Raw genomic sequence first — 43,639 nt, forward strand, 5'->3', positions numbered from 1 at the left:
AATTTTTGTACTTGCTTTTAGTCTTTTCTTTGATTTAAGCAGATTGGAGCTGGGGCTGGTTATTATATCTATATCTCTGGTAATTTTTGCTGAGCTGGTTAATACAGCGGTAGAAGTTATTATTGATATTCTGACTCAAGATTACAGTTTCAAAGCAAGAATTGCTAAAAATATAAGTGCCGCTGCGGTTGTCATTACTGCTGGCAATGCGGTCTTCATTGCTTATCTAATTTTTTTTAATAGGGCACAGGAATTATCATTAAACCTTATTTTTAATATTAGGCATGAGCCTCTGCATTTAATATTTATCAATCTATCATTAATTTTTATTCTGATTATAGCTTTAAAATCAATTTTTAGCAGTGGAACACCACTCAAAGGTGGAATTGTCAGTGGCCATTCTGCCCTGGCAGCCTCCTCTGTGCTTATTATCTGGTTTCTAACAGAAAGTTTAATTGCTTTTTCACTGGCAGTTGTTCTTGCGTTTTTAACAGCACAGAGCAGATTGGAAGCAGGGACCCATTCTTTTAAAGAAATTTTATTGGGGACTATTCTTGGTATAATAATTACATTTATAATTTTTTATTACTTTAGTATCTAATAATTTAGTTGACCGTGGAGGAATCAATAATGTATTTAGAATTGTTTTCATTTTTTATCTTAATATTTTTATCTGCCTTTTTTTCTGGTTCTGAGACAGCTTTTATGTCTGTTAATAGAGTTAAAATCAAAGAAAAGGTTCAAAGAGGAGATGAACATGCTGCAAAAGTTGATAAACTGCTGCAGAATCAGACCAGATTGTTAACCACTATTTTAATTGGTAATAATTTGGTTAATATTGCAGCTTCCTCCATAGCAACAGCTCTATCAATTGAGCTCTTTGGAAGTAAGGGAGTTGGAATCGCAACAGGTGTTGTTACATTATTAATCTTAATTTTTGGAGAAATAACCCCTAAGTCTCTGGGTAATAATAGAGCCTCTGATTATGCTAAGGCTGCTGCCGTGCCTTTATATTATCTAGAAATTATTTTGTCTCCTTTTATCTATCTCTTTACGAAGATTGTTAATCTCTTTGTTAAAGATAAGAGTTTAATTTCTTCAGCTTTTTTAAGTGAAGAAGAAATAAGAAGATTTGTTGATGTAAGTCAGAGAGAGGGAGTAATTAAAGAAACGGAACAGGAAATGATCCAGAGTGTATTTGATTTTGATGATACACTGGTAAAAGAAATTATGGTACCCAGAATTGATATGGTATGTATAGAAAAAAATGCCTCCTTAACTGAATTAATTAAATTGGGAGTCGAAAAAGGGCATTCCAGAATTCCTGTGTTTGAAGAATCTATCGACAATATTATTGGTTTAATTTATATTAAGGATCTTTTAGAATTAATATTAGCCGAAAAAGAAGAGGTTGATATTGAAAAATTTGTTAAACCAATTTATTTTATTCCGGAAGGTAAACCGATTAATCAGCTTTTATCTGAAATGAAGGATAGAAAAGAACATATGGCAATTGTCGTAGATGAATATGGTGGAACTTCGGGTTTAATCACAATTGAAGATTTACTGGAAGAAATTGTTGGAGATATTCAGGATGAGTTTGACCTGGAAAAAAGTTATATTGAAGTTATTGATGATAATAAACTGCTTCTTGATGGTAGAGTAGATATAGAGGAATTAAATAAATATTTAAGGGAACCTTTGGCTGAAAGTGATGATTATGAGACTGTAAGTGGTCTGGTTTTATATTATCTAAATCGCTTGCCGGTTCAGGGAGAAAAGTTAGAACTGGAAGATGTAACATTTGTCATTGAAAGTATTGTAGATAATAGAATTAGAAAAATTAAATTGATAAGTGAAGTAGAATTAAAACTAGAGGAAGAGGAATAATATTGTAGAGGTGAGAAGATGAAGTCGAAGTTATTTAGCCTGCTGATGCTATTGTTGACTGCCTTGTTGATTTTTACAGCCTGTAGTCCTCAATCTGGGGACCAGGTACAGCAGTCAGAGGAAGATGCTGCTCAGCAGGAAGAATTGAGTCAGGAAGATCTGAAAGAAGAAATCCAGAATATTGAAGAAGAATATGAAGCTGAAAGTCCAGAAGAAGACCAGGTCCAGGAAAATAATTATACTGCTGTTTCTCCTTTTACCGGACTACCAATTCCTCAAAATTATTATAAGCGAGCGGTAGCTGTTTCTATTGAAAATTCTCCGGCAGCCAGACCCCAGAGTGGTTTAGGAGAGGCTGAGATAGTTTATGAATTTATGTTAGAAGGTGGGATAACAAGATTTCTGGCAATTTATTGGCCTGAAGTTCCTGAAAAAATAGGTCCAATTAGAAGTGCCAGGCCGGCATTAATCGAAACGGCTCAATCCTATGGGGCTCTATTTTTACATGCTGGAGCCAGTCCGGATGGATTTGAGCTTTTACAGGCAGACAATGTTCTGCATTTAGATCAAATTTATCAGAGCCAATATTTCTGGAGAAGCAGCAAAAGAAGGGCACCACATAACTTATATTCCGGTAAAGAACCACTAAATACTTATTTAACTAATTTATCAGAAAAAGAATATCCGGAACAGTTTAACTTTTTAACAGCTTCTGTAGTCAGTGATTTTGAAGAAGCAGAAAATATTAGTATAGATTATTGGGGTTCATATGAAGTTTTATATGAATATAATAGTTTAGAAAATAGCTATTTAAGATTCTTAAATAGTAAGGATAATCCTCATCAGGTAGAAAGTGGAGACCAATTAAGAGCTAAAAATATTATAGTTCAGCATGTTCAAACTTCTACCAAAGACAGCCAGGATCGGCAGGATATTAATCTTGCTGCAGGTGGTGAGATGCAGTTATTTAGAGATGGAATAGTAATTAAAGGCAGCTGGGAAAACAGTAATGGGGAGATAACATATTTAGATGCTGCTGGTAATAAAATTGAGATTAATCCAGGTCAGACCTGGATTCAGGTAGTTCCTAATGGAACTGAAATTACTTATTAAAAGACTATGTAAATATATATTTATTTTAAAGCAATATTGTGAGGTGTTAGTAATGAAAAAAGAAATTAAAGAAAAAATGTTCAAAAAAGCTTTAGAAGCTCAAAAAAATGCATATGTGCCTTATTCAGACTTTCCTTTAGGAGCAGCAGTCTTAATGGAAGATGGTTCAATATATACTGGTGTAAATATCGAAAATGCATCGTTTGGATTAACAAATTGTGCCGAAAGATCAGCTATTTTTACTGCTGTATCACAGGGTAAAAGAAAAATTGAAGCATTATTAATTGTTAGCTCTACAGAAAAGCCAGTGACTCCCTGTGGACCCTGTCGTCAGGTGATAAGTGAATTTGCTGATGGTGAGATTGAGATAATTATGATGACTGAAGAAGGAAAAGAACTGACAATGACCAACACAGAGCTGCTGCCAGGTGCTTTTAATGATTCTGCAATGGAGAAAAACAATGAGTTATAAATCAGGCTTTGTAACAGTTATTGGCAGACCAAATGTTGGCAAATCAACTCTGGTTAATACTTTGGTTGGAGAAAAAATAAATATCATTTCTCCCAGACCACAGACTACTAGAAACAGTATTAAAGCAATTTATACAGAGGATGATGGACAGATAATTTTTATTGATACACCGGGTATACACCAGCCTCGTAATGAGCTGGATAAATTTATGCAGGATGAAGCATATAATAGTTTAGATGGAATTGATGTAATTATTTTTATTTTAGATGGAAGTACTTACTGGGGTAAAAATGATCAGTTAATCTATGATCAGATAAAAAATAGTGAGCAGGAAATTATCTATGTTATGAATAAAATAGATAAAATTTCAAATAAAGAACTAATAAAAAAGCAGAAAGATTACAGCCAGAAGGTAGGTAAAGAGGTTGTTCCAATTTCAGCTCTAAATAACAAGAATGTGGATAATTTGTTATCTGAAATTCTTTCAAAACTACCTGAAGGTCCTCAGTATTATCCAGAAGATATGATAACAGATCAAATAGAAAGATTTGTTTTTGCAGAAATGATCCGGGAGAAGATTTTTTATCTGACCCGGGAAGAGGTGCCTTATGGGGTAGCTGTTTTAGTTGAAGAAGTTAAAGAGAGAAAAAATGATGATTATTATATCAGGGCCAATATTTATGTAGAAAAAAAATCACATAAAGGGATTATTATTGGTAAAAATGGTAAGATGTTAAAGAAAATTGGGCAGCAGGCCAGGAAAGAAATAGAAGACCTAATGCAGACCAAGGTTTATCTTGATCTCTGGGTTAAAGTCTTAAAGGACTGGCGAGAAAAAGATAATCTGCTTAAAAGAATGGGTTATAAATAAATTTTTGCAGGACTATGACAAACTTTGTAGAATATGAATATTGATAAAGCAAAAATATAAGAATTTAAGGAGTGGTTTTAAAAATGGCGATCAAACCTCGTGATATGGCTAAAATGATTGACCATACAAATCTGAGTCCGACGGCAACTGTGGACGAAATCAAAGAATTATGTGAGGAAGCAAAAGAGCATGAATTTGCATCTGTATGTGTAAATCCTATATATGTTCCCTTATCTGCAAAATTATTGGAAGAAAGTTCAGTTAAGGTCTGCACTGTAGTTGGTTTTCCTCTGGGAGCAAATACTACCGAAGTTAAATCTTATGAAACCAGAAATGCTATCAAAAATGGTGCCCAGGAAATTGATATGGTAATGAATATAGGGGCCTTTAAATCTGGAGCTTATGAGATTTTCAAAGCTGATATTAAAGCTGTAGTAGATGCTACTAAAAAAGCAGGTGTTAGCTCTGATATTATTGTGAAAGTTATTCTGGAGTGCTGTTATCTGGATGAAGAAGAAATTGTTAAGGCCTGTGAGATTGCAAAAGACGCAGGAGTTGATTTTGTTAAAACTTCAACAGGTTTTGGTGATTATGGAGCCAGAGTTGAAGATGTGAGTATTATGCGTAAAACTGTTGGTCGAGATGTTGGGGTTAAGGCTTCAGGTGGAATCAAAAACTTTGAACAGGCTTTAGAAATGCTTGATGCCGGCGCAAACCGAATTGGTGCAAGTTCTGGCGTAACAATCGTAACAGATGATGAAGAATAACGGGAGTTGAATTAAGTGGCAACTTTTGAGACGGAAGCATTAGTCTTAAAGCAATTTGATTTAGGTGAATCAGATCGTCTGATTACTTTATATACCAGAGAAAAAGGTAAATTAAAGGCTGTAGCAAGAGGAGCCCGGAAGGGGAACAAATCTCGTTCCGGTCTTGTTTTGCCCTTTAGTTATCATGATTTCACCTTATATCAGGGAAAATCACTGGCTAAAATAAATCATATCGAATCTATTGCAATGAACACCAAACTAAGAGAAGACCTTGATTATATGGCTTATGCCAGTGTTGTTTCCGAATATGTAGAACGGGCCGGGCTGGAAGATGAAGCTGATCAGGCTCTTTTTTCTCTTTTAGCTGTTATTTTAGAGAAAATGGCTGCGGCTGAAAGGGGAGAGCTTTTATTTTATTTGACTGTTTTCAAGGCGAAGTTACTACTGCTGCTGGGGGTTAAACCAGAAATTGAGAATTGTACAGTTTGTGGAGAAAAAGTTGAGCTTAAAGGCTCAACCCCACTCAGTGTAGAAGAAGGTGGTTCAATCTGCAAAAATTGTTTTAAAGATAGTAATTATAAATATACCCTTTTTTCTTTAAATGAAATGAGAGCCCTTTATAAAATTACTTTCGCCGAAATTTCTAAATTAAAGCCGGAACATTTTTCTCATCAAATTTTAGAGAAAATTAATGAGCTATCAGAAAAATTTCTGATTTATCATCTTGATTTAAAACCTAAATCATTATCATTTCTTTATACAATCAGGAAAATGAATAGTTGATTAAATTTGAGCCTTGTCCTGAAGGATAAGGTTTTATTTTAATGAAAAATATTAAAAAGAGTACGAGAGGAAGTGCATTTATGAATTTCCAGGAAATTATATTTTCGTTGGATAAATTTTGGAGTGAACAGGGATGTGTAATTGAACAACCCTATGATACTGAGGTAGGTGCAGGAACAATGAGTCCTTCCACTTTTTTGCGTTCGCTGGGAAAAGAAGGATGGGATACTGCTTATGTCCAGCCCTGCCGTCGACCTACTGATGGCCGCTATGGTGATAACCCTTATCGTCTGCAGAGATATTTTCAGTATCAAGTAATTATGAAACCATCACCTGATAATATTCAGGAGATTTATTTAGATAGTTTACGAGCCCTGGGTATTGAACCTGAAAAACATGATATTCGTTTTGTAGAAGATAATTGGGAGTCGCCCACTCTTGGAGCCTGGGGTCTGGGCTGGGAAGTCTGGCTTGATGGTATGGAAATTACTCAGTTTACTTATTTTCAGCAGGTTGGTGGTTTTAAAGCCGATCCAGTTACAGTAGAGATCACCTATGGTTTAGAGAGAATAGCTATGTATTTACAGGAAGTTGAAAATGTGTATGATTTAACCTGGGTTGAAGGTGTTAAATATCGAAAAATATATCATCAAAACGAGGTTGAGCAGTCTAAGTATAATTTTGAAGTTGCAGACATCGATCGTTTATTTGATTTATTTGACATTTATGAAGCAGAAGCTGAAAACTCTCTGGCAGCAGAACTACCTTTAGCTGCCTATGATTATACGCTTAAATGTTCACATACATTTAATCTTTTAGATGCCCGGGGAGCAATTAGTGTAACTGAAAGAACAAGATTTATTAAAAGAGTTAGAAAACTGGCTCATGCATGTGCAGCCAGCTATTTAGACTCAGGAGAGCAGGAGTGATAATGATGGCAAAAAATCTAATTTTCGAAATAGGAACTGAAGAAATGCCAGCTGCCTCTATGCAGAGATTTAGAGAAGATTATCTTAAAACAGCAGCGGCAGTCTTTGAAAATAATAATTTAGATTATGGAAATATGAATGTGTATTCTACTCCAAGACGACTTGTGCTTGCAGTTAATGATTTAGCTGAAAAACAGGAAGATCAGCGAGAGATTGTGAGGGGGCCTGCAGTAAATATTGCCTTTGATGACGCTGGAAAGCCTACCAAAGCCGGGGAAGGATTTGCCCGGGGTCAGGGAGTAGAAGTAGGTGAGTTGGTAGAAAAAGATGGATATTTATATGCAGAAAAATTGGAAAAAGGAGAAAAGACAGCCGATATTTTAGCGGAGATTTTAAAGAAGATTGTTGACCAGGTACCTCTGCCTAAGGCAATGCGCTGGGGTAGTGTTAAGATGGAATTTATTCGCCCAATTAAATGGCTTTTAGTTTTATTTGGTTCAGAAAAAATTGAACTTGAAATTGCCGGAGTTAAAAGCTCTAACTATAGTATTGGTCACCGTTTTTTAAGTGAGGGTCAGGTAGAGATAAACAATGTTGAAGATTATTTTTCTGCTTTAGAATCTGCCTCTATCATAGTTAGTCAAGAAAAAAGGAAAGAAATTATTAAAAAAGAAATTAAGGAGCTCGATTTATCAGCTCAGGCAGTAATTAAAGATTCTCTGCTGGCAGAAGTAACAGACTTAATTGAGTTTCCCACTGCTTTTAAAGGAAGCTTTGCTGAGGAATATTTAGAGCTGCCCCCGGAAGTTTTAATAACAGCTATGGAAAAACATCAGCGGTATTTTCCTGTAATGACCGAGGATAATCAACTGCAGCCAGAATTTATCGGTGTGCGTGATGGTGGTCGAGAGCACCTTGACCAGGTTATTTCTGGGAATGAGATGGTTTTAAAAGGAAGACTTGATGACGCCCAGTTTTTCTTTGCTGAAGATCAAAAATATGGGTTTTTAAATAGAAGTCAGGATATTAAAGATATAGTTTTTCAGAAAGATATAGGTAGTGTTTATCAGAAAGTAGAAAAACTACAGGAGATAACTGCTCGACTGGCTGATCTTTTAGGTTATAATCCGGCTAGAAAAGAAATGGCAGTTCGGGCAGCAGAGATCTGTAAAAATGATCTAGCTACAGAAATGGTAAATGAATTTGCCAATCTCCAGGGGTTAATGGGAAAAGAATATGCCCTTATAGAAGGAGAAGACAGGGAAACTGCAGAAGCTATTTTTGAGCATTATTTACCACGTTTTGCTGGAGATGAATTACCAGAAACTAAAAGTGGTACTGTATTATCAATGGCTGAAAAATTATTCAATTTAAGCAGTCATTTTCTGCTGGGTAATATTCCAAGTGGTTCTCAGGATCCCTTTGCCTTAAGAAGACAGGCCACCGGTCTGCTGAGAATTATTCTGGATAATAATTTAGTAATCAATATTGAAGATGTGATTAAATTTTCAATGAGGATAGTTGCCATTAATCCAGATAATCTTAATTCGGCAGCTTCTGATTTAAAAGCATTTATTAAACAGAGACTGGAAAATTTACTTGCAGAAGAAAATGTAAGGTATGATATTATCAATGCGGTAATAAATATTAAGGATCAAAACCTGCTTGATCTTTATCAGAGAGCTCATAAATTAATGGACTTTAGGTCTGAAAACCCCAGTTTATTTGTTGATTTAATTCGGGGCTTAGTCAGAGCGAAAAATCTTGGCGAAAAGGCTGAAAATAAATTCGAAATTGAAGCAGGATTATTGGTTGAAGTTGAAGAAAAAGAACTATATAAAGAGTTTAATCAGCGAGAATCTGAAATCAAAGAGTTTTTTGCTTCCAGTCAGTATCAAAAAGGGTTTTACCTGCTGGTAGAATTAAAGCAATATATTGATGCTTTCTTAGATAATGTAATGGTGATGGTTGACGACAGTGAACTTAAAAATAATCGTCTGGCTTTATTAACCCGTATTGCAGAATTAATGTCAGAGGTAATGGATATTGAAGAAATAGCTCTAGACTAATAATTAAAACGGGGTGAATATTATGAATGAAAAAAATGTTGTTGCCTTTGCAGTTTCAGACTCAACTGGTAAAACTGCCAAGCATTTAATGGAGTCAGCTGTGGGACAATTTCCGGAGCATGAGATTAAAATAAAGACATTCTCCTTTGTGCGCTCTCTTGATAGGGTTGACGAAATAATGAAAAAGGCTAAAGAAGAAAATGCAATTATTGCTTATACTTTTGTTAAAAATGAGATGAGAGATTATTTAAATCAGGCAGCAGAAAAAAATAATTTAGAATATATAGATATGATGAAAAAACCTTTAGCTATGGTTGCTGGTAGATTGAATGTAGAACCCAGAGAGGAATTTGCTCTAAAATATAAATTAGATGAAGAATATTTTAAGAGAATTGAGGCAATGGAATTTACTCTTAAATTTGATGACTTAAATGAATCAAAAGGAATTGCGGAAGCAGATATAGTTCTGGTAGGAGTCTCAAGAACTTCAAAGACTCCACTTTCTGTTCACCTCTCATATTTAGGTTATAAAACTGCCAATGTGCCGCTTGTACCCGAGGTGGAAGTACATCCTTCAGTTTTAAAAGATAACGCTGAGAAAGTGGTTGGTTTAACCATAGACCCAGAGATGTTAAATGATATTCGGATCGAAAGACTAAAAAAAATGGGACTTGGTGATGATGCAACCTATGCGGCAAAAGAAAGAATTAAGGAAGAATTTGAATATGCCGATTCAATAATGGAAAAAATCGGCTGTCCTATAATCGATGTTACAGATAAAACTATAGAAGAAACTGCTGTAGAGGTACTGTCATACTTCAATGATTAGGAGCTGATATTATGTTTTCCAGAGTTGAACAACTAGAATGGGAAAAAGAAAAGCTGTCAGACTTTGCCTGCCTGAGTTCAGCCAGCAGAGGCCGGTTAAAAGAAGAAACTGGCTCTGAAATACGTACAATTTTTCAGAGAGATCGGGATCGAATTATTCATTCAAAAGCTTTTAGACGGCTTAAGCATAAAACTCAGGTATTTATTGCACCTGAGGGTGATCACTACCGTACCCGTCTGACTCATACTCTGGAGGTCTCTCAGATTGCTCGTACAATCGCCAGAGCTCTTAAATTAAATGAAGATTTAGTAGAAGCTATTGCCCTGGGACATGACCTGGGGCATACTCCTTTTGGTCATGCTGGAGAAGCTGCACTAACAGAAATTACTGGATCAGAGTTTAATCATAATCTGCAGAGCCTGAGAGTGGTTGATCTTATAGAAAAGCGAAGCAGCGGCAGCAGAGGGCTTAATTTGAGTATTGAGGTTAGAGATGGGATCTTAAACCATACCGGCAGCAATAAGCCCTTTACCCTGGAAGGCCAGATAGTTAGAATTGCAGATCGGGTTGCATATATTAATCATGATATTGATGATGCTCTGAGAGCCGGAATTATCAACCAGAATGATTTACCCCCAGCTGCAGTTTCTGTTTTGGGTGATAGTCACTCTCAGAGAATAGATATAATGGTCAGAGATTTGATTAACTCCAGCTGGCAGCAGAATGAGATAAAACGTTCAGCTGAGGTAAAAGCTGCAACTGAGAAGTTAAGGAACTTTCTTTTTGAAAATGTTTATATTGGTTCTGAAGGTAAAAGTGAAGAGGGTAAGGCAAAAAGATTATTAAAACTGCTCTATGAATTTTTTATGGATAATATTAATTATATACCGGACGAATATTTAGAATTTGAAAAAAATCATAAACAGGCAGTAGTTGATTATATAGCTGGAATGACAGACCGTTATGCTATTAATCTCGGCAGGAAATTTTTTATTCCTACACCGTGGTTCGACAAAAATTGATAAATTTCAATTTGCTTTTACAAATAAATGAAGGATAAATTATTTTTTTAGAGAAATATAATTACAACAGTAAATTATTTTTTAGAGTAAATAAATTAAGGTCAGGGTGGATAAATTGGCCAGATATTCAGATGATTTTATAAATGAGGTAAAAGAAAATGTTGATATTGTTGACTTAGTTTCTGATTATCTTGAATTGGAAAAAACAGGTAATAGATATAAGGGTTTATGCCCTTTTCACAGTGAAAAAACACCATCATTTTTTGTCAATCCTGATAATAATTTTTATCACTGTTTTGGTTGTGGTGCTGGTGGTGATACAATAAATTTTGTGATGGAAATTGAAAATTTAACCTTCGTTGAGTCATTGAAAATGCTGGCTGAAAGAACAGGTATGGAATTACCTGACATGAGTAATCAGCAGCGGCAGCAGTATAAAGTAAGAGAACAGCTTTTTTCTTTAAATAATTTAGCTGCTCGCTTTTATAATTATCTTTTAACTGAAACGGAGATGGGAAAAGCAGCATATAATTATTTAGAAGAACGGGGATTTAACGAAGCTGATATAGAAGAGTTTAATCTCGGTTTTGCAGCTGATGAATGGCAGCTTTTATTAAATTTTTTGCAGAAAAAAGGTTTTAGTATTGATTTAATAAAAAAAGCAGGTTTAATCAGTGAAGGAAAAAACAATTCGCATTATGATAAATTTAGAAATAGAGTTATTTTCCCAATATTTAATAATAGAGGGGAAGTAATAGCTTTTGGAGGTAGAATTTTAGAAAGTGAAGATAAATATGGACCCAAATACTTAAATTCTCCTGAAACACCTATCTTTAGTAAAAAGAAGAATTTATATGGTCTACATCTCGCTAAAGATTCAATTAGGGAGCAGAATAGCTGTATTATTATGGAAGGTTATACAGATGTTATTCAGGCTCATAAAAATGGATTTAAAAATTCTATTGCCTCTTTAGGTACTGCTTTTACTGAAGAACAGGCAAAGTTAATTAAAAGATATGCCGAAAATGCCTATATTGCTTATGATGCTGATACAGCGGGTAATAAGGCAACCTTAAGAGGTCTTGATATATTAAGTAGAACTGGAATTAATGTTAAGGTTATTCAACTTCAGGAAGGCAGTGATCCAGATCAATTATTAAAAGATGAAGGAGAGGAAGCTTTTAATAACTTGATTGAGGATGCAGTAAACTTAATAGATTTTAAAATAAATATGATAATAAAAAATAAAAATCTTTCGGAACCTGGAGTCAGAAAAAAAGTTTTAAGATCGATTGTTGAACTTCTGAGTGAAGTAGAGGATAATTTAGAAAGAGAAATTTATATTGAGAGAGCAGCAGCTAAAACTAAGTTTAAAGCTGATGTACTGGCAGAAGAAGTGGAAAAAGAATTTAGGCAAATTAAAAGCAGGAATTATCAAAGAAATAGAGAAAAACAAAATAAGCAATCAGAAAAAGAATTTGACTTATACTCGCAATTATCATATTATCAAAAAGTTGAAGAAGAAATTCTGGCTCATTATATCAGTAATCCTGCTTTGAGAGAGGAGCTGGCTGCCAGACTTTCTAAAAATGATTTTAATGGTAGAACTGCTCAGCTGGCAGGACATCTTTTTAAAGGAAGTGTGATTAGTAATTCTGTTCAATTAGATAAAGTTAAGGATAACTTAGGTGATGAATTATTATCTTACTGGTCCGAAATTCTTGTTAAACAGGATAATTTCTTAAGCAGGGATCATATTTTGGAACTGGCAGATTATTTAAGTTCTAAACGGATTTCCAGAAATAAAAAGAAATTATGCAGTCTGCTCAGCAGAAAAGAATTAAGTCTGGATAAATTAAATCGTATTTTATTAACTTTTTACAGTTTAAATTACAATATTGAAAGGAGGGACTAAAGTGGCTGAAAAAAATATAAGTCCTGCTAAAATAGATGAAGTTAAGGATCTTGTCAATCGTGGTAAAAAAGAAGGGGAATTGACATATGAAGAAATTATGGATGCCCTGGAAGACATTGATTTAGATTCCGAAGATATAGAGAAAATATATGATATTTTTAGTGACATGAATATTGAGATTGTTAATTCGAAATTAGAAGAAGATGAGGAAGATGAAGATGATGAGAATAGTGGTCTTGATTTGAGTATCCCTAAAGGTGTCGGTATAGAGGATCCTGTTAGAATGTATTTAAAGGAAATTGGTAAAGTTGATCTATTAACTGCTGATGAAGAGGTAGAGCTGGCTAAACGAATGGAACAGGGTGATGAATGGGCCAAACAGCAGCTGGTTGAAGCCAACTTAAGGCTTGTAGTTAGTATTGCTAAAAAATATGTTGGTCGCGGAATGCTTTTTCTTGATTTAATTCAAGAAGGTAATATGGGACTAATGAAGGCCGTGGAAAAATTTGATTACACTAAGGGCTATAAGTTTAGTACTTATGCTACCTGGTGGATTAGACAGGCTATAACACGTTCTATTGCCGATCAGGCAAGAACAATTAGAGTCCCAGTTCATATGGTAGAAACGATTAACAAATTAATCCGAGTTTCCAGACAACTGCTTCAGGAAATGGGAAGAGAACCCAAAGCTGAAGAAATTGGTGAAGAAATGGATATCTCAGCTGATAAGGTAAGAGAGATTATGAAAATTGCTCAGGAACCTGTTTCTCTAGAAACTCCAATTGGAGAGGAAGAAGACAGTCACCTTGGTGATTTTATTGAAGATGTTGATTCTCCTGCCCCTGCTTCTGCAGCATCATATATACTGCTTAAAGAACAGCTGGATGGAGTTTTAGATACTCTTACTGATAGAGAAAAGCGAGTTCTGGAACTTAGATTTGGAATAGAAGATGGTCGTCCCAGAACCTTAGAGGAAGTGGGTAAGGAATTTGGTGTTACCAGAGAAAGAATCAGACAGATTGAGGCTAAGGCACTGCGCAAATTAAGACATCCAAGCCGCAGTAAAAAGCTGAAAGATTATCTGGATTAAAGAGCATAAATGGGTAACTGGAAGTATTTATGAGATATTACAGTATTATCATTAATATTTCTCATAAAAAAATTAAAATAACTCTTGACCTGTGCTGATTTCTATCATATAATTATTCTTGTCGTCACAAATAAACGATTTGTTTTTTGTAGAGGGCCCATAGCTCAGCTGGTCAGAGCAACCGGCTCATAACCGGTTGGTCCCAGGTTCGAATCCTGGTGGGCCCACCAAGGAATATAAACACCCTGTTCTTTAATTAGAGCGGGGTTTTTTTGATTTATATAAAAATAAAAGTTTACAAATATTAAGATTAGTTTTTAAAAGTTATTCTATGTTAATTTGATTTTTATTTGTCAAAATTAAGGAGGTCATTTTATGGCGAAGGTTGCTGAAGTTATACAATTAATGGGAAAACTTGCTCCTGCCAGACTGGCAGAAGATTGGGATAATGTCGGAATGCAGGTTGGTGATGGTACTCAAGAAGTAAAAAATGTATTATTGGCTCTTGACTTTAACCAGAAAGTTTTAACAGAAGCAGTAGAAAAAAACTGCCAGCTGATTATTACTCATCACCCTTTTATATTTAATGGAATTAAAGCAATTGATGCTCAAAACCAGAGTGGTAAATTAATTTTTGAATTAATTAAAAATAATATATCCTTATTTTCTGCACATACAAATTTAGATATTGCAGCAGCAGGTTTAAATGATTATTTGATTAAAAAGTTGGATGTAGAAAATATATCTATTCTAAAAACAACGAACAGTCAAAACTATTATAAACTGGTGACTTTTATTCCAGAAGATAAATTTGAAGAAGTAAGAGATGCCCTTTATGCTCAAGGTGCTGGAAAGTATAAAAACTACAGTCATACTGGCTTTTACCAGCAGGGAAAGGGTAGTTTTAAACCTCTAACTGAGGCTGAACCTTATCTGGGTGATAAAGGGGAAATAAATGAAATTGAAGAATATAGATTTGAAACAATTATAGACCCCGAAAATTTAAATCAGGTTATTAATAAATTATTAAAAGTCCACCCTTATGAGGAACCTGCCTGGGATTTATATAAAATGGAAAACCTAGAAAGCAAAAAGGGAATTGGTAGAATTGCAGATTTAAAATCAGAAATTAAACTGGATGAGCTTTTAAAGAAAATAAAAGAAGTTTATAAGCTGGAGCAAATAAAAGTGGTCAGGGCAAACAAGAAAATTAAAAGGGTTGCCCTCTGCAGCGGTAGTGGAGCAGATTTTATAAAAGATGCTCATTATCAGGGTGCAGATTTATATCTAACCGGGGATGTTAAGTTTCATGAAGCTCAGACAGCAGAAGAACTTGGGCTGTCTCTGGTTGATTTTGGGCACTATGGCAGCGAAAAATTTGTTAAGGAACTATTATCAGATAGATTAAATAAAATAGCATCCTCAAAATTAAAAAAGGAATTAAACTTTATTCAGTCAGTGGTAAATACAGACCCCTGGAACTATCAGTAACCACTATTATTGCGGTCTTTTTAACTTGAGTAAACTGCTTGACATATAATAATTCTGGTGGTATACTTTATATGGTAAAAAAATAAGTTAACCAGATGATCGCATCTTTTAAGATGAGGAAAGTCCGAGCTCCACAGGATAGGATGCCGGGTAATCCCCGGTGGAGGTAACTCCCAGGCTAGTGCCACAGAAATATACCGCTTTTATGAAAGGTTTTCTTTAAAACCTTTTCTTAATAAGTAAGGGTGAAAAGGTAAGGTAAGAGCTTACCGGGTTTCAGGTAACTGGAATGCCAGGTAAACCCCATCTGGAGTAAGTCCAAATAGGGAGAATATAAAAGTGATCCGCTTTTCTCCGGGTAAGGACGCTTGAGGGTACAGGTAACTGTTCCCCTAGATAGATGATCATCTAATACAGAACTCGGCTTATAGGTTAACTTATTTTTTTTGCCTATTATTATTTTTTAAATTTTTATAAAACTCAAAAAAGAGGTGTTGAGATGGAGAAAGAACTAATAGATGCAATAGAATATATTGACACAGCAGTAAATAAAACAGAACAATTTAATGATTATTCTCCTGAAATGAGTAATAAAGTTCTGGATAATAGAATTATAACACTTGAGGGTTACATAAGATACATTGAACGGGAAACAATGCCCAGATTGGAAAGTTTAGTTAAAAAGCTTGAGGAGGTAAATAATGGTTGATCAGATATATTATAAAATTCAGTATCCTCTTAAAAAAGCTATAGATTTAATGAAAGATTTAGATAATCATGATTTAGATTCTCTAGGAAAAAATTTAAATAATTATGACAGAGAAAAAATTATTAATTTTATAGAAGGCTGGAATAATGGGGGCAGAGAAAAATTAATTTCTTTAATCCATGATTTAAAGGCACATCAATAAATCTTTTTAAGACCATAGCTAATTGGCTGTGGTCTTTTGGATATTAGACTATAACTCTTATGAAGCAGGTAAAAAGTATTTAAAAATACCTAAATGCTTTAATAATACCTATTTACTTGATTATAATACCTATATTATCTTCAAATCAACTGCTCTAAACTTTAAGATATATATTAGAGGTGAGCAGAATGAAAAAAGAATATATTGGGAAAAAGATTAAAGAATATCGTAAAATCAAGGACTTAACTCAAGAAAACCTGGGTGAAAAAGCTGGACTTCATTATACATATATTGGTCAGGTGGAAAGAGGAGAAAAAGAGCCATCATTAAAATCTCTGCTAAATATTGCTGACGCGCTTGATATTGGAGTTGATAAATTACTAATTAATTATAATTTGAGTTCTGAGGCCAGTATTCAGATTTCGAATATAACAGATTTGCTTTTAAATAGAGATGAAAAAGAATTAGAGATGATCTATACTCTACTTAAAGATTTAACAAAGATTTTAGAGGCTCATAATATTGAAAATTGATAATATTTATGGTACAATAAACTGCAAACTGATTGAAGAAGTGTAATATGATCTAAGGAGGGTTATTATATGGCCGGACATTCCAAGTGGGCTAATATAAAGCATAAAAAGCAAAAAGAAGATAAGAGAAGAGGTAAATTGTTTTCAAAATTAAGTCGTAAAATAGCTGTGGCTGCCAGAGAAGGTGGCGGAGATCCAGAAATGAATGCCGATCTCAGAATGGCTATTCAAAAAGCTAAAGATAATAATATGCCGAATGATAATATTGAGAGAGCAATTAAACGTGGTACAGGTAATTTAGAAGGAATGACTTACGAGTCCTTTGTTTATGAGGGATATGGACCAGGCGGAGTTGCCTTATATCTTGATATTATGACTGATAACAGAAACAGAACTGCTTCAGAAGTGCGTCACATTCTTGATAAAAATGGTGGTAATCTAGGTTCTAATGGATGTGTTTCCTGGATGTTCCAGCGCAAGGGTGAACTTGTAATTGATCTCAATGAATTTGAGGTTGGAGAAGAAGAACTGTTATTAGAAGCATTAGAAGCTGGAGCAGAAGATTTAGAATATGGGGAAGAAGAAGCTGTTATTTATACTGATCCAGGCAATTATGAATCTGCCAGAGAAGCTCTAGAAGAAGCAGGTTATGAATTTGAATCAGCTGATTTAGCTATGATTCCTGATAATGAGGTTACTTTAGATAAGAGTGATGCCAAAAAGATGCTGAGATTAATGGATCAGTTGGAAGATCATGATGATATTCAGGATTTATATTCTAATTTTAATATTCCAGACGAGATAAGAGCTGAAATTGAAGCTGAAGAAGATTAGTTAAAAGTTAATCTAATTTTAATTTATTTGTTATAAAATAGATTTAGATTTTAATAAGGGCACTGTTCAGCAGTGTCTTTATTTTTTTGTTTTAATAATTAACTATGTGTGATATAATTACTTCAAACATTAGTTTGAATGGGGTGTGGCATTTGCGTATTTTAGGTATTGACCCGGGGCTGGCAACTATTGGTTATGCTCTGGTAGACAAAGAAACAAATCATTTTGACGTTTTAGAATATGGAGTTATTAAGACTTCAGCTGATAAAAGTGATGTAGAAAGACTAGAAATTATTCATAGAAATATTGAAGCTTTAATTAAAGAGTTTAAACCGGAAGAAATGGCAGTAGAAGAATTGTTTTTTAATAAAAATGTTAAAACAGCAATTGTGGTTGGTCAGGCCAGAGGAGTTATTCTGCTGGCAGGTTCTCAGGCTGGAATAAAGGTAGCTGAATATACTCCACTGCAGATTAAACAGGCAGTAGTTGGGTATGGAAGAGCTGATAAAATGCAGGTTCAGCAGATGGTAAAATCACTGCTTAATCTATCTGAAATACCAAGACCTGATGATGCAGCTGATGCCCTTGCTATCTCTATCTGTCACGGTCATGTTTACAGTGCTCATTCTGGATGGGAGGAAAGATTATGATCGGCTATTTAGAGGGAGAGGTAATTGACTCTGAAAGCACAAAAATTATATTAAAAATTAATGGAGTTGGTTATGAATTAGAGCTGGCAGGTTTTAAAAAACAGCCCAGAATTGGGGAAGAAATAGAAGTTTATACATACACCTATGTTAGAGAAGATACATTAAAGTTATTTGCTTTTCCGGAAAAGATGGGCAAAGAGTTATTTGAAATTTTAATAACTGTTAATGGCATCGGTCCCAGTGCAGGTTTAAATATAATTAATACAATGCCTGCTTCCAGATTTATTTCAGCTATCATGCAGAAAAATGAAGTAGTTTTAAAAGAAATATCTGGTATTGGGCCCAAAACTGCTCAAAGGTTAATTCTGGAACTCCAGAGCAAATTAGAAGACTTTGCTTATCTGCAGAGTAAAAATGGCCAGGAGGCAGAGGAAGAATTTACATCTAATGAAGAGCGTCAGGATATAGTGGATGCTCTGACTGCTCTAGGCTATAAGATTTCAGAGATAAATAGTGCTCTTAGAGAAGTAGAATTTAATGAGGAAGCGGATCTTTCTGAGAAAATCAGATTAACTTTAAGTCAGCTTGGTAAGGAGAGATAATAATGGAAAATGAAAGAAGAGTTGTTTCTCCCAAACAAAAAAAAGATGATAATTCTATTGATAAGGGATTAAGACCACTTAACTTAGAGGAATATGTTGGTCAGAGTAAATCAAAAGAAAAATTGAAAATTTTCATCCAGGCTGCTCGTGATCGAAAAGAAGCTCTTGACCATGTAATGCTCTATGGACCACCAGGGCTTGGTAAAACCACCCTGGCCAATATTATAGCAAATGAATTAAATGTAAATATTCATCAGACATCAGGACCGGCGATAGAACGACCTGGAGATCTGGCTTCTATTCTGACAAATTTACAGCCGAGTGATGTTCTATTTATTGATGAAATTCACCGCTTAAATAAGATTGTGGAAGAGGTTTTATATCCTGCAATGGAGGATTACTGCCTGGATATAATTATTGGTAAAGGTCCAAGTGCACGTTCGGTAAGACTTGACCTGGCACCATTTACCCTGGTAGGAGCTACTACCAAAGCTGGCAGACTTAGCTCTCCTTTAAGAGATAGATTTGGTGTGATCAACAGACTGGAGTTTTATGATCAAGATGAGCTGCAGGAAATTGTTATCCGGTCAGCAGATATTTTAAATATAGAAATCGTTGATCATGGTGCTCTGGAGATAGCTCGGCGTTCCCGGGGGACTCCCAGAATAGCTAACCGCCTCTTAAAAAGAGTAAGAGATTTTGCAGAAGTGAAAGCAGATGGTATAATTAACAGGGAAGTTGTGGATGCTGCTTTAAAACTGCTTGAAATCGATGAACTGGGGCTTGATAGAATTGATCATAAGTTACTGAAAACAATAATGCTTAAATTTAGTGGTGGCCCGGTTGGATTAAACACCCTGGCAGCTGCGATTAGTGAAGAAACTGAAACGATTGAAGATGTTTATGAGCCTTATCTTCTGCAGCTTGGATTTTTAGAAAGAACTCCCAGAGGAAGAGTTGCAACAACTAAGGCCTATCAGCATCTAAAGATCAAACAGAATAAGGAATAATTAATTATTTGATTAAGTTAAATGATTTTGGAGGTAATTTTTAAATGAAAGTAGAAGAATTTGATTATAATCTCCCGGAAAGATTAATTGCCCAAAAACCTCTGCCCGAGAGAGATGAGTCGAGATTGATGGTTTTAAATCCGCAGGAAAATACAATTGAAGAAAACATCTTCAATAATTTGAAAGAATATCTGGAACCGGGAGATATGATTATTATGAATAACAGCAGGGTAATACCTGCCAGATTATACGGAGCAAAGGTTCCAACCGGAACAGAAATTGAACTCTTATTGTTAAATGAGCTGTCTGAGGGCCGCTGGGAAGTTTTAGTTCGTCCTGGACGGAGAGCTAAAAAAGGAGTCAAGATTAATTTTGAAGATGTTTTAGAAGCTGAAGTAGTGGAATATACTGATTTTGGCGGTAGAATTGTAGAATTTAGCTGGGACCAGGAAAACTATGATTTTGAAGAAGTATTAAACAAACTGGGAGAAATGCCTTTACCACCATATATTCATGAAAAGCTAGATGATCCAGAACGCTATCAAACAGTATATAGTCAAAAAAGAGGTTCTGCAGCAGCTCCTACTGCTGGTCTGCACTTTACAGATCGTTTATTAGAAGAACTGCAGGAATATGGAATAATTCTGGACTATATTACTCTTCATGTGGGCCTGGGTACCTTTAGACCGGTTAAAAGTGAAGAAATTGAAGACCATGAGATGCATGAAGAATATGCAGAAATTTCTGCTGACACTGCAGAAAAAATCAAAGAGGTTAAAGCAAAAGGGAATAAAGTTGTAGCAGTTGGAACCACTGTTACCAGAACTTTAGAGTCTGCCGCCCAGGATAGTCAACTGAGTGAATATAAAGGCTGGACTGATATTTTTATCTATCCTGGTTATCAATTTAAAGTAATTGATTCCTTAATCACCAACTTTCATCTTCCAAAATCAACTTTATTGATGCTTGTTTCTGCTCTTGCTGGTAAAGAATTTATTTTAAAAGCGTATAAGAGAGCTGTAGAAGAGGAATTCAGATTTTTTAGTCTGGGAGATGCAATGCTGATTTTAAATAGGAAGGAAGATTAGTTTGTTCGATTTTAAATTATTTAAAGAAAACCAGAAATCACAGGCCAGGCTGGGTGAGATAACTACGGACCATGGTAAAATTCAAACACCAATTTTTATGCCTGTAGGAACTCAGGCAACTGTTAAAGCAATGACTTCCAGAGAATTAAAAGAAATTGGATCTCAAATTATTCTGGGAAACACCTATCATCTTTATTTAAGGCCAGGAGATGATCTGATTGCTAGAGCTGGTGGGCTGCATCAGTTTATGAACTGGGATCGACCCATCTTAACTGATAGTGGTGGTTATCAGTTTTTTTCTCTGGCTGATCTAAGAGAGATTGAAGAAGAGGGGGTCTATTTCCAGTCTCATCTGGATGGCTCTAAACACTTTATTTCTCCCGAAAAATCAATGCAAATTCAGCAGAATTTAGGTTCTGATATAGTTATGGCTTTTGACGAGTGTCCTCCATATCCAGCTGAGCAGGAGTATGTTGAAAATTCGTTAAATAGAACTCTGCGCTGGGCGGAAAGATGTAAAAAAGAAATGGAAGGAGCAGAAGGCCAGGCCTTATTTGGAATTATTCAGGGAGGAGTCTATCCAGAACTAAGAAAACAAAGTGTAGAGCAAACAGTAAAGTTGGATTTCCCGGGTTATTCTATTGGAGGTTTAAGTGTTGGTGAGCCTAAGGAAGAAATGTATAAAATGCTTGATTATACAACTCCTCTAATGCCCAGAGATAAACCCAGGTATTTAATGGGGGTTGGTACTCCAGAAGATTTGATCGAAGGAATTTACCATGGTATAGATATGTTTGACTGTGTAATGCCAACCAGGATCGCCCGTCACGGTCAGGTTTTTACTCATCAGGGACGTAAAACGATTAGAAATGCAACTTACAAAGAAGATTTTTCTGCTCTTGATTCTGAGTGTGACTGTCATGTCTGTCAGAATTATAGTCGTGGTTATATTAGGCATTTACTAAAAAGAAATGAAATTCTTGGAGTTAGATTAACAACTTATCATAATTTATATTTTATGCTCAAACTTGCCGAAGAAATAAGAGAAGCAATTGAAGCCGATACTTTTATGAACTTCAGAGAAGAATTTCATAAGAAATATAAATTAAAATAAGATATTAATATTATTTTTAAAATAATATTTCTCATTTAGCAGGAATATTATAATTATTGTTGAATTAGTTATGAGAGAAAAAAATTAATTAGGAGGATATTTAATGGAATATTTATATGCAATTTTACCATGGGTCTTAATTTTCGGTATTTTTTGGTTCTTTTTAATCAGACCTCAACAAAAACAGAAAAAAGAACATCAGAATATGCTGGATAACCTTAGTGTCGGTGATAAGATCGTTACTATAGGTGGAATTAAAGGAAAAATAATCAAGCTTAAGGATAACAATATTAGAATTAGAGTTTCTTCCAATGTTGATATTGATTTTGTTAAAAGCGCTATTTCAAGAGTAGAAGAAAAAAGCGACAGCAGTAATAAAAAGCTGGAAAATAATGAGGAAACAGAAACAGAAAAGAAATAATTTATTCAGTTGAGAACTGGGGGAAATAATGTGAAAAATGCAATTAAAGAGTTTTTGCAATCTTTAGTAATAGCAGGAATACTGGCCTTCTTTATTATTACATTTGTTGCCCAGTCATTTGTAGTAGATGGAAGGTCAATGGCTAATACTCTTCAGGATGGTGAGAGGTTATTTGTTAATAAATTCATTTACAGATTTCAGCCACCAGAAAGAGGAGATATAATAGTGTTTTCTCCTAAAGGAGCGCCAGGCCAAAAATATATAAAAAGGGTGATAGGAACTCCTGGTGATACTGTTTATATTGATGAGGGAGTTACCTATGTTAATGGCGAAGCTTTAGAGGAAAATTATTTACCAGAAAAAATGATAGGGGATTTTGGCCCCTATGAAGTCCCGGAAGCAAGTGTTTTTGTTTTAGGGGATAACAGAAACCATAGTGCTGATAGTCGTTTTTCCAGTATTGTGGGTTTTGTAGAATATGATGATATTTCAGGCCAAGCTTTCTGGGTTTACTGGCCTCTGACTGAAATGAGGGTTATTGATCATCAAAATTACAATTTATCATTCGAAAATTAATTGTTTATTGTTAGGAGGACATTTATTTAATGAGGTATAAACAAAAAAGACGAATTAAACTTATTGTTATTTTAGCTATTATTGCCTTTGCTGCCTTTTTATATATGCAGCACGGTATAAATTTAGGTCTTGATCTACAGGGTGGAGCCCATATAGTTTTACAGGCTCAACCTACAGCAGAAAGAGAAATAAATGATACTGTGATGACTGGGATTCAGAGTGTAATTGAGCGTCGTGTAAATCAGCTGGGTTTAAGTGAACCTTTAATTCAGCGGCAGGGTAGTGACCGAATAATTGTCGAGCTGCCGGCGGTAGATAGCCCAAATGAAGCGATTAATACAATCGGTAGAACTGCAATGTTAACTTTTAAGAATTCTGCCGGGGAAGTATTGATGACTGGCGAAGCGGTTCATGATGCACGGGCTGATCATGATCAGTATGGTAGACCAGTAATTGCCTTTACTTTAACTGATGAGGGTTCTGATCAATTCGCGGACATAACGAGACAGTATATTGGAGAAAAAATAGGTATTTATCTTGATGATGAACAGCTGACTAATCCTACAGTTCAGGCTGTAATTGAGGAACGAGGTCAAATTACAGGTTATGAAACAATTCAGGAAGCTGAAGAAGATGCAATACTAATCAGAGAAGGTGCCTTACCGGTCCCGGTTGAGGTTATAGAAACCAGGACAGTTGGACCTACTCTTGGAGAAATTTCAATCCAAAAGAGTATTAGAGCTGGGCTTCTTGGTCTCTTATTAGTAGCTATTTATATGGTATTTTATTATAGGTTCCCTGGAGTCTTGGCTGCTGTTATTCTGGCAATTTATGGTCTGATTCTAATGGGAACAATGGCAGGCCTACAGGCAACACTAACTTTACCTGGTATTGCAGGACTAATTCTTTCTATTGGTATGGCGGTTGATGCTAATATTATTATTTTCGAGCGCATAAAAGACGAATTGAAATCAGGTAAGACACTTCGCGCAGCTATTGATGCTGGTTTTAAAAGAGCTTATACGACCATTATTGATGCTAATGTTACTACAATTATGACTGCTCTTATTCTGGCCTATTTTACTAGTGGTACAGTTAGAGGATTTGCTGTTACACTGGGCATAGGTATTATTGTCAGTATGTTTACTGCTTTTTTTGTTACCAGAAATGTAATTGATATTTTTGCTGGCAGTAAATTATTACGTGAAAATAAATCTTTCGGGGTCAGAAAGGGGTAATAAAGTGGATATTTTAGGAAAAAGAAAAATTTGGTATACGATTTCGCTTACAGTAATTGTTATTGGATTATTGTTTTTATTAATAAATGGTTTGAATTTAGGTATTGATTTTAATGGTGGAACGTTAATGGAGTTTAGTTTTGAAGAAAATGTTTCGACAGAAGAAGTTAGAGGAGTTTTAGAAAAAATTGAGATTGCTGCCGACAGTAAAATCCAGCAGGCTGAAACTGCCGGTGAACATGGTGTGATTATCAGAGCTAAAACCTTAGAGTCAGAAGAAATTGTTGCTGTTGATAATGCAATTAGAGACGAATTTGAATCTGCAGAGATGCTGAGGACAGAGATGGTAGGTCCAACTATTGGTAGAGAATTGAGGGTCAATGCTTTACTGGCAATGCTTGCAGCCTCGATTGCTATAGTTGCTTATATTTCTTTCCGCTTTGAATTTAGATTTGCTGCGGTTTCTATCATAACTCTGATGCATGATGTTTTAATTACAGTTGGGATCTTCGCTATTTTAGGGAGAGAAATAAACACTCCATTTGTAGCTGCAATATTAACAATTATAGGTTATTCTATTAATGATACAATTGTTATTTTTGATAGAATCAGGGAAAATATGAAGATGATGCATAAAGTGCCCTTTATAAAACAGGCTAACACTGCAGTTGTTGATACTTTACCAAGATCAATTAATACTTCAATAACTACTTTGATTACGATTTTAGCTATTTATTTCTTTGGAGGAGCTTCAATTCAGACCTTTATGTTAGCTCTCTTTATTGGAATGTTTGCTGGTACTTATTCTTCAATCTTTGTGGCCAGTCCTTTATTGGTAACCTGGCAGGAAAAAATCAGCAAATAATAATTAGAAAATACTTAAGACTATAACCCCTCCTGAATAATGGAGGGGTTTCTAACTTTAAAAAAGGCTGTGATAATATGGATATGAACTTACCCAAACACTACCGGCATTTTCAACGATATAGTGAAATCGCACAGATTCTTGTTAAAAATGGGCTTGGTTTTATAATTTCTCAGCTAGATTTAAATAAATATTTACCTTTTAGAAAAAGAATAAATACTGCAGAAAGACCAACCGGTAAAATGCTTGCTGTTAAAATTAGAGAAGTTTTACAGGAATTAGGTCCGGCATATATAAAATTAGGTCAGCTTTTAAGTACCAGAGCTGATGTTTTTCCTCCAGTATTTATAGCAGAAATGAGAAAGCTTCAGGATAAGGTGCCTCCAGAAGATTTTGAAGAAATAGAAGAATTTTTAAAAATTGAGCTGGGGGATAAATTTGAAAATGAAATAATTAAAATTGAAAAAGAAGCAACAGCAGCTGCTTCAATTGCTCAAACACATAAGGTTGTTTTAAAAAACAACAAAAATGCTATTATGAAGGTTAAAAGACCTGGAATTGATAAAAAAATTAGTGTTGATGTAGAGATAATGGAAAATCTTGCTAAACAGGCTGAAGAAAGAGATTTATTTAATTCAGTAATCAGACCATTAGAGATTATACAGGAATTTAAGAGGACAATTAAAGATGAGTTAAACTTTAAAGGAGAAATGGCAAATATTATTCGTTTCCGCAGTGATTTTGCTGATAATCCCTATATAACCGCTCCAGAAGTATATTCGGAAATTTCGACTGTTAATGTTTTAATTATGGAAGAAATCAAAGGAATGAAACTTAGAGAGGTAGATCAGAGTCATCCTCACAATAAATTTATTGCTGAACTTGGAGCTAAAGCATTAATGAGGCAGGTATTAATTAATGGTTTTTTCCATGCTGATCCACATCCGGGGAATATTTTTATAACCGGTGAAAAGACTATTGCCTATGTTGATTTTGGAATGGTAGGTCGGATCACAGAAGAGGATAGAGATCTAATGGCACTGCTTTTTTATGCCCTGATTAATAAAAAAATAAATGTTTTAATGGATGTAATCTTGATCCTTGGCAGTAAGCCAGACAATTTTAACCGCAGAAGATTTCAGCTGGATATGGAGAAAATTCTGGATCGTTATTATGGCAGTGATCTAGCTAATATTGAAATTAAAGCAGTTTTTGAAGATCTGCAGTATTTTATTTATGAACATCAGATTAGAATGCCGCAAGATTTCTTTTTATTATTTAGAGCCATTGCAGTTAGTGAGGGTGTCGGTCAGGATCTTGATCCAGATTTTAATGTAGTTGAAGTTGGAAAAAGTTTCATTTCTGATATTTTAGATGATCGGATGCAGGTGGATAAAATCATCTCCAGAGTGGGATCTGAAATCTGGAAGTTCGGACGCAAAAAACATGAGCTAAATAATCAGTTAAAAACTGTTTTAAGCAAACTTGTGGAGGATGATTTTACTATTAATTTTAGACACACTAATCTGGAGAATCTTATTTCCAGAATTGATATAATCTCAAATCGGCTGTCTATGAGTTTAATCATTGCTTCTTTAATAATTGGTTCAACTTTACTAATTCAGACAAATATGGAACCAACTATTTTTAATATTCCTCTTTTAGGTTTTATTGGTTATTCTTTTGCAGGAATTTTGGGGCTGCTGCTTGTAATTTCTATTTTTCGATCCGGTAAATATTAAAAATAACTAATAATAGATTTTGGTGATAATTAATGAATAAAATTTGGAAAATGCTTTCTTATCAAGAAAACGAAAGTATAGGTTTTTTAGAAAAGTTAATGGCTGAGCGCGGTATTAAGTCTCAGGAGGAAAAAGAAATATATTTAAATTCAGATTTAGAGTATTTAAGTGATCCTTTTTTACTGCCTGGTATGGATAAGGCGGTTAAGAGAATAGAAAAGGCTGTTGCAAACAGGGAAAAAATTCTAATCTATGGAGACTATGATGTTGATGGTATTACCTCAACTTCGCTTTTATATAGATTTTTTGACAGCGCCTATAATATTAAAATTGATTATTTTCTTCCTGATAGAATAAAAGATGGTTATGGTTTAAATATTAATTCTTTAAAAGAAATTTCAGCAAAAGAAATTGATTTAATTATTACAGTTGACTGTGGGATAACAGCTTTTGAAGAGGCCAATTATTTAAAAGAAATTGGGATTGATCTGATTATTACTGATCACCATACACCATCCGAAAAATTACCGACTGCTGCTGCGGTGATTAATCATCATCTGGTGCAGAAAGAAAATTATTTTGCTGAGGAAATTGCAGGAGTAGGGACCGCTTTTAAACTGGCACAGGCTTTAAGTCCTGAATTGGTAAAAAAAATGGGATCAGAGCTTTTGCCGATTGCTGCCTTAGGAACAGTAGCTGACATTGCACCTTTAAAAGATGAGAATAGAATACTGGTTAAAAATGGCTTAAAATTAATTGAGGAAGATAAAGTCAGTGGACTTAAGATATTAATAGAAGAATTAAAACTAGATAAAACTAAAATAAGTGCCGGTCAGATAGGCTATATTATCGCACCTCCGTTAAATGCGGCGGGTAGGATTCATGATGCTGAAGAAGCATTAAAACTATTGATTGGTGAAGATAAAGCAAAACTGAGAGAAATCGCAAAAAAACTGATTGGTATTAATAAACAGCGACAGCAGCAGGAAGAAAGAATTTATCAAGCTGCTGAAAAGAAAATCAAAAATATTGATTTAGAAAATGAAAAGTCTATTATTTTAGCTGATTCAGACTGGCATCCGGGAATTATTGGGATTGTTGCTTCCAGATTGTTGGAAAAATATAATTTACCTGTAATCTTATTTGCTGTAGATCAAGAAAGTAATACTGCTAAAGGTTCTGCTCGCAGTATCTCAGCTCTCAATATTTATCAGGCTTTAAAATACTGTCAGTCTGAACTGCTTAATTTTGGCGGACATAAAGCAGCAGCTGGTTTAAGTATTAAGGTGGATAAGATTAATAAATTTAAAAATGTTTTTAAGGAATATTTACTTAAAAATTTAGAGACTGAAGATTTTTTGAAAAGTAAAAAAGTTGATATTAATCTTGATTTAGCTAGGGTTAACAAAGAATTTATTCAGAATTTAGAAAAGTTTAGGCCTTTTGGTATTGCAAATCCAGCTCCTAAATTTTTATTTCGAAATCTAAAATGTAACAGGTGTTATCAGATGGGAAAAGAAAATAAACATTTGAAAATATATTTAGAAAACGGAATTCAGGCTGTTGCGTTTAATTTAGGAGATCAAATGGAAGAAATTTCTGCTTCTAATGTTGATTTAATAGCACAGCCAGAAATTAACCGCTGGCGGGGTCAGGAAAATATTCAACTGAAAGTAGATGATTATCGATCTCAAAACGATACTTCTACAGCTTTAGTATTTGAAGAGAATAATTACCTTTTTTATGATTGCAGAAATACTGAAGATAAAAGAGGGACTCTAAAGAGTTTACTTAGTAAAAAGTGGCTGGGCAAGGGTGCTGTATATGTTAATCATAAAAAGGAAAACAGATATTTTACTCAGAATTGTCCAGAACATTATTTTTTTGGTAACCAATTTGAACTTCAGGCTGATTTTTCGCATCTGATATTTTATTCACTTCCATTTTCCTGGGAACATTTTTATGAGATCTTGCAGAAATTCAAAAATAATATGGAAGCTGGCTTTGTTAAAATAATACTTGTATTTTCAGAGTCAGATATTAAATATAATACTAAATTAATAGAACATCTAAAGCAGAAGGAAATAGCAGCAAATAATGAAAATGAATTGGACTTTAAAGGCTCAGTACGATATAATAAATTATCCAGGCGAATGGAAAATTTTATGGTATTTAAGGATTTGATCTTTAAAGAAAATCTATTTGACCTGATTGCAAATGTATCTAATTTTAAGGAGGATAAAAATGAATCTTAGTGACAAAATAAGAAACATTCCTGATTTCCCAAAAGAGGGAATTTTATTTAAAGATATAACTCCACTTTTGAGAGATAAGGATGCACTTAAGGAAGCCATAGAAAAAATGGCGGATATGTTTAAAGATTATGAGATTGATTATGTGGTGGGAATTGAAGCCAGAGGTTTTTTAGTGGGAACTCCTTTAGCTATTGAACTTGGTAAGGGTTTTATACCAATCAGAAAACCGGGTAAACTTCCGCATGAGGTACTAAAAAAATCTTATGAATTAGAATATGGGAAAAATGAGATTGAAATACATAAAGATGCAGTTTCAAAGGGAGATAAAATTTTACTGGTAGATGATCTGCTGGCTACTGGTGGAACCACGCTTGCTGCAACTGAAATGATAGAAGAATTAGGTGGAGAAGTTGTTGGATGTGCATTTTTATTAGAATTGGATGCACTTACTGGAAGAGAAGTTTTAAGTAATTATGAAGTCAAATCACTTTTAATCGAGTAATATATTTATTTGATTTCCGGGTAAATAAAGGAGCATAAATATAGATGGAACTAGATACTTTATTAGATAAAATAAAATCATATATGGATGATCCAGATTTAGAGATGGTTAAGAAGGCATATCAGTATGCCGAAAGAGCTCATTCTGAACAATATCGTGTTTCTGGAGAGCCTTTTGTCGAACATCCACTTGGGGTATCTATTATTCTTGCTGATTTAGAGCTTGATATAGTTTCAATTGTGGCATCATTGTTGCATGATGTAGTAGAAGATACAGGTATCAGCAGCGAAGAAATAGAAAAAGAATTTGGTGCTGAAGTAGCTCATATTGTGGATGGGGTCACAAAATTAACAAGGATGCAGTTTAAAACAAAAGAGGATCAACAGGCAGAAAGTCTGCGCAAAATGTTTGTAGCAATGGCTGAAGATATCAGAGTTGTTTTAATTAAACTGGCAGATCGTCTTCATAATATGAGGACTCTAAATTATATGAAAAAAGAAAAACGCAAAGAAAAGTCAAGAGAAACGCTGGAAATATATGCTCCTCTTGCCCACCGTCTAGGAATGTCAAAAATGAAGTGGGAGTTGGAGGATTTATCTTTTAGATATTTAAAACCAGATATGTATTATGAGGTTTCTCATAAAGTACAGGCCAACCGGAAACAGAGAGAAAAAGATATTCAAGAGGCTATAGAAAAGCTGAAATCTACTTTGAAAGAACATGATATAGATGCTGAAATCTATGGTCGTCCCAAACATCTCTACAGTATATACAATAAAATGAAGCGTAAAGAAGTAGAGTTTAATGAAATATATGATTTAACAGCAGTTCGTGTTTTAGTAGAAAATGTAAAGGATTGTTATGAGGTACTGGGTATTATTCATGAGATCTGGAAACCCATGCCGGGAAGATTTAAAGATTATATTGCAATGCCTAAATCTAATATGTATCAGTCACTGCATACAACTGTTATTGCCCCCAATGGAGATCCACTTGAGGTCCAGATCAGAACTTATGAAATGCATAAAACTGCCGAATATGGTATTGCTGCTCACTGGAGGTATAAAGAAGGCAAAGTTGGTGACGATAAGTTTGAAGAAAAATTATCCTGGTTGAGAAGACTTTTAGAGTGGCAGAAAGACTTACAGGAACCACAGGAATTTATGGAAACTTTAAAGATTGATCTTTTTGAAGATGAAGTCTTTGTATTTACCCCTGAAGGTGATGTTGTCTCTCTTCCTAAAGGTGGAACACCCGTTGATTTTGCCTATCATATTCACACTGAGGTCGGTCACCGCTGTGTGGGAGCTAAAGTAAATGGGAAAATAGTTCCCTTAGAATATAAGCTAAAAAACAGTGATATTGTTGAGATTTTAACTTCTAAAAAAAGTAATGGCCCTTCTCGTGATTGGTTAAATTTTGTCAAAACTTCTAAAGCCAGAAGTAAAATCAAGCACTGGTTTAAAAAACAGCGCCGGGATGAGATTATAGAAAAAGGTCATCGGATTTTGGATGAGCACCTTGAAAAGCATAATATTGAGTTAAGTGAAAAAGAAAAAGAAAAAGAATTGAAAGAAATAACTAAAAAATTAGGAAGAAAAGATATTGATGATTTATTAGAAGAACTGGGCTACAGTAATATAAGTCCCAAACAGGTAGTAAGTAAATTTGAAGATTATGAGCCTGAACCAGAGCTTGAGAAAAAACCGGCTCATGGTCAGCAGAAATCATCTTCAGTTGATAAAGGTGTTTCAGTTAAGGGTATGGATGATATGCTTGTTAGAATGGCAAAATGCTGTAATCCAGTCCCCGGTGATGATATAGTTGGTTATATTACCAGAGGTCGAGGAGTTTCTGTTCACAGAGAAGATTGTAAAAACCTACAAAATCTTGCAGAAACTGAACCCGAAAGAATAATTGAGGTCAGCTGGGAACGTGGACGCACAGAATCCTATCAGGTTGATCTCCGAATTGATGCAGTTAATAAGAGTGCTCTGCTTAATGATATTACTCATATAATTAAAGAAGAAAAAATTAATTTATTATCAGTTATGGCCAGAACTAGTGAGCATAACCGGGCAGTTATTAATTTATCTCTGGAATTAAGTTCTACAGAGCATATGTATGACATAATGAAAAAAATTGAATCAATATCGGGAGTACTGAATGTAAGTCGATCTAAGCCTGCTTAATAGAGGAGTGAATCAGATGCGAGCTGTGGTTCAACGTGTTAAAAGTGCTAAAGTTGAAGTTGAAGCTGAGATAACCGGAAAAATTGACTCCGGTTTATTGGTGTTTTTGGGAATTGGTAAAGAAGATAATCAGAAAGACGCAGATTATCTTCTAGAAAAAATCATGAATCTAAGAATTTTTGAGGATGAGGATGAAAAATTAAATCTATCAGCTCTTGATTTAAACAAGGATTTAATGCTGGTCTCTCAATTCACTTTATTTGGAGACTGCAGACAGGGCAGAAGACCCAGTTTTTTTGAGGCTGCTTCTCCGGCTAAAGCAGAAAAAATTTATAATTATTTTGTTGAGTCAGCAAAAGAGTCCGAGCTTAAAATTGAAACTGGTAAGTTTCAGACGATGATGGATGTCAGCTTAGTAAATGATGGTCCGGTTACAATTTTAGTAGATAGTAAAAAGAATTTTTAATTATTGAAATAGGTGAGAATATGGAATTAAAAGAATTTACTGTTGGGAAATTGATGGTTAAAAGCTATCTGGTGTCAGAGAATAATAGTGCGTTTATAATTGATCCAGGAGCAGAGGGTGAAAGACTATATAATTATCTAAAGAATCACAATTTAGAGCTTAAATATATAATTAATACCCACGGTCATTTTGACCATATAGCTGCTAATGATTTCTTAAAGAAAAAAACAGATGCTGATATACTGGCTCATCCTGATGCTGATTTAAAATTTAAAGATCCAAAATTGAATTTATCTCAATTATTTATGAACCAAAAGATTAAATCACCCGCTCTGGATAGAGCCTTGACGGAAAATGAAGAAATTATTTTTGAAAATCTTAAATTAAAGATAATTTATACTCCAGGCCATAGTCAGGATGGAATATCAATTTATCTTCCAGCAAAAAAGATTCTTTTTTCGGGTGATTGTATCTTTGCAAATGGTATTGGCAGAACCGATCTGGAAGATAGTGATTCGGTCCAGCTTAAAAATTCTATTGAAAAGAAATTATTTAAACTTCCAGATGACTGCACATTTTATCCTGGACATGGATCAAAAAGCACTCTAAGTGTTTATAAAAGCAGAGTCTGGCCTGCTATTAGTTGAGGTTTGACATCTAAATTTTTATAGGTTAAAATTATAAAAGGTTAAATTTTGAGTAATAATTTTTATTTTTTAAAATATTATATTTAAGAGAGGGGAGTGTAAGGTTTTGTTTGATACTTTACGCGATAATAGTAGAATTATTGTTTATATAGTTGTAATTGTTTTTGTCATTTCAGGTGGTTTTATGGGGTTTGGTGCTTATTTAAATAATCAGAGTGGGGGCGGACAGGCTCCAAATCAGACTCCAAATGTGATTGCAGAAGTAAATGGTATGGAAATTTCGCAGCAGGAATACTATTCACTTTTACAGCAGCAGGCACCACAATCTAATCTAAGCAGTACTCAAATTATACCGTTTAGATACAATGTTTTAAATGCTTTGATTGAAAGAAAATTGATTCTTGCTCAGGCAGAAGTGCTTGATATTAATGTCGAGGTTTCAGAATCAGAAATAGATGAAAATTATAATAATATTTTAGAACAAAACGAAATGAATGATGAAGAGTTAGCTGAAGCTTTATCAGAACAGGGGTATACAATTGGTGAATTAAGAGAAGATATTAAGTCCAGTTTAGAAAACAGCAAAACAATTTCTCAGACAATTGACCAGGGTATTGGAGAAGTAGAAGTAACTGATCAGGAAGTTCAGGAACTTTATGAGCAGAGATATCCTGAAAATGAAAGTTCTGCTGAAGATTCTGCTGCAGAATCCGAGACAGCTGAAACAGAATACGCAGAAGAGGAAAGACCTGAACTGGCAGAGGTAAGAGATGAATTAGAAACTGAAATTAGAAATCAAAAGCGGAATCAGGCTATTAATGATTGGTTAAACGAACTAAAGAGTACAGCAGAAATTATTATTAATGATCCTGTTTTAAGCGCTTATCATGCCCTGGAAAACGAAAATTATGAGCAGGCTGTAGAGCAATTCTCTAACTTTGTTGAAGAGGAAGAAACAGATCCGATTTTCTACACCTATTTAGCTCGAGCATATAAAGGACAAAATAATATTGAACAGGCAGAAGAAGTTTACGCTAATGCTGTAGAGGCTTTCCCGGAAAACAATGATTTGAGATTTAATTATGCTCAATTTCTTGCTGATCAGGAAAACAATGAAGATGCTATAGCTCAGTTAGATGAGATTTCTGCCGCTGCAGAAGATGATTTTATGACCTATTATCAGCTCTTTATGATGTATAGCCGCCTGGGAGCACAGGAAAAAGCCCAATCAGCTATGGCTGAAGTTCAACGTTTAAGTGAAAATATGCAGTCTCAATCAGCTCCAGAAATAAATGAAGAATCTACTGAAGCAATTCAGGAAGAAGCTGGAGATATGGAAGAAGATATTGAAATTGAAGCCCCATTAGAAACTGAAAATAGTAATTAATCTCTGTTTGAATAACTAAAAATGATTATTAAATCTATCAGTTTTAATCTCATTTGAGTTTAAGCTGATAGATTTTCTCAAACTAAAAGAATAAAATAGTAGGTGAAATAAAAATGAAGTTTAATGCTCCAAGAGGTACTAATGATATACTTCCTCCAGATACTTTGAAGTGGCAGTATATTGAAAAGAAAACACATCAGATATTTTCAAACTATAATTATCAAGAAATAAGAACTCCTATTTTCGAATATACAGGACTTTTTCAGCGAGGTATTGGCGAGGTTACTGATATTGTTGAAAAAGAAATGTACACTTTCGAAGATAAAGGTGGTAGAAGTATTACCTTAAGACCCGAAGGAACAGCTTCGGTAATTAGATCATTTTTAGAAAATAAAATTTATGGTCAGGCTCAACCTACCAAATATTATTATATTGGGCCAATGTTTAGATATGAAAGACCCCAATCAGGCAGGTTTAGACAGTTTCATCAGCTCGGAGTTGAAGCAATAGCTTCTAATGATCCGGCTCTTGATGCAGAGATTATTTCTCTGGGTATGCGTCTGCTGCAGGGATTTGGGCTTGATGATTTAGAGCTTCATTTAAATAGTGTAGGTTGTGCTGATTGCAGACCACCTTATGTTGACAAATTAAAAAATTATCTAAATGAACATCAAGATCAATTATGCGATAACTGTAAAAGTAGAATCGATAGAAATCCACTGCGGGTTTTAGACTGCAAAAATAAAAGCTGTCAGTCTGTAATTAAAGATGCACCTAAAATTACTGACAATCTCTGTGATAGCTGTACTGATCATTTTGATGAAGTACAGGAATATCTTGATATTCTGAATCTTGATTATTTAATTAATCCTCTGCTGGTAAGAGGATTAGATTATTATACAAATACAGCTTTTGAAATTAAGGATAATGCTCTGGGAGCCCAGAATACCGTCTTTGGTGGAGGCCGTTATAATGGTCTGGCTGAAGAAATAGGGAATAGAGACCTGCCGGGTATTGGTTTTGCCCTCGGGATTGAAAGACTGCTTCTTTCTCTGGAAGCAAAAGATATTCAGCTGCCTGTAGAATCCGGTGTTGATCTTTACATAACAGTAATTGGGGATAAAGCCAAAAAGGAATCTTTTAAACTTCTTGATCAGTTAAGAAATCAAGATTTTAGAACTGAAATGGATTATCTTGACCGTGGTGTTGGTTCTCAGATGAAATCAGCTGATCGCATGAATGCAGAATATACTATAATTATTGGAGAAGATGAGCTAAATAACAACTCTGCTACAATCAGAAATATGAAAAGTGGAGATGAAAAAGAAATTCAATTGAGTAATTTATTAGAAGAAATGAAGAAGCTAGTAGATAAGGAGGATATTTAAGATGGGAGAAACAATAAAAGATATAAAGAGAACCCACCTTTGTGGAGAAGTAAGTAAAAAGGATAATGAAGATAGAGTAACAATCATGGGCTGGGTACAGAAGAGAAGAGACCATGGTGGAGTTATATTTACTGATATCAGGGATCGTTCCGGGATAGTACAGGTAGTTTTTAATCCTGATGCTGGGGAAAAATTGTTTGAAAAAGCTGATTCCCTTCGTTCTGAATATGTAGTTGCAATTACCGGTGAGGTTGAACCAAGACCTGAAGGTAATATAAATCCAGAGCTTCCAACAGGTGAAATTGAAATTAAAGCTGAAGAATTGAGGGTTTTAGATGCTGCCGCAACTCCCCCGATTCAGATTGAAGATAACATTGATACTGGTGAAGATGTACGATTAAAGTATAGATATTTAGATTTAAGAAGGCCCAAAATGACAAAATTGATGGGGCTAAGACATAAGGTGACTAAAACTACCAGAGACTATCTTGATCAAAATGATTTCTGGGAAATTGAAACTCCGATCTTAACCAAGAGTTCTCCTGAAGGAGCTAGAGACTATCTGGTGCCAAGTAGAGTAAATCAGGGACAATTTTTTGCTTTACCCCAGTCACCACAAATTTTTAAACAGCTATTAATGGTTTCAGGTATGGAAAGATATTTTCAGATAGCTCGCTGTTTCAGAGATGAAGATTTGAGAGCCAACCGCCAGCCTGAATTCACTCAAATTGATATGGAAATGTCATTTGTTAATCAGGAAGAGGTTATGGAAATCACTGAGGGGTTAATGAAAGAATTATTTGCAGTTGGTGATATTGAAGTTCCAGCTAAAATTAAAAGAATGACCTATCAGGAAGCAATAGATCGCTTTGGTTCTGATAAGCCTGATCTGCGTTTTGGGATGGAACTTAAAGATTTATCTGAAGTTGTAAAAGATAGTGACTTTAATATCTTTAGTGGTACTGTCAGTAGTGGTGGTCAGGTAAAAGGTATTAATTTCCAAGGAGGAGCAGATTCTCCCAGGAGTACTATTGATGGCTTTGAGGAATATGTAAAAATGTTTAAGGCTAAAGGTTTAGCCTGGATGGCTTTAAGAGAGGATGGATTAAAGTCACCGATAGCTAAGTTTTTATCGGAAGAGGAAATTGAAGCTATTAAAAGAGTTATGAATGCTGAAAAAGGAGATTTATTATTAATTGTAGCTGATAATCCTTCTATTGTAGCTGCAGCTTTAGGCAATTTGCGCTTAAAAATTGCAAAGGAAAATAACTTAATACCTGATGAAGTTTATAAATTTGTCTGGATTGTAGATTTCCCATTGTTTGAATATGATGAAACTGAAGATCGTCTGGCTGCACTACATCATCCATTTACTGCTCCTGTAGAAACGGATATAGAAAAATTAGATAGTGATCCCGCTTCTGTGAAATCAAAAGCTTATGATCTTGTTTTAAATGGAGAAGAATTAGGTGGTGGAAGTATTAGAATAAATAATCACAAGCTGCAGGAAAAAGTTTTTTCTGTTTTATCCATCAGTGAAGAAGAGCAGCAGGAGAAATTTGGTTACCTGCTGGAAGCTTTTGATTATGGTACACCACCACATGGTGGAATTGCTTTTGGCCTTGATCGTTTAATGATGATTATTGGCCGAACTGATTCAATTAGAGATGTTATTGCTTTTCCCAAGACTCAGAAGGCAACTTCACCGCTTACAAATGCTCCTTCTAAAGTTGATAAAAAACAGCTGCAGGAACTGGGAATTTCTATCCGTTCTTAGCGCTGCTGCAGCGATTTTTTGCTTGCAGATCTTAACTATATATGTTAATATTATTTATAGAAAAGTAAATATCATCTGCCGTGTTCGATAATGATTAAACATTTTGACCAACACTTAGACATAGGGAGCCTGAGCTCTACCTGCGGCGTAGAAGCCTTCGATGGACCTATAAACCAGGTAGGAGGGCACCCACTTGGCAGACAGGGATCAAAATTCCAAATCAACCGGCACGGCGGATGAGTTTTCAGCTAACCTATTATAGGTTAGCTTTTTTCTTATCTAAAATATTTTTTGAGAGAAAGTTAGTTATTGATCTGAATAATTTTTATTTTGCAGAAAAATTATTTTTCTGCTATTATTGATTTAGAATTCAATATTAAATTGGGGTGAATTTTATGCAGCAAAAAGAAGAGTTAAGAGAAAAATATTTAAAAGAGAGATCTCAAATCTCTCAGAATAAGATCAGCAGCTGGAGTAAAAAAATTAATAGTCGTTTTTTAAAGCTTCCTCATTTAAAAAATGCAAAAAAAATTATGGCTTATGCTTCAATGCGTAAAGAGATTGAAACTTTTGATTTAATGGAAGAATTATTAGATCAGGGTTTTTTATTATATTTACCTTTTACTAAAAAAGATGTTATTGATCTCGGAATAGCTCATATAAATGACCTTGATTCAGATTTAAAAGAAGGAGTTTATGGAGTGCAGGAACCAGTTCCTGCAATTAGGGAGGAAAAAGTTCCAGAAGATCTTGATCTAATAATTGTTCCTGGTGCCTGTTTTACTCCTAGTGGTTATAGAATTGGTTATGGTGGCGGCTATTATGATAGTTTTTTAAGCAAACATGCAGACCAGGCACTCAAAGTTGGTTTTTGTTATGAGCGTTTTCTGGTAGATTCTATTCCGGTTGAAAACCACGATGTACCGGTTGACATTATAATTACCGAAAAAGAAACTATTAAGACAAATTAATTGAGGTGAAATTGTGAACCTTTTTGAAAATAAGAACACTCAAGAAAATAAAAATGACCGTCCTCTGGCTTATAGAATGAGACCCCGCAGTCTGGAAGAATTTTATGGTCAGGAAGAAATTGTGGGAGAAAACAAGCTTTTAAGTAGGGCTATTAAAGCTGACCGGCTCCAGTCTCTAATTTTTTATGGACCACCAGGCACGGGAAAAACAAGTCTGGCGCAGGTAATTGCCAACCAGACTGAAGCGGAATTCATAAAATTAAATGCAGTTACTTCTGGGGTTAAAGATATTAGAGAAGTTATAAAAAAAGCTAAATCTAATCGTAATTTGTATAACAATAAGACTATTCTTTTTATTGATGAAATTCATCGTTTTAATAAATCACAGCAGGATGCATTATTACCGTCTGTAGAAAATGGAACAGTAATTATGATTGGTGCAACAACTGAAAATCCATATTTCGAAGTGAATTCTCCTCTACTGTCACGATCAAGAATTTTTAGATTAGAAAAATTAAATAGTAAACAGGTATATTCGATTCTAAAAAAAGCTCTCACTGATCAGGAGCGGGGACTGGGAAAATTAAATATTGATATTTCGAATAAAGACCTGGAATTTATTGCTGAACTTGCCGATGGGGATGCCAGGGTAGCTTTAAATACTCTGGAATTAGCGGTCTTAACTACCCCAGCTGATAAAAATGGAACTATAAAACTTAACAAAGAAATAATTGAAGATTCAATGCAGAAAAAAATATTAAATTATGATCGCTCAGGAGATAACCACTATGATATAATTTCTGCTTTTATTAAAAGTATGAGGGGTTCTGACCCCGACGCAGCCATTTACTGGCTGGCTAGAATGATTGTTAGTGGGGAAGATCCTAAGTTTATTGCCCGCAGAGTTGTAATTCACGCTGCCGAAGATGTAGGCATGGCAGATCCGACAGCTCTAATAATTGCTGAATCTGCAGCCAGAGCAGTAGAACAGATAGGTTTTCCAGAAGCAAAAATTCCACTTGCTGAAGCAGTTATTTATATTGCTACTGCTCCAAAGAGTAATTCTGTAGTTAAAGCCATCAGCAGTGCTGTAGAATATGTAGAAAATAATAAAGCAGGAGATGTTCCTCCTCATCTGAAAGACAGTCACTATGCTGGAGCTTCAGAGCTGGGACATGGGTTGGATTATAAATATCCTCACAGTTATTCTAAAAACTACGTAGAACAAAATTATCTACCAGAAGAAATGAAGGATGTTTCTTTTTATGAACCGGGAGAGATGGGTAGAGAGAAAAAGACTGCTCAATTTTTAGATTACCTAAAAAATAAAGGAAAGCCAGAGGATGAAAACTAATGACCAATCTCAAAAAAAGACCGGCAAAGAATATGGAAGTTAGAAATCAGGTTAAAGACAGTAAATTTTACGGCAGTATTTTTACTGTTAAAGATAGAGAAGAAGCTGAAAAAAGAATTACAGAAATTAAAAATAAATATTCTGATGCCAGCCATAATGTTTCGGCGTTTCGAGTGGAAAGTACAGAATTAGACCAGGATCCAGTTGAGTACTTTGATGATGATGGTGAACCTTCGGGATCATCAGGTCCACCGATTTTAGAAGCAATTAAAGGTGAAGATCTACTTAATACAGTAATAGTTGTAACCAGATATTTTGGTGGTACAAAACTTGGGATTGGCGGCTTGATCAGGGCTTATGGTGATACAGCCAGATTAGCTATCAAAGAAGCAGGGGTTGAAACCTTAAAAGAATTTTATTTGATTGAAGTTAAAACTTCTTTTGATAAAATCGGTATTGTTTTAGGCCAATTAGAAGCGTTAAAAGCCGAGATAAAAAATACTGAGTTTAATAATCAGGGTGCTGTTGTAAAATCAGTAATTCCAACAGATATTAAAGCTAGGCTTAAAAATATCCTCCAGGAAAAAACAGCTGCAGATTATGATTTAAAGATAATTAAGAGCGTTTTTAAATAATATGAGATATCTGAAAAATCAGCATTGACACTGTTTTAGTCATATGTTAAAATTAGTTGAAAGTTGATAGTTAAAGTCAAGTTTATATGAGGTGAAAATATGAGAGTATCAACTAAAGGAAGATATGGATTAAGAGCAATGGTGGATTTAGCAGAACATGAAGAAGGTAAAGCTATTCCAATTCGAGAAATTTCTGAAAGACAGAACATTTCTGAGCAGTATTTAGAACAATTATTTGCAACGTTAAGAAAAGCTAAATTAGTAAAGAGTGTTCGAGGTGCTCATGGTGGCTATATGCTAAATCATGAACCAGAAGATATTAGCGTTGCTGATATAATAACAACATTAGAAGGACCAATTGCGCCTGTAGATTGTGTAATTGAGGATGATTTTTGTAATTATATTGATAAATGTGTAATCCATGGTCTCTGGTCTGAACTGGCAGATGCAATTAATGGTGTGATAGAAAATATGACTCTGGCGGACCTGCGGGATAAAGCTATTGAAGAGAAGAAAAGAGAAGAAAAAACAGTAAAAGAGAAAATAGAGGTCAAATAAAATGAATGATATATATATGGATCATGCAGCAACTACACCTGTGAATCAGGATGTAATTAAAGCAATGCAGCCTTTTTATAGTGATAAATTTGCTAATCCAGCCAGTTCTCACCTTCCAGGTCAGAAATCTGCTGCAGCTCTAGAGGATGCTCGGGAAGCAGTTGCTAAACTGGTGGGAACTAAAAAAGCAGAAGAAATTGTTTTTACAGCTGGAGGAACTGAGGCTGATAATCTGGCATTAAAAGGTGCAGCAATGGCACTTTCTAAGCAGGGAAAGCATATTATAACTTCAGCTATAGAGCACCATGCTGTTTTAAAAAGCTGTGAATACCTGGAAAAACATCTTGGTTTTGAAATAACATATCTTGAAGTAGATCAGGCTGGTCTGGTAGATCCTCAAAAACTGCGTGATAATATTCGCAAAGATACAATTTTGATTTCAATTATGTTTGCAAATAATGAGATAGGTAGTGTTCAGCCGATTAAAGAACTGGCGGCTGTTGCTGGTGAAAATAATATTTTATTCCATACAGATGCTGTGCAGGCGGTTGGACAGCTCAAAATAGATGTGAATGAACTGGGAGTAGACCTGCTTTCACTTTCAGCTCATAAATTTAATGGTCCTAAAGGAATTGGAGCTCTTTTTGTACGTAAAGGTGTAGAGTTGACTCCACAGATGTCGGGAGGTAGTCAGGAAAGAAAAAGAAGAGCTGGAACAGCTAATCTGACTGCTGCTGTTGGGATGGGAAAGGCTGCAGAAATTGCTGCTGCTAATTTAACTAAAAAAAGCAAAGAATTAATTTTGCTTAGAGATTATTTCTTTTCTCAACTTAAATCAAATTTTGATAATTTAAAAATTAATGGACCTGCTCCTAAAAGCGAGAATCGTTTGCCTGCTAATATAAATATTGCATTTAAAGATCTGGATGCGGAATCAATATTATTTAATTTAAGTTTAAATAATATTGCTGCAGCTACAGGTTCTGCCTGTGCATCAGGTTCATTGAGTGTGTCACATGTATTAAAGGCTATTGGATTAGAAGACAAATACGCTAAAGGCTCAATTAGATTTTCACTTGGTAAGGGTAATAATAAAGAAGAAATAGATTATGTAATTAAAAAATTAAAGGAAATTATTGCTAGATTGAATTCGTTAAAATAAGAATAAATTTTATAAGGGTGTAAATAATGAAAAAAGTTATGATTGCGATGAGTGGTGGTGTAGATAGTTCTGTTGCTGCGGCTCTGTTAAAAGAAGAAGGTTATGAAGTTATCGGTGGAACAATGCATATTTTTCCCGATTATGAAGAGGCAACTGATAGGGAAGATCACTGCTGTTCCTATTCTGCTGTTAGAGATGCAAAACGGGTTGCTCAAAAGCTTGAGATACCTCATTTTGTATTTAATCTGCAGGAAGAGTTTCAGGAGAAAGTCATAGACTATTTTGTGGATGAATACAGGCAGGGGAGAACTCCTAACCCATGTGTGATGTGTAATAAAGAAATAAAGTTCGAAGCACTTCATAGAAAAGCGATTGAAATTGGTTGTGATTATATTGCCAGTGGACATTATGCAAAAATCGAAGAAGAAAATGGTCGTTATATTTTGAAAAAGGGTTTAGATGAAAATAAAGATCAAAGTTATATGTTATATGTTCTTAATCAGGAACAGTTAAGTCAGACATTATTCCCTTTAAGTGAATATACTAAAGATGAAATTAGAGCTAAAGCTAAAGAATTGGGCTTTGCTGTGCACAATAAAGCAGAAAGTCAGGAAATTTGTTTTGTGCCTGATGATGATTATGTGAGATTTTTAGATACAAATTATCCGGAAATTTCTAAACCAGGTCCTATTTTAGATAGTGAAGGTAATCAAATAGGTACACACGAAGGACTTTCTCATTATACTATTGGTCAGCGAAGAGGTCTGGGTATCTCTATGGGCTATCCAATTTATGTTACAGCTCTAGACTATAAAAATAATGCTGTGATAATTGGTCAAGATGAGTCAGTATTTAATGAGGGATTAATTGCGGAAGATATTAACTTTATTCCTTTTGAAGATATTGAAGGACGCATGGAAGTAGAAGCACAAATTAGATATAACAGTTATCCAGTAAAAGCTTATATTGAAAAAACAAATAATGATGAATTAAAAGTTGAGTTTGAAGAGGCTCAAAGAGCTGTTACTCCAGGACAATCAGTTGTTTTTTATTTAGATGATTTGGTTCTTGGAGGCGGAATCATCAAAAAAAGTTTTTAAAACTCTTGACAAAGAGATTAAGCCTTGATATGATAATAAGCGTCGCACAGAAAGTAAATTCTTTTATAGAACTGAAAATTCAAGGCTTTTTCAAGTTTTTCTAAAAAGTTCTTGACAAAGTGAGGCACAGTTGATAAGATATTAAATGTCGCTGATAAAAAATGCGGCAGAAACAAAAGAAGAAATTATTGGCCTTGACGGTCAATTAAACGAAGGGCGTCGACCTCGATGGTCGAGCAAGGCACCATCCTTTCGTTTACAAAAGAAGGTGCGACGGACTCAATGTCCGAGTAAGGCACCGTCCATTTTGTTTATGGAAGAAGGTGCGTTGAACCTTGAAAATTAAACAGCAAGCCAACGTTAATATACTTTGAGTGTTAAAACTTAAAAGTAATTATAGTTTAAAGCTTATATTAAATA

42 protein-coding genes, 1 tRNA gene and 2 other RNA genes (1 of these 45 running past the window's edge) are annotated in these 43,639 nt (G+C 34.7%); all 45 read left to right on the top strand.

Annotated elements, in window-relative coordinates:
* On the top strand, nt 1-601 hold the 3' portion of the coding sequence (locus tag C7958_RS05405; protein WP_111571640.1) for a diacylglycerol kinase. It extends 101 nt beyond the left edge of the window; only the last 601 of its 702 coding nucleotides appear in the window; its start codon lies off the left edge, out of view; the stop codon is at nt 599-601.
* Between the two features lie 29 nt (nt 602-630).
* The gene (locus C7958_RS05410; protein ID WP_111571641.1) at nt 631-1,890 is read left to right on the top strand and encodes a hemolysin family protein; all 1,260 of its coding nucleotides are present in this window, start codon (nt 631-633) and stop codon (nt 1,888-1,890) included.
* An 18-nt stretch (nt 1,891-1,908) separates the two neighbouring features.
* The gene (locus C7958_RS05415) at nt 1,909-3,003 is read left to right on the top strand and encodes a DUF3048 domain-containing protein (RefSeq protein WP_111571642.1); all 1,095 of its coding nucleotides are present in this window, start codon (nt 1,909-1,911) and stop codon (nt 3,001-3,003) included.
* Nucleotides 3,004-3,055: 52 nt separating this feature from the next.
* Entirely contained in the window at nt 3,056-3,475 is a 420-nt protein-coding gene (locus tag C7958_RS05420) for a cytidine deaminase (RefSeq protein ID WP_181453810.1), read from the top strand.
* The gene (era, locus tag C7958_RS05425) at nt 3,465-4,346 is read left to right on the top strand and encodes a GTPase Era (RefSeq protein WP_111571643.1); all 882 of its coding nucleotides are present in this window, start codon (nt 3,465-3,467) and stop codon (nt 4,344-4,346) included. Before C7958_RS05420 ends, era begins: the two co-directional genes overlap by 11 nt.
* Nucleotides 4,347-4,429: 83 nt before the next feature.
* A complete protein-coding gene (gene deoC, locus C7958_RS05430; RefSeq protein ID WP_111571644.1) occupies nt 4,430-5,113 on the top strand; it encodes a deoxyribose-phosphate aldolase in 684 nt (227 codons plus the stop codon).
* 15 nt (nt 5,114-5,128) lie between these two features.
* On the top strand, nt 5,129-5,896 hold the full coding sequence (gene recO, locus C7958_RS05435) for a DNA repair protein RecO (RefSeq protein WP_111571645.1): 768 nt from the start codon (nt 5,129-5,131) through the stop codon (nt 5,894-5,896).
* Between the two features lie 80 nt (nt 5,897-5,976).
* Nucleotides 5,977-6,825, top strand: a complete 849-nt coding sequence (gene glyQ, locus C7958_RS05440; RefSeq protein ID WP_111571646.1) for a glycine--tRNA ligase subunit alpha — start codon at nt 5,977-5,979, stop codon at nt 6,823-6,825.
* 5 nt (nt 6,826-6,830) lie between these two features.
* Nucleotides 6,831-8,894, top strand: coding sequence for a glycine--tRNA ligase subunit beta (gene glyS, locus C7958_RS05445; protein ID WP_111571647.1), 2,064 nt, complete (start codon nt 6,831-6,833; stop codon nt 8,892-8,894).
* Between the two features lie 22 nt (nt 8,895-8,916).
* Complete coding sequence (locus C7958_RS05450; protein ID WP_111571648.1) at nt 8,917-9,723, top strand: pyruvate, water dikinase regulatory protein; 807 nt, start codon at nt 8,917-8,919, stop codon at nt 9,721-9,723.
* A gap of 11 nt (nt 9,724-9,734) precedes the next feature.
* Nucleotides 9,735-10,745: a deoxyguanosinetriphosphate triphosphohydrolase gene (locus C7958_RS05455; protein WP_111571649.1), complete on the top strand. Its 1,011-nt coding sequence runs from the start codon at nt 9,735-9,737 to the stop codon at nt 10,743-10,745.
* 106 nt (nt 10,746-10,851) lie between these two features.
* Nucleotides 10,852-12,660 carry a DNA primase gene (gene dnaG, locus C7958_RS05460; RefSeq protein WP_243834297.1) on the top strand — a complete coding sequence of 603 codons (1,809 nt, stop codon included), beginning with the start codon at nt 10,852-10,854 and terminating at the stop codon, nt 12,658-12,660.
* Between the two features lies 1 nt (nt 12,661).
* The gene (rpoD, locus tag C7958_RS05465; RefSeq protein ID WP_111571651.1) at nt 12,662-13,750 is read left to right on the top strand and encodes an RNA polymerase sigma factor RpoD; all 1,089 of its coding nucleotides are present in this window, start codon (nt 12,662-12,664) and stop codon (nt 13,748-13,750) included.
* 153 nt (nt 13,751-13,903) lie between these two features.
* Nucleotides 13,904-13,980: transfer RNA gene (locus C7958_RS05470), tRNA-Ile, on the top strand.
* Between the two features lie 145 nt (nt 13,981-14,125).
* Nucleotides 14,126-15,241: a Nif3-like dinuclear metal center hexameric protein gene (locus C7958_RS05475; protein ID WP_111571652.1), complete on the top strand. Its 1,116-nt coding sequence runs from the start codon at nt 14,126-14,128 to the stop codon at nt 15,239-15,241.
* An 83-nt stretch (nt 15,242-15,324) separates the two neighbouring features.
* Nucleotides 15,325-15,685: RNase P RNA component class A (gene rnpB / locus C7958_RS05480), an RNA gene on the top strand.
* Nucleotides 15,686-15,740: 55 nt separating this feature from the next.
* Nucleotides 15,741-15,950, top strand: coding sequence for a hypothetical protein (locus C7958_RS05485; RefSeq protein WP_111571653.1), 210 nt, complete (start codon nt 15,741-15,743; stop codon nt 15,948-15,950).
* Entirely contained in the window at nt 15,943-16,152 is a 210-nt protein-coding gene (locus C7958_RS05490; RefSeq protein WP_111571654.1) for a hypothetical protein, read from the top strand. The genes C7958_RS05485 and C7958_RS05490 overlap by 8 nt, the downstream gene beginning before the upstream one ends.
* Before the next feature lie 188 nt (nt 16,153-16,340).
* A complete protein-coding gene (locus C7958_RS05495; RefSeq protein WP_111571655.1) occupies nt 16,341-16,685 on the top strand; it encodes a helix-turn-helix domain-containing protein in 345 nt (114 codons plus the stop codon).
* A gap of 69 nt (nt 16,686-16,754) precedes the next feature.
* Entirely contained in the window at nt 16,755-17,519 is a 765-nt protein-coding gene (locus C7958_RS05500; protein ID WP_111571656.1) for a YebC/PmpR family DNA-binding transcriptional regulator, read from the top strand.
* A 152-nt stretch (nt 17,520-17,671) separates the two neighbouring features.
* On the top strand, nt 17,672-18,169 hold the full coding sequence (gene ruvC, locus C7958_RS05505; protein ID WP_111571657.1) for a crossover junction endodeoxyribonuclease RuvC: 498 nt from the start codon (nt 17,672-17,674) through the stop codon (nt 18,167-18,169).
* The gene (gene ruvA, locus C7958_RS05510) at nt 18,166-18,771 is read left to right on the top strand and encodes a Holliday junction branch migration protein RuvA (RefSeq protein WP_111571658.1); all 606 of its coding nucleotides are present in this window, start codon (nt 18,166-18,168) and stop codon (nt 18,769-18,771) included. Before ruvC ends, ruvA begins: the two co-directional genes overlap by 4 nt.
* Before the next feature lie 2 nt (nt 18,772-18,773).
* Nucleotides 18,774-19,781, top strand: a complete 1,008-nt coding sequence (gene ruvB / locus C7958_RS05515) for a Holliday junction branch migration DNA helicase RuvB (RefSeq protein ID WP_111571659.1) — start codon at nt 18,774-18,776, stop codon at nt 19,779-19,781.
* Nucleotides 19,782-19,825: 44 nt separating this feature from the next.
* The gene (gene queA / locus C7958_RS05520) at nt 19,826-20,869 is read left to right on the top strand and encodes a tRNA preQ1(34) S-adenosylmethionine ribosyltransferase-isomerase QueA (RefSeq protein ID WP_111571660.1); all 1,044 of its coding nucleotides are present in this window, start codon (nt 19,826-19,828) and stop codon (nt 20,867-20,869) included.
* A 1-nt stretch (nt 20,870) separates the two neighbouring features.
* Nucleotides 20,871-21,983 carry a tRNA guanosine(34) transglycosylase Tgt gene (gene tgt / locus C7958_RS05525; RefSeq protein ID WP_111571661.1) on the top strand — a complete coding sequence of 371 codons (1,113 nt, stop codon included), beginning with the start codon at nt 20,871-20,873 and terminating at the stop codon, nt 21,981-21,983.
* Nucleotides 21,984-22,086: 103 nt separating this feature from the next.
* A complete protein-coding gene (yajC, locus tag C7958_RS05530) occupies nt 22,087-22,404 on the top strand; it encodes a preprotein translocase subunit YajC (RefSeq protein ID WP_111571662.1) in 318 nt (105 codons plus the stop codon).
* 30 nt (nt 22,405-22,434) lie between these two features.
* Nucleotides 22,435-22,980 (top strand): signal peptidase I, encoded by a 546-nt coding sequence (gene lepB / locus C7958_RS05535; RefSeq protein WP_111571663.1) that lies wholly within the window; start codon nt 22,435-22,437, stop codon nt 22,978-22,980.
* A gap of 29 nt (nt 22,981-23,009) precedes the next feature.
* On the top strand, nt 23,010-24,218 hold the full coding sequence (secD, locus tag C7958_RS05540) for a protein translocase subunit SecD (protein ID WP_111571664.1): 1,209 nt from the start codon (nt 23,010-23,012) through the stop codon (nt 24,216-24,218).
* A 4-nt stretch (nt 24,219-24,222) separates the two neighbouring features.
* Nucleotides 24,223-25,083, top strand: a complete 861-nt coding sequence (gene secF, locus C7958_RS05545; RefSeq protein WP_111571665.1) for a protein translocase subunit SecF — start codon at nt 24,223-24,225, stop codon at nt 25,081-25,083.
* A 77-nt stretch (nt 25,084-25,160) separates the two neighbouring features.
* Nucleotides 25,161-26,825: an ABC1 kinase family protein gene (locus C7958_RS05550; RefSeq protein WP_111571666.1), complete on the top strand. Its 1,665-nt coding sequence runs from the start codon at nt 25,161-25,163 to the stop codon at nt 26,823-26,825.
* Nucleotides 26,826-26,857: 32 nt separating this feature from the next.
* A complete protein-coding gene (gene recJ / locus C7958_RS05555) occupies nt 26,858-29,080 on the top strand; it encodes a single-stranded-DNA-specific exonuclease RecJ (protein WP_111571667.1) in 2,223 nt (740 codons plus the stop codon).
* Nucleotides 29,070-29,582, top strand: coding sequence for an adenine phosphoribosyltransferase (locus tag C7958_RS05560; protein WP_111571668.1), 513 nt, complete (start codon nt 29,070-29,072; stop codon nt 29,580-29,582). The genes recJ and C7958_RS05560 overlap by 11 nt, the downstream gene beginning before the upstream one ends.
* A gap of 44 nt (nt 29,583-29,626) precedes the next feature.
* Entirely contained in the window at nt 29,627-31,774 is a 2,148-nt protein-coding gene (locus tag C7958_RS05565; protein WP_111571669.1) for a RelA/SpoT family protein, read from the top strand.
* 16 nt (nt 31,775-31,790) lie between these two features.
* Nucleotides 31,791-32,240 (top strand): D-aminoacyl-tRNA deacylase, encoded by a 450-nt coding sequence (gene dtd / locus C7958_RS05570; RefSeq protein ID WP_111571670.1) that lies wholly within the window; start codon nt 31,791-31,793, stop codon nt 32,238-32,240.
* A gap of 20 nt (nt 32,241-32,260) precedes the next feature.
* Nucleotides 32,261-32,887 carry an MBL fold metallo-hydrolase gene (locus C7958_RS05575; protein WP_111571671.1) on the top strand — a complete coding sequence of 209 codons (627 nt, stop codon included), beginning with the start codon at nt 32,261-32,263 and terminating at the stop codon, nt 32,885-32,887.
* Nucleotides 32,888-32,993: 106 nt separating this feature from the next.
* A complete protein-coding gene (locus tag C7958_RS05580) occupies nt 32,994-34,274 on the top strand; it encodes a SurA N-terminal domain-containing protein (protein ID WP_111571672.1) in 1,281 nt (426 codons plus the stop codon).
* A gap of 113 nt (nt 34,275-34,387) precedes the next feature.
* Complete coding sequence (gene hisS / locus C7958_RS05585; protein WP_111571673.1) at nt 34,388-35,662, top strand: histidine--tRNA ligase; 1,275 nt, start codon at nt 34,388-34,390, stop codon at nt 35,660-35,662.
* 1 nt (nt 35,663) lies between these two features.
* On the top strand, nt 35,664-37,439 hold the full coding sequence (gene aspS, locus C7958_RS05590; RefSeq protein WP_111571674.1) for an aspartate--tRNA ligase: 1,776 nt from the start codon (nt 35,664-35,666) through the stop codon (nt 37,437-37,439).
* Between the two features lie 69 nt (nt 37,440-37,508).
* Nucleotides 37,509-37,682, top strand: a non-coding RNA gene (gene ssrS, locus C7958_RS05595) — 6S RNA.
* Nucleotides 37,683-37,834: 152 nt separating this feature from the next.
* The gene (locus C7958_RS05600) at nt 37,835-38,410 is read left to right on the top strand and encodes a 5-formyltetrahydrofolate cyclo-ligase (protein ID WP_111571675.1); all 576 of its coding nucleotides are present in this window, start codon (nt 37,835-37,837) and stop codon (nt 38,408-38,410) included.
* Between the two features lie 13 nt (nt 38,411-38,423).
* Nucleotides 38,424-39,764: a replication-associated recombination protein A gene (locus tag C7958_RS05605; RefSeq protein WP_111571676.1), complete on the top strand. Its 1,341-nt coding sequence runs from the start codon at nt 38,424-38,426 to the stop codon at nt 39,762-39,764.
* Nucleotides 39,764-40,399, top strand: coding sequence for an IMPACT family protein (locus C7958_RS05610; RefSeq protein WP_111571677.1), 636 nt, complete (start codon nt 39,764-39,766; stop codon nt 40,397-40,399). Before C7958_RS05605 ends, C7958_RS05610 begins: the two co-directional genes overlap by 1 nt.
* Nucleotides 40,400-40,498: 99 nt before the next feature.
* The gene (locus C7958_RS05615; protein WP_111571678.1) at nt 40,499-40,957 is read left to right on the top strand and encodes an RrF2 family transcriptional regulator; all 459 of its coding nucleotides are present in this window, start codon (nt 40,499-40,501) and stop codon (nt 40,955-40,957) included.
* A gap of 1 nt (nt 40,958) precedes the next feature.
* Entirely contained in the window at nt 40,959-42,119 is a 1,161-nt protein-coding gene (locus C7958_RS05620; RefSeq protein ID WP_111571679.1) for a cysteine desulfurase family protein, read from the top strand.
* Nucleotides 42,120-42,145: 26 nt separating this feature from the next.
* The gene (mnmA, locus tag C7958_RS05625) at nt 42,146-43,219 is read left to right on the top strand and encodes a tRNA 2-thiouridine(34) synthase MnmA (protein ID WP_111571680.1); all 1,074 of its coding nucleotides are present in this window, start codon (nt 42,146-42,148) and stop codon (nt 43,217-43,219) included.
* Nucleotides 43,220-43,639 lie beyond the last annotated feature (420 nt).

Source organism: Halanaerobium saccharolyticum, assembly GCF_003259895.1.
GTDB classification, from domain to species: Bacteria; Bacillota; Halanaerobiia; order Halanaerobiales; family Halanaerobiaceae; genus Halanaerobium; species Halanaerobium saccharolyticum_A.

What these genes read in the sequence shown, in the direction of transcription:
- C7958_RS05410 (WP_111571641.1), top strand. Translation starts at nt 631, where the DNA reads ATGTATTTAGAATTGTTTTCATTTTTTATCTTAATATTTTTATCTGCC.
- C7958_RS05415 (WP_111571642.1), top strand. Translation starts at nt 1,909, where the DNA reads ATGAAGTCGAAGTTATTTAGCCTGCTGATGCTATTGTTGACTGCCTTG.
- C7958_RS05420 (WP_181453810.1), top strand. Translation starts at nt 3,056, where the DNA reads ATGAAAAAAGAAATTAAAGAAAAAATGTTCAAAAAAGCTTTAGAAGCT.
- era (WP_111571643.1), top strand. Translation starts at nt 3,465, where the DNA reads ATGAGTTATAAATCAGGCTTTGTAACAGTTATTGGCAGACCAAATGTT.
- deoC (WP_111571644.1), top strand. Translation starts at nt 4,430, where the DNA reads ATGGCGATCAAACCTCGTGATATGGCTAAAATGATTGACCATACAAAT.
- glyQ (WP_111571646.1), top strand. Translation starts at nt 5,977, where the DNA reads ATGAATTTCCAGGAAATTATATTTTCGTTGGATAAATTTTGGAGTGAA.
- glyS (WP_111571647.1), top strand. Translation starts at nt 6,831, where the DNA reads ATGGCAAAAAATCTAATTTTCGAAATAGGAACTGAAGAAATGCCAGCT.
- C7958_RS05450 (WP_111571648.1), top strand. Translation starts at nt 8,917, where the DNA reads ATGAATGAAAAAAATGTTGTTGCCTTTGCAGTTTCAGACTCAACTGGT.
- C7958_RS05455 (WP_111571649.1), top strand. Translation starts at nt 9,735, where the DNA reads ATGTTTTCCAGAGTTGAACAACTAGAATGGGAAAAAGAAAAGCTGTCA.
- C7958_RS05475 (WP_111571652.1), top strand. Translation starts at nt 14,126, where the DNA reads ATGGCGAAGGTTGCTGAAGTTATACAATTAATGGGAAAACTTGCTCCT.
- C7958_RS05485 (WP_111571653.1), top strand. Translation starts at nt 15,741, where the DNA reads ATGGAGAAAGAACTAATAGATGCAATAGAATATATTGACACAGCAGTA.
- C7958_RS05490 (WP_111571654.1), top strand. Translation starts at nt 15,943, where the DNA reads ATGGTTGATCAGATATATTATAAAATTCAGTATCCTCTTAAAAAAGCT.
- C7958_RS05495 (WP_111571655.1), top strand. Translation starts at nt 16,341, where the DNA reads ATGAAAAAAGAATATATTGGGAAAAAGATTAAAGAATATCGTAAAATC.
- C7958_RS05500 (WP_111571656.1), top strand. Translation starts at nt 16,755, where the DNA reads ATGGCCGGACATTCCAAGTGGGCTAATATAAAGCATAAAAAGCAAAAA.
- ruvA (WP_111571658.1), top strand. Translation starts at nt 18,166, where the DNA reads ATGATCGGCTATTTAGAGGGAGAGGTAATTGACTCTGAAAGCACAAAA.
- ruvB (WP_111571659.1), top strand. Translation starts at nt 18,774, where the DNA reads ATGGAAAATGAAAGAAGAGTTGTTTCTCCCAAACAAAAAAAAGATGAT.
- queA (WP_111571660.1), top strand. Translation starts at nt 19,826, where the DNA reads ATGAAAGTAGAAGAATTTGATTATAATCTCCCGGAAAGATTAATTGCC.
- yajC (WP_111571662.1), top strand. Translation starts at nt 22,087, where the DNA reads ATGGAATATTTATATGCAATTTTACCATGGGTCTTAATTTTCGGTATT.
- secD (WP_111571664.1), top strand. Translation starts at nt 23,010, where the DNA reads ATGAGGTATAAACAAAAAAGACGAATTAAACTTATTGTTATTTTAGCT.
- C7958_RS05550 (WP_111571666.1), top strand. Translation starts at nt 25,161, where the DNA reads ATGGATATGAACTTACCCAAACACTACCGGCATTTTCAACGATATAGT.
- recJ (WP_111571667.1), top strand. Translation starts at nt 26,858, where the DNA reads ATGAATAAAATTTGGAAAATGCTTTCTTATCAAGAAAACGAAAGTATA.
- C7958_RS05560 (WP_111571668.1), top strand. Translation starts at nt 29,070, where the DNA reads ATGAATCTTAGTGACAAAATAAGAAACATTCCTGATTTCCCAAAAGAG.
- C7958_RS05565 (WP_111571669.1), top strand. Translation starts at nt 29,627, where the DNA reads ATGGAACTAGATACTTTATTAGATAAAATAAAATCATATATGGATGAT.
- dtd (WP_111571670.1), top strand. Translation starts at nt 31,791, where the DNA reads ATGCGAGCTGTGGTTCAACGTGTTAAAAGTGCTAAAGTTGAAGTTGAA.
- C7958_RS05575 (WP_111571671.1), top strand. Translation starts at nt 32,261, where the DNA reads ATGGAATTAAAAGAATTTACTGTTGGGAAATTGATGGTTAAAAGCTAT.
- hisS (WP_111571673.1), top strand. Translation starts at nt 34,388, where the DNA reads ATGAAGTTTAATGCTCCAAGAGGTACTAATGATATACTTCCTCCAGAT.
- aspS (WP_111571674.1), top strand. Translation starts at nt 35,664, where the DNA reads ATGGGAGAAACAATAAAAGATATAAAGAGAACCCACCTTTGTGGAGAA.
- C7958_RS05600 (WP_111571675.1), top strand. Translation starts at nt 37,835, where the DNA reads ATGCAGCAAAAAGAAGAGTTAAGAGAAAAATATTTAAAAGAGAGATCT.
- C7958_RS05610 (WP_111571677.1), top strand. Translation starts at nt 39,764, where the DNA reads ATGACCAATCTCAAAAAAAGACCGGCAAAGAATATGGAAGTTAGAAAT.
- C7958_RS05615 (WP_111571678.1), top strand. Translation starts at nt 40,499, where the DNA reads ATGAGAGTATCAACTAAAGGAAGATATGGATTAAGAGCAATGGTGGAT.
- C7958_RS05620 (WP_111571679.1), top strand. Translation starts at nt 40,959, where the DNA reads ATGAATGATATATATATGGATCATGCAGCAACTACACCTGTGAATCAG.
- mnmA (WP_111571680.1), top strand. Translation starts at nt 42,146, where the DNA reads ATGAAAAAAGTTATGATTGCGATGAGTGGTGGTGTAGATAGTTCTGTT.